General features: G+C 37.9%; 48 protein-coding genes and 1 pseudogene (2 of these 49 cut by a window edge). 27 read left to right on the forward strand and 22 right to left on the reverse strand.

Features of this window, described 5'->3' with window-relative positions; all coding sequences use genetic code 11:
- The 6 genes in view from lepB to panB are tightly spaced (at most 28 nt apart) and all read left to right on the forward strand, a layout consistent with a single transcriptional unit that may run on beyond the window.
- Window positions 1–213: the final stretch of a signal peptidase I gene (gene lepB, locus FS875_RS01335; protein ID WP_144752206.1), read on the forward strand. Its footprint begins 600 nt before the window's first position; 213 of the gene's 813 nt are visible here — the last part of the coding sequence; its start codon lies off the left edge, out of view; its stop codon occupies window positions 211–213.
- Window positions 194–901 (forward strand): ribonuclease III, encoded by a 708-nt coding sequence (gene rnc / locus FS875_RS01340; RefSeq protein WP_144751986.1) that lies wholly within the window; start codon window positions 194–196, stop codon window positions 899–901. Before lepB ends, rnc begins: the two co-directional genes overlap by 20 nt.
- On the forward strand, window positions 894–1799 hold the full coding sequence (era, locus tag FS875_RS01345) for a GTPase Era (RefSeq protein WP_144751989.1): 906 nt from the start codon (window positions 894–896) through the stop codon (window positions 1797–1799). The genes rnc and era overlap by 8 nt, the downstream gene beginning before the upstream one ends.
- 25 nt (window positions 1800–1824) lie before the next feature.
- Window positions 1825–2571: a DNA repair protein RecO gene (gene recO, locus FS875_RS01350; RefSeq protein WP_144751992.1), complete on the forward strand. Its 747-nt coding sequence runs from the start codon at window positions 1825–1827 to the stop codon at window positions 2569–2571.
- Window positions 2572–2599: 28 nt separating this feature from the next.
- The gene (gene panC, locus FS875_RS01355) at window positions 2600–3460 is read left to right on the forward strand and encodes a pantoate--beta-alanine ligase (RefSeq protein ID WP_144751995.1); all 861 of its coding nucleotides are present in this window, start codon (window positions 2600–2602) and stop codon (window positions 3458–3460) included.
- Complete coding sequence (gene panB, locus FS875_RS01360) at window positions 3457–4272, forward strand: 3-methyl-2-oxobutanoate hydroxymethyltransferase (protein WP_144751998.1); 816 nt, start codon at window positions 3457–3459, stop codon at window positions 4270–4272. The genes panC and panB overlap by 4 nt, the downstream gene beginning before the upstream one ends.
- Before the next feature lie 605 nt (window positions 4273–4877).
- Here the strand turns inward: panB and FS875_RS01365 are convergent.
- On the reverse strand, window positions 4878–5495 hold the full coding sequence (locus tag FS875_RS01365) for a YfbR-like 5'-deoxynucleotidase (protein WP_144752001.1): 618 nt from the start codon (window positions 5493–5495) through the stop codon (window positions 4878–4880).
- The gene (gene ygfZ / locus FS875_RS01370) at window positions 5488–6360 is read right to left on the reverse strand and encodes a CAF17-like 4Fe-4S cluster assembly/insertion protein YgfZ (RefSeq protein WP_144752004.1); all 873 of its coding nucleotides are present in this window, start codon (window positions 6358–6360) and stop codon (window positions 5488–5490) included. Before ygfZ ends, FS875_RS01365 begins: the two co-directional genes overlap by 8 nt.
- 64 nt (window positions 6361–6424) lie before the next feature.
- Between ygfZ and FS875_RS01375 the strand changes: the two genes are divergently transcribed.
- Entirely contained in the window at window positions 6425–7753 is a 1329-nt protein-coding gene (locus tag FS875_RS01375) for a dihydroorotase (protein WP_144752007.1), read from the forward strand.
- Between the two features lie 350 nt (window positions 7754–8103).
- Here FS875_RS01375 and FS875_RS01380 read toward each other — a convergent pair whose 3' ends face one another.
- Complete coding sequence (locus tag FS875_RS01380; RefSeq protein WP_144752010.1) at window positions 8104–8490, reverse strand: TIGR02301 family protein; 387 nt, start codon at window positions 8488–8490, stop codon at window positions 8104–8106.
- Between the two features lie 465 nt (window positions 8491–8955).
- Between FS875_RS01380 and cysS the strand changes: the two genes are divergently transcribed.
- The 5 genes from cysS to pssA all read left to right on the forward strand — a co-directional run bounded on the left by cysS (window position 8956) and on the right by pssA (window position 14835).
- Window positions 8956–10464: a cysteine--tRNA ligase gene (gene cysS, locus FS875_RS01385; protein ID WP_144752209.1), complete on the forward strand. Its 1509-nt coding sequence runs from the start codon at window positions 8956–8958 to the stop codon at window positions 10462–10464.
- 43 nt (window positions 10465–10507) lie between these two features.
- Window positions 10508–11179, forward strand: a complete 672-nt coding sequence (locus tag FS875_RS01390; protein ID WP_144752212.1) for a DUF421 domain-containing protein — start codon at window positions 10508–10510, stop codon at window positions 11177–11179.
- Between the two features lie 107 nt (window positions 11180–11286).
- A complete protein-coding gene (locus tag FS875_RS01395) occupies window positions 11287–13170 on the forward strand; it encodes an ABCB family ABC transporter ATP-binding protein/permease (RefSeq protein WP_144752013.1) in 1884 nt (627 codons plus the stop codon).
- A 114-nt stretch (window positions 13171–13284) separates the two neighbouring features.
- Window positions 13285–13983, forward strand: a complete 699-nt coding sequence (locus FS875_RS01400; protein WP_144752014.1) for a phosphatidylserine decarboxylase — start codon at window positions 13285–13287, stop codon at window positions 13981–13983.
- Window positions 13984–13992: 9 nt separating this feature from the next.
- Entirely contained in the window at window positions 13993–14835 is an 843-nt protein-coding gene (pssA, locus tag FS875_RS01405) for a CDP-diacylglycerol--serine O-phosphatidyltransferase (RefSeq protein WP_144752017.1), read from the forward strand.
- A gap of 69 nt (window positions 14836–14904) precedes the next feature.
- On the opposite strand, the gene FS875_RS01410 is transcribed toward pssA, so the two are convergent.
- The 9 genes from FS875_RS01410 to rpsF all read right to left on the reverse strand — a co-directional run bounded on the left by FS875_RS01410 (window position 14905) and on the right by rpsF (window position 23824).
- Window positions 14905–15654: an SDR family NAD(P)-dependent oxidoreductase gene (locus tag FS875_RS01410; RefSeq protein ID WP_144752215.1), complete on the reverse strand. Its 750-nt coding sequence runs from the start codon at window positions 15652–15654 to the stop codon at window positions 14905–14907.
- 2 nt (window positions 15655–15656) lie between these two features.
- Entirely contained in the window at window positions 15657–17147 is a 1491-nt protein-coding gene (purF, locus tag FS875_RS01415; RefSeq protein ID WP_144752218.1) for an amidophosphoribosyltransferase, read from the reverse strand.
- A gap of 78 nt (window positions 17148–17225) precedes the next feature.
- Window positions 17226–17807: a CvpA family protein gene (locus FS875_RS01420; RefSeq protein ID WP_144752020.1), complete on the reverse strand. Its 582-nt coding sequence runs from the start codon at window positions 17805–17807 to the stop codon at window positions 17226–17228.
- A 119-nt stretch (window positions 17808–17926) separates the two neighbouring features.
- Window positions 17927–19324, reverse strand: a complete 1398-nt coding sequence (radA, locus tag FS875_RS01425; RefSeq protein ID WP_144752023.1) for a DNA repair protein RadA — start codon at window positions 19322–19324, stop codon at window positions 17927–17929.
- Window positions 19325–19330: 6 nt separating this feature from the next.
- The gene (locus FS875_RS01430; protein WP_144752025.1) at window positions 19331–20821 is read right to left on the reverse strand and encodes a replicative DNA helicase; all 1491 of its coding nucleotides are present in this window, start codon (window positions 20819–20821) and stop codon (window positions 19331–19333) included.
- 593 nt (window positions 20822–21414) lie between these two features.
- The gene (gene rplI, locus FS875_RS01435; RefSeq protein ID WP_144752029.1) at window positions 21415–22011 is read right to left on the reverse strand and encodes a 50S ribosomal protein L9; all 597 of its coding nucleotides are present in this window, start codon (window positions 22009–22011) and stop codon (window positions 21415–21417) included.
- Window positions 22012–22036: 25 nt separating this feature from the next.
- Complete coding sequence (locus FS875_RS01440; protein WP_144752032.1) at window positions 22037–23017, reverse strand: hypothetical protein; 981 nt, start codon at window positions 23015–23017, stop codon at window positions 22037–22039.
- Between the two features lie 151 nt (window positions 23018–23168).
- Window positions 23169–23417, reverse strand: coding sequence for a 30S ribosomal protein S18 (rpsR, locus tag FS875_RS01445; protein ID WP_005773744.1), 249 nt, complete (start codon window positions 23415–23417; stop codon window positions 23169–23171).
- Entirely contained in the window at window positions 23417–23824 is a 408-nt protein-coding gene (gene rpsF / locus FS875_RS01450; RefSeq protein WP_144752035.1) for a 30S ribosomal protein S6, read from the reverse strand. Before rpsF ends, rpsR begins: the two co-directional genes overlap by 1 nt.
- Window positions 23825–24169: 345 nt before the next feature.
- Between rpsF and FS875_RS01460 the strand changes: the two genes are divergently transcribed.
- The 7 genes and pseudogenes from FS875_RS01460 to gmk all read left to right on the forward strand — a co-directional run bounded on the left by FS875_RS01460 (window position 24170) and on the right by gmk (window position 30582).
- Window positions 24170–24757 carry an undecaprenyl-diphosphatase gene (locus FS875_RS01460; RefSeq protein ID WP_144752038.1) on the forward strand — a complete coding sequence of 196 codons (588 nt, stop codon included), beginning with the start codon at window positions 24170–24172 and terminating at the stop codon, window positions 24755–24757.
- Window positions 24758–24835: 78 nt separating this feature from the next.
- Window positions 24836–25780: an ACP S-malonyltransferase gene (fabD, locus tag FS875_RS01465; protein ID WP_144752041.1), complete on the forward strand. Its 945-nt coding sequence runs from the start codon at window positions 24836–24838 to the stop codon at window positions 25778–25780.
- A gap of 21 nt (window positions 25781–25801) precedes the next feature.
- Entirely contained in the window at window positions 25802–26539 is a 738-nt protein-coding gene (fabG, locus tag FS875_RS01470; RefSeq protein ID WP_144752044.1) for a 3-oxoacyl-[acyl-carrier-protein] reductase, read from the forward strand.
- A 261-nt stretch (window positions 26540–26800) separates the two neighbouring features.
- Window positions 26801–27037, forward strand: coding sequence for an acyl carrier protein (locus FS875_RS01475; RefSeq protein WP_004860281.1), 237 nt, complete (start codon window positions 26801–26803; stop codon window positions 27035–27037).
- 101 nt (window positions 27038–27138) lie between these two features.
- A complete protein-coding gene (gene fabF, locus FS875_RS01480) occupies window positions 27139–28401 on the forward strand; it encodes a beta-ketoacyl-ACP synthase II (RefSeq protein WP_139413037.1) in 1263 nt (420 codons plus the stop codon).
- Window positions 28402–28497: 96 nt separating this feature from the next.
- Window positions 28498–29607: pseudogene (gene mltG / locus FS875_RS01485) on the forward strand (endolytic transglycosylase MltG).
- Between the two features lie 297 nt (window positions 29608–29904).
- Entirely contained in the window at window positions 29905–30582 is a 678-nt protein-coding gene (gene gmk / locus FS875_RS01490) for a guanylate kinase (protein ID WP_144752050.1), read from the forward strand.
- Between the two features lie 27 nt (window positions 30583–30609).
- Here the strand turns inward: gmk and rsmA are convergent, their stop codons facing one another.
- The 6 genes from rsmA to lptF all read right to left on the reverse strand — a co-directional run bounded on the left by rsmA (window position 30610) and on the right by lptF (window position 38145).
- Entirely contained in the window at window positions 30610–31440 is an 831-nt protein-coding gene (gene rsmA, locus FS875_RS01495) for a 16S rRNA (adenine(1518)-N(6)/adenine(1519)-N(6))-dimethyltransferase RsmA (RefSeq protein ID WP_144752053.1), read from the reverse strand.
- Window positions 31431–32444 (reverse strand): 4-hydroxythreonine-4-phosphate dehydrogenase PdxA, encoded by a 1014-nt coding sequence (pdxA, locus tag FS875_RS01500; protein ID WP_144752056.1) that lies wholly within the window; start codon window positions 32442–32444, stop codon window positions 31431–31433. Before pdxA ends, rsmA begins: the two co-directional genes overlap by 10 nt.
- The gene (locus tag FS875_RS01505; protein ID WP_144752059.1) at window positions 32444–33394 is read right to left on the reverse strand and encodes a SurA N-terminal domain-containing protein; all 951 of its coding nucleotides are present in this window, start codon (window positions 33392–33394) and stop codon (window positions 32444–32446) included. Before FS875_RS01505 ends, pdxA begins: the two co-directional genes overlap by 1 nt.
- 102 nt (window positions 33395–33496) lie before the next feature.
- Entirely contained in the window at window positions 33497–35866 is a 2370-nt protein-coding gene (locus FS875_RS01510; RefSeq protein ID WP_144752062.1) for an LPS-assembly protein LptD, read from the reverse strand.
- Window positions 35867–36958, reverse strand: coding sequence for an LPS export ABC transporter permease LptG (gene lptG, locus FS875_RS01515; RefSeq protein WP_144752065.1), 1092 nt, complete (start codon window positions 36956–36958; stop codon window positions 35867–35869). It lies immediately after the preceding gene.
- Window positions 36955–38145: an LPS export ABC transporter permease LptF gene (gene lptF, locus FS875_RS01520; protein WP_144752068.1), complete on the reverse strand. Its 1191-nt coding sequence runs from the start codon at window positions 38143–38145 to the stop codon at window positions 36955–36957. The genes lptG and lptF overlap by 4 nt, the downstream gene beginning before the upstream one ends.
- Before the next feature lie 393 nt (window positions 38146–38538).
- On the opposite strand from lptF, the gene FS875_RS01525 reads away from it, so the two are divergent.
- From FS875_RS01525 to FS875_RS01535, 3 genes are read left to right on the forward strand one after another with little or no spacing between them, the layout of a single operon-like run.
- Window positions 38539–38985 carry a DNA polymerase III subunit chi gene (locus FS875_RS01525; protein WP_144752071.1) on the forward strand — a complete coding sequence of 149 codons (447 nt, stop codon included), beginning with the start codon at window positions 38539–38541 and terminating at the stop codon, window positions 38983–38985.
- Window positions 38985–39164, forward strand: coding sequence for a hypothetical protein (locus FS875_RS01530; protein WP_144752074.1), 180 nt, complete (start codon window positions 38985–38987; stop codon window positions 39162–39164). Before FS875_RS01525 ends, FS875_RS01530 begins: the two co-directional genes overlap by 1 nt.
- Window positions 39154–39417, forward strand: coding sequence for a hypothetical protein (locus FS875_RS01535; RefSeq protein ID WP_144752221.1), 264 nt, complete (start codon window positions 39154–39156; stop codon window positions 39415–39417). Before FS875_RS01530 ends, FS875_RS01535 begins: the two co-directional genes overlap by 11 nt.
- Here the strand turns inward: FS875_RS01535 and FS875_RS01540 are convergent.
- Window positions 39414–40703: an MFS transporter gene (locus FS875_RS01540; RefSeq protein WP_144752077.1), complete on the reverse strand. Its 1290-nt coding sequence runs from the start codon at window positions 40701–40703 to the stop codon at window positions 39414–39416. The genes FS875_RS01535 and FS875_RS01540 overlap by 4 nt on opposite strands.
- Window positions 40704–41258: 555 nt before the next feature.
- Between FS875_RS01540 and bafA (FS875_RS01545) the strand changes: the two genes are divergently transcribed.
- The 5 genes from bafA (FS875_RS01545) to ndk all read left to right on the forward strand — a co-directional run bounded on the left by bafA (FS875_RS01545) (window position 41259) and on the right by ndk (window position 53818).
- Window positions 41259–46673 (forward strand): BafA family autotransporter, encoded by a 5415-nt coding sequence (gene bafA / locus FS875_RS01545; protein WP_144752081.1) that lies wholly within the window; start codon window positions 41259–41261, stop codon window positions 46671–46673.
- A 348-nt stretch (window positions 46674–47021) separates the two neighbouring features.
- Window positions 47022–49586 (forward strand): BafA family autotransporter, encoded by a 2565-nt coding sequence (gene bafA, locus FS875_RS01550; RefSeq protein ID WP_144752084.1) that lies wholly within the window; start codon window positions 47022–47024, stop codon window positions 49584–49586.
- Between the two features lie 411 nt (window positions 49587–49997).
- Window positions 49998–50147 carry a hypothetical protein gene (locus FS875_RS10350; protein ID WP_207999932.1) on the forward strand — a complete coding sequence of 50 codons (150 nt, stop codon included), beginning with the start codon at window positions 49998–50000 and terminating at the stop codon, window positions 50145–50147.
- Between the two features lie 273 nt (window positions 50148–50420).
- A complete protein-coding gene (gene bafA / locus FS875_RS01560; RefSeq protein WP_144752087.1) occupies window positions 50421–52997 on the forward strand; it encodes a BafA family autotransporter in 2577 nt (858 codons plus the stop codon).
- 398 nt (window positions 52998–53395) lie between these two features.
- Window positions 53396–53818, forward strand: coding sequence for a nucleoside-diphosphate kinase (gene ndk / locus FS875_RS01565; protein ID WP_144752090.1), 423 nt, complete (start codon window positions 53396–53398; stop codon window positions 53816–53818).
- A gap of 311 nt (window positions 53819–54129) precedes the next feature.
- Here ndk and pgsA read toward each other — a convergent pair whose 3' ends face one another.
- The 3 genes from pgsA to FS875_RS01580 form a co-directional block, all read right to left on the reverse strand.
- Window positions 54130–54711 (reverse strand): CDP-diacylglycerol--glycerol-3-phosphate 3-phosphatidyltransferase, encoded by a 582-nt coding sequence (gene pgsA / locus FS875_RS01570; RefSeq protein ID WP_144752093.1) that lies wholly within the window; start codon window positions 54709–54711, stop codon window positions 54130–54132.
- Between the two features lie 72 nt (window positions 54712–54783).
- Window positions 54784–56769, reverse strand: a complete 1986-nt coding sequence (gene uvrC, locus FS875_RS01575; RefSeq protein WP_144752096.1) for an excinuclease ABC subunit UvrC — start codon at window positions 56767–56769, stop codon at window positions 54784–54786.
- 634 nt (window positions 56770–57403) lie between these two features.
- A protein-coding gene (locus FS875_RS01580; RefSeq protein WP_144752099.1) for a 23S rRNA (adenine(2030)-N(6))-methyltransferase RlmJ crosses the window boundary here: on the reverse strand, window positions 57404–57671 show its 3' end. Its footprint extends 593 nt past the window's final position; 268 of the gene's 861 nt are visible here — the last part of the coding sequence; its start codon lies beyond the right edge, outside the window; the stop codon is at window positions 57404–57406.

Below are 57671 nucleotides of genomic sequence, written 5' to 3' on the forward strand. Positions count from 1 at the left end.
GATAGTCGTTTGGATGTAGGCTATGTTCCAGAAGAAAATCTTATTGGTCGCGCGAGCGTGATTTTCTTTTCTATCAGTAACGGTTCAAGTGCTTGGCAGATTTGGCGTTGGCCATTTGATGTACGTTGGAAACGCTTGTTTTCTTTCATAAATAAGGTTCATGATTTGCCGCTTATCAAGCAAGGAAACAACGATGAAACCTCTCATGATTGATCAGCTTTTCAAGCTGACGGGGCATCGTTTTAAAGATGAAGAAAAATTAAAAAGAGCATTAACACACGCGAGTGTGCAAGATTCGGAACAAGGGAATTATGAACGATTAGAATTTCTAGGCGATCGGGTTCTAGGACTTTTGATTGCAGAGATGCTGTATCAACTTTTCCCTAAAGCAAGTGAAGGTGAATTATCAGTCCGTTTGAATCATCTGGTCAATGCGCAGACATGTGCTGATATTGCACGTGAAATGAGGCTGCCTGATATGATCCAAGTTGGTTTTGAGATGAGAAATTTTGAAGGGCGTCGTCTCATTAATATGCATGCAGATGTCGTAGAAGCTTTGATTGCAGTGATGTATCTTGATGGAGGATTAGAGAGTGTTCGCCCCTTTATTCAAAAATATTGGCAAAGTCGGGCAAAGAAAATGAATGCAGCTCGACGTGATGCCAAGACAGAGTTACAAGAATGGGCGCATATTCAAGGTAATGCACAACCACATTATCAGATTATCAAACGCTCAGGTCCAGATCACGATCCTGTTTTTATAGTAGAGGTTAGTATTTCAGGTTTTGCTTCAGAGATTGGGCAGGGAAGCTCTAAAAGATATGCTGAAAGGATGGCTGCTGAAAAAATTTTGCGCCGAGAGGGGGTGTGGGAAACAATAGGAAAAAATGATCATGAGTGACGTTATGAAAACGCGTTCTGGGTTTGTGGTGCTTATTGGGATGCCTAATGCTGGTAAATCAACATTGGTTAATCAGTTGGTTGGAACAAAGGTTTCAATTGTAACGCATAAGGTACAAACAACACGAACTTTAATCCGCGGTATTGTTATTCATGATAATGTGCAAATTGTGTTGGTTGATACACCGGGTGTTTTTCGTCCCCATAAGCGCTTAGAACGTGCCATGGTTTCTGCTGCTTGGGGAGGGGCTAAGAGCGCTGATGTTTTGCTTGTTTTAATTGATGCTCAAAGTGGTCTTTCAGATGAAGTTGAGATGATGTTAGATATTGTCAACACTATGAAACAAGAAAAAGTTCTTGTTCTCAATAAGGTTGATACAGTTGTTAAATCATCTCTTTTAGCGTTAACCACTCAAATAAATGAACGTGTAAAGTTTGCGCAAACATTTATGATTTCTGCTCTAAATGGTTCTGGTTGCAAGGATTTACTTCATGCGTTGAGTAACATGATGCAGGAGGGGCCATGGTATTATCCGGAAGATCAAATTTCCGATATGCCTATGCGTCATCTTGCTGCTGAAATTACGCGTGAAAAACTTTTTCTTCGTCTTCATGATGAGCTTCCTTATTCCTCAACGGTTGAAACAGAAAGCTTTGAAGAGCGTTCAGATGGTTCCGTTAAAATTAATCAAGTTATCTATGTAGAGCGTGAGAGCCAGAAAAAAATTATTTTAGGAGCAAAAGGCGATACAATTAAAACGATTGGTCAAGCTGCACGCAAGGAACTCATGAAAATTATGGATCAAAAGGTTCATCTTTTTCTTTTTGTGAAAGTGCGTAATAATTGGGATGCTGATCCAGAACGTTATCGCGAAATGGGATTGGATTTTTTAAAATAATATTTTAAAAAATAATTAAAATACAATGAAATGGAAAGAACAAGCCGTTATTCTTGGGGCACGTCAATATGGTGAAACAAGTGTTATTCTTGAGATTATGACACGTGAACGTGGTCGTTATATGGGGGTAGTAAAAGGGGGGCGTTCGCGTCGTATGGCTGCTCTTCTTCAGCCTGGAAATTTTGTGGAGGCTGAATGGAGTGCGCGTTTAGAAGAGCATTTGGGACTTTTTCGCCTAGAAGCACTTGATTTACATGCGGCACGATTAATCTGTCTACCAGAAGCACTTTATGCTTTGCAATTGGTTGCTTTTCATTTAAGGCTCCTTCCTGAGCGTGATCCGCACCCTATTTTATATGATATTTTACACCTTTTTATGCAGAATTTTGATGAACCATTTGTAAATGCGGAATTGCTTGTACGTTTTGAAATGCGGCTTCTTGAAGAACTTGGCTTTGGTCTTGATTTATCTTGTTGTGCTGCAACAGGTCGTCAGGAAAAACTTTATTACGTATCGCCAAAATCTGGACGGGCTGTCTGTGAAGAAGCAGGGGAACCTTGGAAAAAAAAGCTTCTTATTCTTCCACAGTTTCTTGTGCAAAGAACAACTCGTCCTACTGATTTTAGGGATATAATAAATGGTTTTAACTTAACGGGTTTTTTTCTTATGCGTCATGTTTGGGGGCCACGAGATATAAAACAGCCATCAGTCCGCATGAATTTGATACAGTTGTTTGAGCGTCGATTTGGTATACAGACATTTATTTGTTGATGTGATCATAATTGAATAGAATGGAAAAATGAAAGTTTTAAAGACAATTGCTGAAGTTCGCCAATATAGTTCAGAGGAACGGAGTTTAGGCTTTTCGATTGGTTTTGTTCCAACAATGGGAGCTCTTCATGAGGGGCATCTGGCATTAGTACAGCGTGCAAAAGCCATGTGTGATCGCGTATTGGTTTCTATTTTTGTCAATCCAAAGCAATTTGGAACTGATGAAGATTTTGATCAATATCCAAGAGACTTGAGAGCCGATTGTGTTTTATTGGAAAAAGCGGGTGTTGAATGTGTTTTTGCGCCTTCCGTGGAAGAAATGTGGCCCTTGGGAAACGATACGATTGTAAAGGTAGAAAAATTATCACGTATTTTGATGGGAAAATTACGTCCAGGGCACTTTTGTGGTGTAACGAGTGTGGTTGCTAAGCTTTTTAATATTGTTCAGCCCGATAAAGCTTTTTTTGGAGAAAAGGATTTTCAACAAATTTTAATTATTCGGCGCATGGTTGAAGATTTAGCTTTTCCTGTTGAAATTATTGGAGTCCCTATTTTACGTGAAGCAGATGGTGTTGCCCACTCTTCACGGAATAAGCTTTTAACATTAGAAGATCGTAAAGCGGCCAAAATTATTCCTGAAAGTGGAAAAGCTGTTGAAAAGCTTTTTCATGAAGGTGAGCGGTCGGTTGATAAGTTATGCAAAATTGTACACAATATTTTACAAAAAGAAACGCGTGCAATCATTGAAGCGATAGATTTACGGGATATGGAAACTTTATGCGAGGTCAAAGGAACATTGAATAAACCAGCGGTTTTACTTCTTACTGTTCGCTTTGGTGAGGTAAGGCTTATTGATCAATATATATTGCAAGAGAAGGGCAGAAAATGAGTATCCATAAAACTGTAAAGCGTATAACATCTTCTCAAATACGCGAAAGAAAGGGACAACAGCCGATTGTTTCTTTAACAGCTTATCAAGCTTATACTGCGCGGATTGCGGACCCCTATTGCGATATCCTTTTGGTTGGTGATAGCGTTGGTATGGTGGTATATGGGTTTGAGACAACGCTTCCTGTTACTTTAGATATGATGATTTTACACGGGCAAGCTGTGGTGCGTGGATCTCAAAAAGCTCTTGTCGTTATTGATATGCCTTTTGGCTCTTATGAAGAAAGTAAAGAGCAGGCTTTTTTAAATGCATCGCGTATTCTTGCACAAACGGGGTGTGGGGCCGTTAAGCTTGAAGGTGGAGTTTATATAGCGGAAACAATAGATTTTTTATGTAAACGTGGCATACCAGTGATGGGACATATTGGTCTTACGCCCCAAGCGGTCAATCGTTTTGGTGGTTTTAAGACACAAGGACGGAAAGAGAGTGATTGGCAAAAAATTGAAGCCGACGGAGCTGCGATTGAGGAGGCTGGAGCTTTTTCTATTGTTTTGGAAGGGATTGTCGAACCTTTGGCCGTAAAATTAACAGAAAAGCTTTCTATTCCAACAATTGGTATTGGCGCATCTAATCAATGTGATGGACAAGTTTTGGTGATGGAAGATATGTTGGGCTATGGTGCTCACGTACCCAAATTTGTACGTCGTTATGGAGACCTTGAACAAGCCATGGAAACCGCAATCAAAAACTATGCAGAGGATGTTACATCCCGCGCTTTTCCAGCGGATAAAGAAGTTTATAAACTGAAATAAATTTTAGTTTAAGCTTAAAAGTTCGATAAGAGAAGATTTATTTATTTTGTAAGGAATGTACATTATTTCATATATTTTTGTATGAAATTTTAGCGATGATTTTTATTACTTTAATGGGGCTGTCTTTTTATGTAGGACAGAATGTCATTGGGGTGCTAATTTACGTACTTTTTTAAAGAAACATTTAGACATCTCATTCTATTTTGTGACAGTCCTCGTGAAGGCTATAATGGGAAAGCCTCCAGGAGCTGTATAAAATTTATAAAGCACGACCATCTTTATGCTTCGTAAAAAAACAAACGGATATCATCATACGCTTTGCCAACTTTCAATGTTGCTGACGATCGTTTGCCACTTGAGAGGTGGCATAAGAGGTATTTTGAGTCCTCTTGTGTATAGTTTTATTTGTATAGTTTTTAGTCCACACCGCTCTCCTCGCTTATCACGTGTAAGCAAACGGTTTTAATTGATTTAATATAAACAGATTTGAAATGAGAAAATTCTACGATATTCAGATCTTTCATTTAACAGGAAAAAACAACACATTATGATTATAAATCAGTTTGATGAATCTATAATGGCAAGAAATCAACAATGCAAAGAGTCTATAATTTGGGGGTGTCTAAGTCATTAAAGCGCGTTAAAAATGCGTTTTCAATTTGTTGTGTAGAGGAGGGGGATAAATTAAGATCATCGGGTAAAATATTATTGGGAGAGCCAAAATAGCGAAGGGCTTCTTCTGTATTAAATCCAGCAAGCGTGATTGCTTCGTGATATGCAGCAATACGGTCGGCTTGTTTAATTTTTTTAAAAAGTTTTTGAGAAAGATCAACGGGAAGAGAAAATCGCATGTGGATTGCATCTTGGATACGCTTTTCAATGCGTTCATAGTGTTTTCCTATGACAGCTTTAAAGGGTGAAATGATATCGCCGATGACATATTCTGGTGCATCATGAAGAAGAGCACAGAGACATTCATGACGCGGCGACTGAGGAAAAAGTTTTTGAAATATTTGTTCAACCAAAAGTGAATGTTGTGCAACAGAATAGGCATGCTCTCCTCGTGTTTGCCCATTCCAACGGGCTACACGAGCAAGCCCATGGGCAATATCTTCAATTTCAATATCAAAAGGAGAAGGATTAAGAAGATCAAGTCTGCGTCCAGAGAGCATTCTTTGCCAAGCGCGCGCTTCTCCACTTTTTAATAATTCAGCTTTAGCCATGCGTATTTTCTATCGTATTTTCAGGAAAGGTAAAATTCATATTTTCAGCAATGCTTATAGTGACAGGAATATTTTTTACAGTAAAGGGAATGTTATGGTCCATAGCATCTTTGACATGGTCAATACGCATTAAAGCGAGAGCCTCATTTGCAACAGATGTTCCCAAGTGGCCAAGCACTTTTGTTCCTGCTTCAATGCTTGACTGAGGGGGGAGGTCAGATTGGCCTTTTACAATCAAAATACGGCGGCGTGCTGCACGGCGATGGTGCATTCGTGAAACAATTTCTTGTCCAATATAACACCCTTTGTTGAACGCCAATCCATTAATTTGATCGTAATTAATATCATGAGGAAAGACTTTGCCGATTTCATAATCTTGATCACTTTCTGCAATTGCATAACGAATTCGCAATTGATTCCATGTATCATAATTTTCTGAAGCCAAAAAAGGAACTTTGCTATAGATTCGTATTATTTTTTCTTGTTGTGGAAAGCGTTTATCAACAAAATTTGAATCAAAACTTAAAGTATCTGATTCATTTTTCCAAGAAACTGTAACAAGTCCTTGTAGTGGTTGTGTAATTTCTACTTTTTTACGCAGTTTATAAAGCAACAGACGCTTATAGAGTGCATCGGCCAAAGACATCACAATATCAATAAAATAACCCCCCTCTCTTTTACCGATAAGAAAATCAGCAAGAACCTTTCCTTGTGGGGATAAGAGAGCTCCAGGGAAAAGTTCTTGGGGACTTATTTTTTTTACATCTGTCGTGATCAGGGATTGCAGAAAATCTGTTGTTTCTTCGCCTGTAATTTGAATAATTTTACGGTTTTTTAAGCAAATGGCATTTTGTTTTTCAATCATGGTTCTTGCCTTTCTGCTCAAAGTTACATAATCGATAAGTGAGCAATATGTAAGGAGCGTGGCTATGTTTAAAACATTTGATACAATTTTTAAAGGTGCAACACTTGTGAATCATGATGGAAAAAGCAAGCGTGATATTGGTGTTACAAATGGCCGTATTGCTGAAATTGGCGACCTTACATGCGCCTCGGCTGGTGAGGTGATTGATTGTACGGGACTTCATATTTTGCCGGGAATTATTGATAGTCAAGTACATTTTCGTGAGCCTGGCAATGAATATAAAGAAGATTTGGGAAGTGGCTCATATTCTGCTGTGTTAGGGGGGGTTACAACAGTATTTGAAATGCCGAATACCCATCCATTGACAACATCAGAAGAGACATTAAGAGATAAGGTTAAGCGCGGATTCCATCGTATGCATTGTGACTTTGCATTTTGGGTTGGAGGAACGCGTGAAAATGCTCATGAACTCTCTGAATTAGAAAGACTTCCTGGTGCGGCTGGAATTAAAGTCTTTATGGGATCTTCTACCGGCGATCTTTTGGTTGATGATGATGAAAGTGTACGCCTTATTTTAAAAAATACACGTCGTCGTGCAGCTTTTCATTCTGAAGATGAGGAAAGACTCAAAGAACGTAAGATATTGCGTATTGAAGGGGATGCATCCTCACATCCGATTTGGCGTGATGAGGTTGCGGCATTAAAGTGTACGCAGCGTTTGATAAAAATTGCCCATGAAACGAAAGCACGCATTCATGTGTTACATCTTTCGACAGAAGAAGAAATTGATTTTCTAAAAAAACATAAAGATGTTGCAACAATTGAAGTAACACACCATCATTTGACTCTCACGGCTGATGATTATAAGCAGTTTGGTACATTAATTCAGATGAATCCACCTATTCGTGAATCGCGCCACCGTGAAGCTCTTTGGTACGGTGTTCAACAGGGGATTATTGATGTTTTAGGCTCAGATCATGCGCCTCATACCCTTGAGGAAAAGCTTCAATCTTATCCCTCTTCACCTTCAGGAATGACAGGCGTGCAAACAACGGCAGCCATTATGTTAACACATGTGAATGCAGGAAAAATATCTCTTGAGCGTTTTGTTGATCTCACCTCACATGGCCCTAGTCGTATTTTTGGTATAAGCTGTAAAGGACGTCTTGCTGTTGGATATGATGCTGATTTGACCATTGTTGATCTTAAACGAGAAGAAGTGATGATGAATAGCTTAATTGGTTCGCGTGCTGGTTGGACACCTTATGATGGTCAAAAAGTTAAAGGTTGGCCTGTCGGGACTATTGTCCGTGGTATGCGCGTTATGTGGGAAGGTGAAATTGTCACACCTTCGCAAGGAGAGCCTGTTAAATTTATAGAAACTTTGGTGTAAACAGCATAAATTTTATCCTATTATACCACAAAATACGATCATTTAAGAAGAAGGTATGTCAGCCTCCTTAATACATGAGTTTTTTATGCGTGGTAAATTTTTTTAAGCTTGTTACATGAGTGGGAAGCCCAGAGGAATTCACTAGAACTTGGGCTATTTACAAACCAGATTGGATTAAAAGAATCTTCATTCCTTTAAGAGGAGAGGAAGACAAAGAGCAATACAGAAAAAGGTGCTCATAAGAATACAGGCACATCGAGGCATTATTCTTCAAAAGTTGCTCTATTCATTTGTGAGGAGGGCATTATTGATATCACTTAAATGAAGGGAGGAGCTACTTTTTATACAGGTTAGCTGTTATAATGCATGAGAAGATTTTCAGATAAAGCTCTTCCTTCTTGAATATATCTTTGATTAGCTTCAATGGCTGCTTGTGTACAATGATGATAATTTTCTGAGAAAGCACGATACGCTTCATTAAATGCTTCATAAAAATAAGCGCGCCTTTGTGGAGTGGGGTGTTCTGCTTCAATGAGTGCGTTCATATAGTCATACCATTGGTTTATTGGCACTTGGTTTGTTTGAGGCTCACAAAGATTTTGGAGAAAATGCAAGGATCCTAAAATTTCTGCGAGGCGAAGTAATTTTTTCTCATAAGGTGGAGATTGTTGTGCAAAGGTTGGCATTGAAATGACAAGAAATATTAAAAGAATAATTTTTTTCAATTTATTACGCATTATTTTTATTGCTTTCTTTTAAAAATAATTGTGTCATGAGGACGCTGTTAAAAGGAGGGGTCATTAGGACATTATTCTCAATGATTGATGATGAAATATAGGGCGTAGGAGATAATAAGAAACCCATTGTGAAATATTGAAAATACTGATGAAGCTTTATGGGGTTTAAAGTTTTAAGATTTTCTTCCTGTCATCTATTTTTTATATAAATATTCTATTGCCTATGAAATTTTTTCTAAACTTGTTTCTTTCAAGAAGAAAAAAGCTCTCTATTTTTAGAATGCTTTTGTCCAAACAAATAAAAGAGATTGTTTTTATGATAAATAATGGAAACAGCCTCAATAACCATAGGGGAAGAAGAATTGGCGATAAGGTGAAAGTTTTAGTCTAAACTACATAATGTGATCATTTGAGAGAAGAGACATCTAAAAGAACGGTGCGTAATATCGTTTACGGAGTATAATGATGAAAGAGTTGCGATTTTATAATACGCTGACACGTAAAAAAGAAAATTTTACACCAATAGATCCGACAAAAGTACGTCTTTATGTTTGTGGTCCAACAGTTTATGATTATGCGCATATAGGAAATGCACGTCCTGTCATTGTTTTTGATGTTTTATTTCGCTTATTGCGTCATGTTTATGGCGAAGATCATGTTCTTTATGCGCGTAATATTACAGATGTCGATGATAAAATTAATGCACGCGCCGCCCACGAATATCCCAACTTGTCATTAAATAATGCTATTCGTCAATTAACAGAACGCACATATTCTCAGTTTCAACAAGATACAATAGCGCTTGGTTGTCTATTGCCAACCAGCCAGCCACGCGCAACCGAGCATTTAGAGGAGATGCGCGTTCTCATCGAAAGATTGCTTGAAAAGGGTCACGCTTATAAAGCGGAAAATCATATATTATTTTCTATAAAGAGTATCAAAAATCCTCCCCATTATGGGGCATTTTCAAATCGTTCTTTAGATGAAATGAGGGCAGGGGCGCGCATCGATGTTGCTGCTTATAAGCGCGAGGAGATGGATTTTGTTTTATGGAAGCCTTCTGTGGAAGGAGAGCCAGGTTGGGAATCGCCGGGCGGAATTCCTGTTTTAGGTCGTCCAGGTTGGCATATTGAGTGTTCCGCCATGTCAATGGCAAAGTTATTAGCGCCTTATGGTGGTGGTTTAACTTGTGATGATCCAACAGCAAATATTTTTGATATTCATGGTGGTGGACTTGATTTAATTTTTCCTCACCATGAAAATGAGATTGCGCAAAGTTGTTCCGCTTTTGGGACAGAACGAATGGCTAATTTTTGGATGCATAACGGCTTTTTACAAGTTGAAGGCAAAAAGATGTCGAAAAGTTTTGGCAATTTCATAACCATTCGTTCTATTTTAGAGGATAATTTTTTAGAATTTAACGGTGTTTTAGCCGATGAAATGAAGCAAAATTGGGCGGGTTTGTCTGCTCGTTTTTCGATGCTCCAAACGCATTATCGTGAACCATTAAATTGGACAGCGCAGCGTTTAATGCAATCAAGCAGTGAACTGTATCGTTGGTATGAATTGCTTCGCAGTAAAAAGAATATGATGGAAAACAATGAAGCGATTGATGATACTTTGATAGATTCCCTTAGTGATGATCTTAATACGCCAAAAGCATTCACTCTTTTGCGAAAATTTTATAAAACAGGGAATGCTTTGGCTCTTGCTCATGGCATGAATTTATTAGGATTATTACGACAAGAATGGGCTAAAGAAATAAACTGTCCATTATTTGTAAAAAAAACATCTCTTGATTCAAAATTTATTGATCAGCGCATTGCCGAAAGATTGCGGCTTATCCATAATAAAGAGTGGGAAGCTGCGGATACAATTCGTGATGAGCTTGCAGCTGAGGGGGTTCTTTTAAAAGATAGTAAGGATCCGCAGAGTGGTGAGCGCATAACTGTGTGGGAAATAAAACGATTTTAATTTCCCTATTCCAGCAGTTCTCATAAATTAAAGGGAGAATATGATGGAACTTTTATATCACTATGGATATATCGCGCTTAAGCTGGCTGTAGGTCTTGTTGCCTTCTTATTTATTCTAAGAACGACGGGTCGTGGAAGCCTTAGTCAGATGACACCTGTTGATCTAGTCAGCAATTTTGTTATGGGAGGTATTATTGGAGGAGTCATTTATAATCAGAATATTAGCAGCATTCAATTATTGCTTGTTCTACTGATTTGGCAAGCCTTGATTACCTCTTTTAATTTTTTTGCACGCTATTCAGTTTTTTTTCGTCGCCTTATTGCAGGGCGAAATGTCACATTGGTTTTAGATGGGGTCTTTCAAATGGATAAGATTAAAAACTTGAGGATCAATGTTAATGATCTTATTGCGATGTTACGTCTTAAAGGGTGTCACTTACATGAAGCTGCTTTTGTGCGTTTGGAAACCAATGGTGATTGTACTGTTATTAAAAAAGAAGAGGGGAAAAAATCGACGATTGTCGTAGAAAACGGTGAAGTTATTGATGATGGTCTTAAAGAGATTGGTAAGACAAAAAAGTGGCTTCAGGCAGAATTGAAAAAAAAGCATGTAAAAGTTGAAAATTTATTTGCAGCAGAATGGTATGAGAATACAGATCAAAATAATAAACTGTGTTGTGGATTATTTCTTGTTCCTTTTTCAAAAAAAGTCTAACCTCAAACAATGAGTAGGTAGCTTATTGAAAAGCGTAAGAAACTTATAAACAACCACAGGGGGGTGTTTTGCCTTCTTCGTGTAGGTGATAGAGAAGTAAGGGCTTTATGAAACGCAATGAAATGACAAAAACTGTATCATCTGATACAGGGAAAACTCTGCACACACTTTACAATTTATGGCCTTATATGTGGCCGGCGGACCGGCGTGATCTAAAAATACGTGTACTATGGGCAATATTTTATCTTATTTTGTCTAAGCTCGTTCTTATATCTGTGCCGTATTTCTTTAAATATTCTACGAATGTGCTTGATACAAGCTTTCAGCTCCCTGAATGGTTCCCGTCCAGTTTGATTATTCCTATCATGCTTGTTTTGGCGTACAATATCGCCCGTATTGTGCAGGCTGGATTAAATCAACTGCGCGATTCCCTTTTTGCAACCGTTGGTCAACACGCTATTCGTCAACTCGCTTATAAAACCTTTGTCCATATTCATGAGTTATCTTTACGATTTCATTTAGAGCGCCGAACTGGTGGGCTTTCTCGCGTGATTGAGCGTGGGACAAAAGGAATTGAAGCGATCGTAAGATTTTCAATTCTCAATACTGTACCGACAGTTTTAGAGTTTATATTAACGGCCCTTGTATTTTACATCAACTATGGATGGCATTATCTTCTCATTGTCGTTGTAACGGTTTTTTTATATAGCTTTTTTACCATTAAGGCGAGTGATTGGCGTATTCGTATTCGGCAACAAATGAATACGGCAGATACTGAGGCAAATACGCGCGCGGTTGATTCTCTTTTAAATTTTGAAACGGTTAAATATTTTGGCAATGAAACTCTAGAAGCCGATCGTTTTGATAGTTCTATGGCAGGTTATGAAAAAGCCGCAACAAAGATTTGGACATCATTAAGCTGGCTTAATTTTGGTCAGGCTCTTATCTTTGGTATTGGAATGACGATCATGATGCTGATGTCAGCTTATGAAGTTTTTTATAAGACACAAACTTTAGGGGACTTTGTTTTTATTAATGCCCTTTTAATGCAACTTTCCATTCCACTGAATTTTATTGGTTCAATTTATCGTGATGTTCGACAAGGTTTAACAGATATTGAAGCGATGTTTGATCTTTTAGATGTCCAGCAGGAGATCGTCGATAAATCGGATGCTAAACCGTTAGAGATAAGCGATGGGACCATTCGTTTTCATCAGGTAAAGTTTTCTTATGATTCGACACGTCAGATTCTCAGAGATATTGATTTTGAAGTTCCTGGAGGAAAAACGGTTGCCATTGTCGGTCCATCGGGTGCAGGTAAATCAACTATTTCTCGATTACTTTTTCGGTTTTATGATGTTGATGCAGGCTCTATCACAATTGATGGGCAAGATATTCGTGACATAACACAAAAAAGTTTGCGTGAAGCGATCGGCATGGTCCCACAAGATACGGTGCTATTTAATGATACAATTGCCTATAATATTCGCTATGGGCGTCCAAGTGCGACAGATGAAGAGATGTATAAAGCTGCTGAAATGGCACAAATATCAAAATTTATTGAGATATTACCGGAAGGTTTTCAGTCTATGGTAGGAGAGCGTGGTCTCAAATTATCAGGGGGTGAAAAACAACGTGTGGCTATTGCACGGACACTCTTAAAAGCTCCCCCACTTCTTATTCTAGATGAAGCAACAGCAGCTCTTGATACGGCAACGGAACAAGAAATTCAACAAGCATTAGACATTGTAAGCCGTGGACGCACAACATTGATTATTGCACATCGTCTTTCTACGGTTATCAATGCTGATGAAATTTTGGTTCTTAAAAGTGGCCGTATTATTGAAAATGGGACGCATACAGAGCTCTTACGAAAGAAAGGTTTATATGCTTCAATGTGGAATAAGCAGCTTGAAGCATCGCAAGCTGAAGAAAAGTTACGTAAAATGCGTGAACAAGACGAGACGGGTATTGTTAGTCGTAAAAAATAAAGTGGGCAAAATGTAATCTATATCTTTATATGGAGCGATTGATTAAATACATAAAAGCAAGAGGAACAAAAAGATTTATTGCTTGTTTTAAGTTTACGACGAATAGGAAATGATATGAGTATTCTACAATCTGTCCACAATAGCTTTGTCTCGATTCATAAAGAAGGCTATCCTTTTATTGTAGCATTTTTTGTTATTTCGCTCATTCTTGGTTGGATATGGAGTCCGTTGTTTTGGTGTGGACTTGTTCTCACGGTGTGGTGTATATACTTTTTTCGTGATCCAGATCGTGTGATCCCTTTAAATCCAAATTGGGTTATCTCGCCTGCAGATGGGCGTATTTCATTTGTAGAATCATGTGTTCCACCTGAAGAATTAGGCTTAGGGAAAGATGAAATGGTCCGTATTTCTATTTTTATGGACGTTTTTTCATGTCATATCAACCGTATTCCTATCAGTGGTACAGTAGAGTCTATCGTTTATCATCCAGGTCGATTTACCAATGCGGAGTTTGATAAGGCTAGTCAGTTTAATGAGCGGAATGGAATGCTCATTGAGAGCAAGCATGGTAAAATTGCTATTGTACAAATAGCGGGGATGTTTGCCCGTCGGATTGTTTGTTGGTCAAAAGAAAATGATACTGTTATTATGGGAGAGCGATTTGGGTTGATTCGTTTTGGTTCTCGCCTTGATATTTATATACCAACTGAAATAAAATTGCGTGTTGCTGTTGGGCAGATAGCCATTGCTGGAGAGACAGTTTTAGGGTCTTTTGATGATAAGAGTGCTACAACGGACTTCAGATACGATTAGGACGACATAATGAAAAATTTTTCGCCATTTTCTTCATTCAATCCTGAGGGGCAGCATGATGATATTGCAAATCGGCGACGTTCACCTACATCAATGCGCTATGTTATTCCCAATATCATTACTATTTTAGCAATTTGCGCCGGTATGAGCAGTATCCGCTTGGCTTTTGAAAATCGCTATGAAGCTGCTATTTTAATGGTACTTTTGGCTGCAGTTCTAGATGGTGCTGATGGTCGCATTGCGCGTTTAATAGATGGTAGTTCACCTTTCGGGGCACAGATGGACTCTCTTGCTGATATTGTCAATTTTGGTGTTACTCCTGCGCTTATTGTTTATTCCTTTATTTTGAATCAAGCACACCACATTGGTTGGGTTGCAGCTCTTGTTTATTGTGTTGCTTGTTGTTTGCGATTAGCGCGTTTTAATGTGATGTTAGATAATGCTGATATCCCACAATGGCAGAAAAGTTATTTTGTTGGTGTTCCTGCACCTGCAGGAGCGTTACTCCTTTTATTGCCTACCTATTTAGGTGCTCTTGGTTTGGTCCCCAATTGGGGGTGGGCATTGTTTTTTAGTCTTTATACAGTCATTATTGCTTTTCTTTTGATTAGTCGTTTACCAGTGTGGAATGCAAAGACAATTGATCAAAACTTGAGGCGTGATATCGTTATACCTTGCATGTTGGTCATTGTTATTTATGTTGGTTTTCTTGCGACTTACACATGGAAAACTTTATTGATTACAGCGATTAGCTATATGATTTTTCTCCCCTGTAGTTTTATCGCTTATAATAAACGGGCTGCCTTAGAAGAAAAAAAGGCGAATACTAAAAAAGCTATTCAAGAATCATAAACTGCTTTATGCTGCTGTTGAGAAGCGCAGGAAAGAGAGAGATTCGTCTATTTCCATTTCAGATGATGATCAATGAGGGGCATAATAATCCACAAACCGATTTTCACGGACATTAAAGAGTTTTCCAGTTTCCTTTAAATCAGGTGAGAGCAAATGGACTATTTTTTTTGCAACCTCTTGTGGTGAGGGGAGTGTTTCTGGATCTTCACCAGGCATAGCTTCAGCACGCATAGCAGTGCGTGTGGCTCCAGGATTGACACAATTAATCTTGATAGGGGTTTGTTTGAGTTCTTCTGCCCAACAGCGGGCAATCATTTCTAAAGCTGCTTTAGAGGCTGCATAAGCCCCCCAGAACGGGCGTGCAACATGCGCAACGCTTGAGGATAACAGGATAGCACGTCCAGCATCAGATTCACGTAATAAAGGCTCAACGGCTTTTATTAAGCGCCATTGGCTAAAAAGATTTATTTGAAAGACATCTTCAAAGACCATGTTTTCTATATGCGCTATTGGTGAAAGTGTTCCAAGGATTCCTGCATTTGCAACGACAATATCCAGTTTTTTCCAGCGATTGGCAATTGAGAGTGCGAGAACATCAATGTTTTCCATATGATGTAAATCGAGCGGAACGAGGGTAGCAAGAGCCCCTTTTTTTCGGATTTGATTATCCAATTCAGTAAGTCCACTGACTGTTCGTGCAAGAGCAATAATATGAGCACCGCGTGCAGCAAGCTCGAGTGCTAAATAATAGCCAATCCCTCTTGATGCGCCAGTAACAAGTGCAACGCGTCCATGGAGACTAAAGTCATGTTTTATCATCATTAATCTCTTGTCTTAAGAACAGATGATTGATGAATTTTGGAGAGATTTTCTTGATCAACCAGGTGTGTAGGATAATATCCAGTAAAATAATGGTCAGTAAATTGTGGATCGGCGTTATTTCGTTTTTCCCCTGCTACAGCAAGATATAATCCGTCCGTCGAAAGAAATTCTAAAGAGTCTGCCCCAATAAAATCACACATAGATTTTAAATCTGGATATTGGTTTGCTAAAAGACTTTCAGCTTTAGGTGTATCAATACCATAAAAGTCAGGATAGAAAATCATAGGGCTAGAGACGCGCATATGAACTTCCTTTGCTCCTGCATCGCGAAGCATTCGTACAATTTTAAGGGATGTTGTTCCCCGTACAATAGAGTCATCAATCAGAATAACACGTTTTCCTTCAATCACTGGACGGTTTGCCGAATGTTTTAACTTGACGCCAAAAGCACGAATTTGTTGTGTTGGTTCGATAAAAGTGCGGCCAACATAGTGATTGCGAATAATACCAAGCTCGAAGGGAATTCCAATTTCTTGTGCATAGCCAATTGCAGCAGGTGTTCCACCATCTGGAACCGGAACCACAACATCACCCTCACAAGGGGCTTCTTGTGCTAAACGGATTCCCATATTTTTGCGTGTTGTATAAACACTCCGCCCTCCAACAATTGAGTCCGGACGAGAAAAATAAACATATTCAAATAAGCAAATTTTTTCTGGTTTTGCATTTTCTGGTTGTATAATTTTTTTCGTAATTTCCCCATTTTTTTGTATTTCACATATGATGATTTCTCCATTTTTAACATCACGGACATATTTTGCTCCAATAATATCAAGGGCGCAAGTTTCAGAACAAAAGATAGGCTTACCATCAAGTTCTCCCATCACGAGAGGTCTAATTCCGGTTGGATCGCGTGCTGCAATAAGCTTTGTCCGTGTGAGTGCTAACATAGCATATCCTCCTTCTACTTGCCGAATTGCATCAACAAAACGATCAGAGGAAGATTCATAACGTGAGCGAGCAATAAGATGGAGAAAAACTTCTGAATCTGATGTTGATTGACAGATAGCACCAGAAGCGATGAGTTTACGGCGCAATGTCAGACCATTGGTAAGATTACCATTATGTGCAATAGCAATACCTCCAACTTTCAATTCAGCAAAAAGGGGTTGAACGTTGCGTAATGCCACTTCTCCAGTTGTTGAATAACGCGTATGTCCAATTGCGCGATTTCCTGGTAAGCGCGCAAGTGTTGCAGGATTTGTATAGTGATCACCAACAAGACCTAAATGCTTCTCTTGATGAAACATTTTATTATGGTAAGAAACAATACCAGCTGCTTCTTGCCCACGATGCTGAAGTGCGTGGAGTCCAAGAGCAGTTAATGTTGCTGCATCTTCATGCCCAAGAATGCCAAAAACCCCGCATTCTTCATGAAGGGTATCATCATCTAATGAAAATTTTTGACAAGAAATATCGCTTTTTATCATCATATCCTTTCAGTTGTGATAGAGAGGAATCATCCATATCACATTTTACATCATTGAGTTCTCTTTCCTTATGAAAAGTTATTCTGTATTTTTGAGAAGTGTTTTTTCATGAGGGGGTTGCTTATCTGTATGTTTATCGCTGTCTTTAAACAAATTTTCTGCCTTTTCGAGAACAGATCCAAGATCTTTTGGGAGTATTTCCCAAACTTTTTGTCCCAGCGAATCTAAAATAGGTCTTGTTTTGGCATTTTTTAACCAGTCTGCTTGGTGCTCGGGTTTAATAAGTGCATTAATCAGCAACATACCGATGACCATAATCAGTAAACCGCGAAGTGCTCCAAAAATAAAACCAATAGTACGGTCAAGGATACCAATTCGGCTATCAATAATAAAATCGGAGATCTTCATTGTAATAATCGAAGTAATGATAAGAACAATAATAAAAATTGTAACCAATGTTGTGATCAATGCAATCATTTTATTAGAGAAATATTGTTCAAAGAAAGGCAAGACAGGTTTGAATAAAAACAGTGTCGTAACAGCTGCGATTGCCCAAGAAATCAACGATAACACTTCACGTGAAAATCCTCGAAGCATAGCAAGAAAAGCGGACAACAGGATGATGACTACGACAATTCCATCAAGGATTGTTATGATCATTTGTTTGTTCCTTATACATAAAGTTGTGTTCTTTAAATCTGTGTGCAAATATATTTTTGTTAGGTCATTTTTTATTCTTATAGCAAGGATATTTTGTATTTTATAGCGTTTTTTCTATATTATCTTTCCCGTGGTGTAGACCATTTTTTACTTGCGGTAAGAGTGGCAACGAGTTCGGGAAGGTCGGAGAAAGTTTTTTGCTGAAAATTGAGTGACTTCATCATTTCGGTTGTTGTTGTGGGATGAAATGCCCCCTGAAATCCGAGTTTTTTTGCTTCATTGATGCGTTGTGCCGAATGTGCAACAGCACGAGTAGCTCCTGAAAGACTAACTTCACCAAAATATACATAATCCGTTGGCAAAGGGATATTGGCAAGAGAAGAGACCAAAGCAGCGGCTACAGCTAAATCAGCAGCGGGTTCTGATATACGATATCCCCCCGCCACATTCAGATAGACATCATGCTGTCCAAAACGAATGCCACAATGGGCTTCTAAAACGGCGAGAATCATAGAAAGACGATTTCCATCCCATCCGACAACCGCACGTCTTGGTGTTCCAAGAGAAGAAGGAGCAACAAGCGCTTGAATTTCTACCAATATCGGTCGTGTTCCTTCCATACCTGCAAAAACAGCTGCACCTGGTGCTTTTTCATTGCGTTCTCCTAAAAACAATTCAGATGGATTGATTACTTCCCGTAATCCTTTATCAGACATTTCAAAAACACCAATTTCATCCGTTGGTCCGAAACGATTTTTTACAGTTCTAAGAATGCGATAATGGTGTCCTCCTTCACCCTCAAAATAGAGAACACCATCAACCATATGTTCAACGACCCGCGGGCCAGCAATTTGCCCATCTTTTGTTACATGACCAACAAGAACAACAGCGGCTCCCGTTTTTTTGGCAAAGCGGATCATTGCTTGAGCACCAATACGCACTTGTGTGACGGTACCAGGTGCTGAATCTGCTGTATCTGACCATAAGGTTTGAATCGAATCGATAATGACCATATCGAGGTTTTTATGCTCGCTTAAGGTTGCAAGAATATCTTCAACATTGGTTTCAGCAGCAAGTTTTACCTCTGTATTATGAGCGCCAAGCCTTTGTGCACGCAAACAAATTTGCGCAATAGCCTCTTCACCTGAGACATAGATAACATGATGTCCTTTGCGTGATAAAGCAGCTGCTGTTTGTGTAAGCAATGTTGATTTTCCAATACCTGGATCTCCACCAACAAGGAGTGCTGATCCACGGACAAATCCCCCACCAGTAACACGATCAAGTTCAGCAATACCAGAATGAATACGTGGAGCATCTTGGATATCTCCAGAAAGAGATGTAAGGGCGACGATGCGTCCTTTACGAGCATTCTGTTTAGGACCACTTCCTATGCCGCCATTTATATTTTCTTCAATAAGGGAATTCCATTCTCCACAGGCGCTACATTTCCCTGCCCAACGGGAATGGACGGTTCCACAATTTTGACAGATAAATTGAATACGGCTGCGTGCCATGATAACTTAACCAATTTGTTCTGGAAGATAATTGCTATCTGCCAGATCACTAAAGCGTGTAAAGTCAGATTGAAAGGCAAGGGATACGATTCCTGTGGGGCCATGACGCTGTTTTGCCACAATAACATCAGCTTTCCCCATAATTTTATCCATTTCATCTTGCCATTTTGTATGTTCAAGAGTACCCAGTTTAGGTTCTTCATTTTTGAAATAATATTCTTCACGATAAACAAATAGAACGATGTCGGCATCTTGCTCGATAGAACCAGATTCACGTAAATCGGAGAGTTGTGGTCGTTTATCTGTTCTGTTTTCGACTTGGCGCGAAAGTTGTGACAGAGCGATAATAGGAACATTCAATTCTTTCGCTAATGCTTTTAATCCTGTGGTAATTTCTGTGATTTCTTGAACACGATTTTCTGATGAACGTTTTGAACTGCTTGTCATGAGTTGGATATAATCAATAAACAAGACATCTAAACCATGTTGTCGCTTAAGACGCCGCGCGCGAGCCGCCAGTTGTGTAATTGATATTCCTCCAGTTTGATCAATATAAAGGGGGGCCTTTTGGAGTTGGTTTACCGCACGAATAATTTTTGAAAATTGTTCATCTGAAATGTTCCCCCGTCGAATATCAGAAGAAGAGACTTCTGTTTGTTCAGAAATAATACGTGTCGCAAGCTGTTCTGAGGACATTTCAAGGGAGAAGAATCCTACAATACCGCCTTCATTTTCTTGCGTATTACCATTATGATTATAAGCACTGGCAATATTAAAGGCAATATTGGTAGCCAGTGAGGTTTTCCCCATACCAGGGCGTCCTGCGAGGATAATGAGGTCAGATGCTTGTAATCCCCCCATTTTTTCATCAAGTGTTTTAATATGGGTAGCTATCCCTGATAATTGCGAAGAACGCTGCTTCGCAGCACTTGCCATATCGAGTGCTTTTTTGACAGCCACATTAAAGTTCTCAAATCCGCCTCCATATTTTCCTTTTTCTGCGAGCTCAAATAACTGATTTTCAACAGTTTCAATTTGTTGGGTAGGCGTAAGCTCTACAGGAGCATCAAAGGCTGTATTGACGACTTGAGTTCCAAGATTAATCAGAGAACGACGGATAAAAAGGTCGTAAATAACGCGTCCATAATCTTCAGCGTTAATAATGGTGATGGCCTCTTTAGACAAGCGAACAACATATTGGTATACAGTAAGATCTCCAATTTTCTTTTCCATTTGGATATGGGGTTTGATTGTAACCGGATCTACATGTTTGCCTGTTTTTATAAGTTGAGATAAAACAGCATAAATCTCTTGATGCAATGGTTCAAAAAAATGTTCTGGTTTTAGAAAATCCGAAACGCGGTCCAGAGAATCATTGTTGATAAAGATGGCACCAAGTAATGCTTGTTCAGCTTCAATATTATGCGGAAGTTGACGAAAAGAAGAAGAATCTTCTTTTTTCGAAGAGCTGATATTAACAACGCTAGTTTCTTCCATAAATTTTTCCCACTAAAATTCCAAGTCTAGCGACTTTAAGCGATAAATTTAAAATCGTACATTAGAAGAATAGAGCTACAAAGCTTCATTTTAAGTTAAAATCATATAATTTTTAAAAACTCTTTTCTAATTATTCATTTATCATTTGTGTGTTATTAATATAACACGCGTTCCGTATATTCTACTTTTATAATATGTGATTTTTTAAGTGGAAGTTTCGGTACTCTAAATTTAAGTATTTTGAAGTTATGTGATCTTACAATTCTAATACCGGTGTGGGTGGAATGGCATTTTATAATTAAAATCAGATCACGTGAAGATATCATTAACTTACCACTCATACAAAATTCACTCTTAAGAGTGGAGCTTTAAATTATTTTTTGCTTTTATGCTGGAGAAGCAAAAGCATTTCTCCTTATTGCTGTTATCATTTCTGGTATGGGATGTTCTTATATAATATATTTCTAATTTTTCATAAAAATTAGATTTTTTACATATAAAAACCATAAAATACTCAGCTTTAAGGCATGAGTATTTTATGAGCAATATTTTAAATATAATCAAAGAGATAAAACAGAAAGAAAAAGGAGCAATTAAGCTTCTTGATGAGAACTGTTTATATCGTTATCATTAATTTCTTCTGCCAATAATTCTTCCTGATTTTCTTCTAATATTTCTTCTTTAATATCATCTATTTTTTCAGAAGAAGTAAGCGTTTCACCTTCTGCTTGGCGTTGAGCTTCACTAGTAGAACGTGCAACATTAATAATCACAGAAATTTGAACTTCAGGATGGAGGCTAAGAGTAATCGTATGAAGACCGATCATTTTTATTGGATGATTAAGTTCAATTTGATTTCGCCCAATAGAAAATCCTTCATCTGTTATGATTTCAGCAATATCACGCGTTGACACAGATCCATAAAGTTGTCCTGTTTCACCAGCAGAACGAACAGCAATAAATGATTGGCCATCAAGTTTTTCAGCAATTTTTTGTGCTTCACTTTTGCGTTCAAGATTACGTGCCTCAAGTTGTGCACGTTGGATCTCAAAATATTTTTTATTTGCGTCATTTGCGCGTAAAGCTTTCCCTTGAGGTAAGAGAAAATTACGTGCATAACCATCTTTCACTGAGACAATATCACCCATCTGACCAAGACGAGGAATGCGCTCAAGTAGAATAATATCCATAGTTTTTCCTTTCGAACAAATAAATTTAGGGAAGTTTTTTGTGTGATTGAAAGTTGTATTGAATAGCAGCCCAAATACCCATCAAAAGCATCATGAAAGAAACAGGTGGGAAAAAAACGACAGTTAAAATAGCAATATAAACAAGAGAAAGTATAATAACCCGACCGCTAACCCCTTTTGTAATATTATGAAAATAGGCTAAACCGCTAATTGATATGATGACAGTATAGGCAGAGCTAAAGACAAATGTACCCAAATTGAGAGAATCGCTCAATTCAGTCATTGATGCGATAGAGGTGAGGATGAAAATAACAATTCCAGAAATTGGAAGGCGAAGAGTTTTGCTCCAGTCATCTCGAGGTCTTTTCAACCACTTCATATATTGGGCTGTTATCATTGAAAAATAAAGATTACCAATGAGAAAAATCAAACTATAAAATACCAGAGCAATAGCTGCTAAAGTTGCAGCATGTGCCATTAAAAATTCACTAAAATTAAGCATATTAGCTTCTTGTAATGACGGCAATTGTTGTAGAGCTTGTGCAATGTTTTCAATGACTTTTTTTGCAATGAGAGGGGTGTTTGGACTGGTTTTCACATAGAGCCCGATGAAGGTGACTATAAGAGCAATAAAGTTGGTTAAATGAAAAATAACGGATGATAATGGGTACCATATCAACGTGTTTTCTTTTTGCGCTGGTCGTGCCAATCCAATAAGCCAAGAGGCATAAACAGCAGGAAGAAAAAATAATAGCATAAGCCCAAGAGCAATATGGATATCCGTGGCAATGAAAAGAACAACAGTTGCACTTATTAAGGCAACGAAGCTGGCAAATGTTCCTTGACCGAATGCAACAATAAAAATTGGCAATGAAAAAAAACAGCCAAGAAAAAAAGAAAAAAAGGGAGCGATATTAGCAACACTAATAATTGCCATTCCTATCACAACAGCAAACAATCCCGCCAAAACACCGGTTAATATCTCATAAGTACGATTTTTTGTCATTTATTGCTGTCCTGCTTTCTGCAGTTAGAGGCATGTTGATCCCTCAACTTTTACATTTAATAGCTTAACATAGGATACAATAAGCTATTTTTCTAAACCATAGAAGAAAAGCAACTGAAGAATTTCTCCAGTTGCAAAGTGTTTTGATCGTTTATTTTATAACGTATGGAAGTAAGCCTAAAAAGCGAGCACGTTTGATAGCATTAGCTAATTCACGCTGTTTTTTCTGACTAACAGCCGTAATTCGTGAAGGAACAATTTTTCCACGTTCAGAAATATAACGTTGTAATAATTTGATATCTTTATAATCAATTTTAGGCGCATTAGCCCCTGAAAAAGGACATGTTTTACGACGACGATGAAAAGGGCGACGTGCAGAGTTTTGATTCGTATCAGTCATCATTCTACCTCTTCCATAGCATTTTCACGTTGACGACGTGGGGAGCGAGAGCGCTCTTCATCCTGACTAGCGTGCGTATTGCGATCAAGGTGTGAAAGCATTGCAGATTTTTCCTTTTCGTGTTTTTCTACACGAATGGTCATATAGCGCAAAATATCTTCATTGATTCGCATCTGACGCTCCATTTCAGCAATTGCAGCAGCTGGTGCATCAATATTAACCAAGACATAATAAGCCTTACGGTTTTTACGAATACGATAAGCAAGAGGACGAAGTCCCCAATTTTCTGTACGCCCAACTTTTCCACCGTACGTTTCAATGACACCTTTGTAAAGGCTCAAAAGTTCATCAACTTGCTGCGGTGCAATGTCTTGTCGGGCAAGGAACATATGTTCATAAAGAGCCATTGTTTTGCCTTTCTTCAATTAAATCTCACCGGTTTTAGCGCAAAGCCTCTGCGACTTGTCTTTTTGGGAAACCCAAAGAAGAAAGGACGCGTTTACAATTTGAGACATCTCAGAGCGGAGACACGGGAGGCCGGAAACATTGTATTTCCTACTGATATTTTACAGCCCTCCGTTCAACCTCCAGCTAAATGCCGGCAACGAATACCTCGTATCTACAGGTTATCCTTCAAAATAGCAAGTTTATATACATAAAAAAAATGGATTTATTAAATCTTGATATATTTTCAGTATATTTGCTTCTTCTATTAAAGAGAGAGTGCTGAAACATAGATAAAGGAGAAAAAAATGAATTTTTTAAACCAGATTGATGTTACGCTCTTTAAGATGTTTGCCGGCAACCATCAGTCTTGGTCAATTTTAATTTTGTTGAGTATTTTTTGTGCAAAGTTTTTAATTTACATTATTCCTCTTCATCTTTGTCTGTTGTGGTTTTGCGGTGGGGAAAGGGAACGATGTGTTGTGCTAAGCATTTGCGTGAGCATTTGTACTGCTCTTTTTATAGGTTATCTCATTTCTCTCATTTATTTTCATCCACGCCCATTCGTTGTAGGGTTGACGACACCACTGATTAAACATCGTGCAACAGCTTCTTTTCCTAGTAATCATGCCTTGACCATTGCATCTTATACAGCAAGCTTTTATTTTTACCAATACAAAGGTACTTTTAAATTTGCTGTGGTATTTTTATGCTTGATCTGTTGGGCACGAATCTTTGTGGGGGTACATTATCCCTTTGATATTTTAGCAGGCACAATTTTAGGAAGTCTTATAAGTTTGGGGGTTATTCAGTTTATAGCTCCATATTTTCCTAAGTTTTTATATCAAATTCCACCCTTAAAATATAATTTTAAGAGAGATATTCGTTCTAAATAAAGCACTTTATCTTGACTTTCTGCGGATGAATAAGGTCAAAAGAAAGTAATTTAATGGCACAATTTTAGGAGTCGATGAATGGGTGCAGCTTTTATTTTTCCGGGGCAAGGGAGTCAACTTGTTGGGATGGGAAAGGCGCTTGCAGAGCAATTTTGTGTGGCGCGAATGGTTTTTGAGGAAGTTGATGATGCTTTGGGTGAAAAATTATCAGAGATTATTTTTGAAGGACCAACAGATGTTTTAACGTTAACAGCCAATGCACAACCAGCATTAATGGCTGTATCCATGGCTGTCATTCGTGTGATGGAACATTTAGGACTTCGTATAGAAGCAAAGGTAAAGTTTGTCGCCGGTCATTCTTTAGGTGAATATTCAGCTCTTTGTGCTGCTGGTACATTCAGTCTCACAGATACGGCAAGGCTTTTGCGCATTCGTGGCAATGCCATGCAGGCCGCTATTCCAGTTGGTAAAGGCGCTATGGCAGCACTTATTGGTTTGGAAGAGAACGTTGTGGAAGAAATTTGTGAAACTGTTTCTGTAGAAGGGTTATGCCAGATTGCCAATGATAATGGTGGTGGGCAAATTGTTATTTCAGGTGAAGTAAAAGCCGTTGAGACAGCGGTAGAAATTGCATCAACAAAAGGTGCAAAACGCGCACTGCTTCTTCCGGTTTCTGCACCTTTTCATTCGTCTTTAATGCAGCCTGCGGCGGATGCCATGAAGAAAGCGCTTTTGACTGTTAACAAAGCAGCCCCTATTGTTCCTTTGATTGCTAATGTTTCTGTTGCACCAGAAAGTGATCCTGAGCGCATTGCTACACTTCTTGTTCAACAAGTAACGGGGAGGGTGCGGTGGCGTGAAACAATAGAGTGGATCGGTTCTCATGGGGTTGATACGCTTTTTGAAGTTGGTTCTGGAAAAGTATTAACAGGTTTAACGCGTCGTATTAACAAGGATATAAAGGGGATAAAGATTGAAACAGTTGATGAAATAGAATCAGCGCTAGGAATGCTTGGCGTTTAATCTATGAAGGAGTTAAAAAAAATGTTTAGATTAACAGGACGTAAAGCTCTTGTAACAGGGGCATCAGGAGGAATTGGTGAGGCAATTGCACGTTGTTTCCATGCACGAGGAGCCATTGTCGGACTTCATGGAACACGTGAAGATAAGCTTAAAGAAGTGGCCGCAGAATTAGGACAGAATGTTTTTGTATTTCCCGCTAATCTTTCTGAACGTCAATCGATTAAACAATTGGCTGAAGTTGCAGAAAAAGAAATGGATGGCGTTGATATTTTGGTTAACAATGCGGGAATCACGAGGGATGGTCTTTTTGTGCGTATGCAAGATAAAGACTGGGATGATGTCTTAGAAGTTAATCTAACAGCAGCTTCTCTTTTGACGCGTGAATTAGTGCATTTTATGATGCGTCGTCGTTATGGCAGGATTATTAATATTACATCTGTTGTTGGTGTTGTGGGCAATCCTGGGCAGACGAATTATTGTGCTGCAAAAGCAGGCTTGATAGGTTTTTCTAAAGCATTGGCACAAGAAATTGCTTCACGCAACATTACGGTCAATTGTATTGCTCCGGGATTTATTAAATCAGCCATGACAGATAAGCTTAATGAAAAGCAAAAAGAAGTCATTATGGCTGCGATTCCAATGAAGCGTATGGGGAGCGGGCAAGAAATAGCCACAGCTGCTGTGTATCTAGCGAGCGATGAAGCAGCCTATATGACAGGTCAGACACTGCATATTAATGGTGGAATGGCAATGATTTAAGTATTTTCTTGTATTCCACATTGATTTATAAGCTGTATTATTTTAGATAGTAACGATTGAAATGGAAAGATGCACTATTTCTTTAACATGGTCGTTGATCAATTGATGTCGGAATGTCAGATTGGTTCATTTTGTAGGGGATATCCACAGGATGTTTTAAATCATTGCTAAAATCTTTTAAAGAAATACATCTATTGCTTGATTAGATGAGCCGATATAGTTAACCAAATTATAGGAAAATATAAATTCGAGGATTTCAACATGAGTGATACAGTAGAGCGCGTTAAAAAAATTATTGTGGAACATCTTGGAGTTAATGCTGATAAAGTCGTAGAAAATGCGAGCTTTATCGATGATCTAGGGGCTGATAGCCTTGATACAGTTGAACTCGTTATGGCTTTTGAAGAAGAGTTTGGTGTAGAAATTCCAGATGAAGCTGCTGAAACGATTTTCACAGTTGGTGATGCAGTTAAGTTCATTGATAAAGCTTCTGCATGATGATTAAAGGGCAAAGGCATTTATTGCTTTTGCCTGTATTCTTCGGAGTTCTTTTGAAGAGAGAGCTTTGAGAGCTGAAGTTTAGTCCAAGGTTAGAAGTTATGAGACGTGTTGTTGTTACTGGTTTAGGATTGGTATCTCCACTGGCTGGTAATATTGAATATAGTTGGAAACGGCTTCTTGAAGGAAGAAGTGGTGTTCGGCGCATTACTGAATTTGATGTGTCCGATTTGCCATGCCAAATTGCAGCGCGCATCCCCTTAGGCGATGGAACAGAGGGGACCTATAATGCTGATTTGTATATGGAACCTAAAGAGCAACGAAAAGTTGATGCATTTATTGTTTATGCTATGGCTGCTGCTAATCAAGCACTTACAGATGCTGAATGGTTTCCTAAGAGTGATGAAGATCAGATTTGTACAGGGGTATTAATTGGTTCGGGAATTGGAGGGATTGAGGGCATTGTTGAAGCAGGTTATACGCTTCGTGATAAAGGTCCGCGCCGTGTTTCTCCTTTTTTTATTCCAGGTCGTTTGATTAATCTTGCTTCTGGTTATGTGTCTATTCAATATGGTTTACGGGGACCTAATCATTCGGTTGTGACAGCTTGTTCGACAGGAGCACATGCGATTGGTGATGCGGCGCGTTTGATTATGTTTGGTGATGCAGATGTTATGGTGGCAGGGGGGACCGAATCTCCGATAAATCGGATATCTCTTGCGGGCTTTTCTGCTTGTAGAGCTCTTTCTACTTGTCGCAATGATGAACCTGAACGGGCCTCACGTCCTTATGATGCTGATCGTGATGGTTTTGTGATGGGGGAGGGAGCGGCGGTTGTTGTTTTAGAAGAGCTGGAGCATGCCAAAAGGCGAGGAGCGCGTATTTATGCTGAGGTTATCGGTTATGGTTTATCGGGTGATGCTTACCACATTACAGCGCCTGCAGAAAGTGGTGAAGGGGCTCAGCGGAGTATGATGGCCGCTCTTAAGCGAGCGCAAGTGAATGTAAGTGAACTTGATTATATTAACGCCCATGGGACATCAACGATGGCTGATTCCATAGAGCTAGCAGCTGTTGAGCGTGTTTTAGGGAATTATGCACCACAAGTTTCTATGTCATCAACGAAATCTTCTATTGGGCATTTGCTTGGTGCAGCTGGTGCTGCTGAGGCTATTTTTTGTGTTTTAGCTATACGAGATAATATAGCACCAGCGACGCTTAATCTTGACAATCCATCGATTGAAACAAAAATCGATCTTGTTCCGCATAAACCACGTGAACGAAAGATTGATACGATTCTTTCCAATTCTTTTGGATTTGGTGGGACAAATGCATCGTTGGTGATGCGACGTTTTAGGGGATGATAAGTATTTTCATTTAATTTCTGCTTTTGAATTTTTACCTTTATTATAAGGTGTGTGGAAAATTATAATATTGTCCTTAATTGCTATTGAGGGGTTATGTCCGGTGTGAAAAATCGAACATCATTAAAGGACGTAAACGGTTCCTCTTCGAATCATTGAGCAGATAGTTGTGGCATGTTAACGCATAGAAAACAAAAGAAATCGTCTACCGTCCGTAATCCTTTGGTTATTCTTGGTCATTTTTTTCTCATGCTGATTGTGATTATTCTTTTCGGCGTAAGTATTCCTCTTTATATTGGAAAAAGTGTTTTTGAAGAAAAGGGAAAAATTGAGGAAGAACAAGTTCTTCTTATCCATCCGGGAACAGGAATTCGTGAAATTGCTTCATTGCTAGAAAAACGTGGTTTCATTCGATCATCAGATATTTTTGTTTATGGGGTTGGTTATCACAAAAATACAAGCCACTTAAAGGCTGGTGAATATTTAATTCCAGCTCATTCTTCAATGCACGATATTATGGATATTCTTGTGAAAGGAAAATCCATTGAGTATACATTTACAGTACCAGAAGGTTTAACGGTTCAGCAAGTTTTCGATCGATTAGCGGCAAATGAAATTTTGATTGGGGACCTTCCAAAAGTTTTGCCTCCAGAGGGTTGTTTAATGACGGATACGGTTCGCTTTATTCGGGGAACAACACGGAAAGAAATTATAAACAGATTGCGCGAAGGACAGAAGAAATTAATTCATACGATATGGGCTACGCGTTCACCTGATTTACCTATTAAATCAATTGATGAATTTGTCATATTGGCTTCAATTGTTGAGAAAGAAACCGGAGTTGCCTCAGAGAGACCAATGGTTGCTGCGGTATTTTATAACCGTCTTGCAAAGCATATGCGTCTTCAATCGGATCCAACGGTCATTTATGGTCTCTTTGGAGGGAAAGGAAAACCATCGGGTCGTGCAATTTACCGTTCAGATCTTGAGAAGGAAACACCCTATAATACTTATAAAATTAATGGGTTGCCTCCAACCGCTATTGCAAATCCAGGTCGCGATTCGTTGAAGGCGGTAGCACATCCACCAAGCAGTGATGCGCTTTATTTTGTTGCTGATGGTTCAGGAGGGCATGTTTTCTCTCGCACCTTAGAGGAACATAATATAAATGTTCGCAAGTGGCGAGAATTAAAGGCAAGACATTGATTTATAATGATATCACATCTTTTTACATCGTAAACAAGAGCCCAAAATAGAGTAAGATTTTTCACCTTAACCTGACGAGAATAATAAAAAATCATTTTCCTGTATGTTACAATTGGAATTAGCGTATAGATACAAAATATTTAAGAAAGAAATTGATATATTTTATGATAAATTTCTTTAATGAAAGTACAAAATAGCCTGGAGAACTGCTAAAAAAATAATTAATTAGAGAAAAGATTGGGATAATGTACCATTCAAATTTTGAAGAAAAATTTATAAACAAAGTAGAGTGATGTAATGACAGTCTTTGAAAGTGAATTGAATACGATAAAAACAAATCAACGCCGCGGTTTTTTATTTATTCTCTCTTCACCTTCAGGGGCTGGTAAATCAACAATTTCTCGGTTGCTTTTAAAAGATGGACGATTAGAGCTTTCTGTTAGTGTGACTACAAGGAAAAAGCGTCCTAGTGAAGTAGATGGACTCCACTATCACTTTATTTCAAAGGAAGAATTTGAATATAAACGTGATAGAGATGAATTGATTGAGTGGGCAGAAGTTCATGGAAATTATTATGGCACGTTACGTGAAACTGTTGAAAATGCATTGAGTGCTGGTCGTGATATGTTATTTGACATTGATTATCAAGGCACCAAGCAGATGCAAAAAAAGATGCCAAGAGATACGGTGTCTGTTTTTATTCTTCCCCCCTCAATGAAAGAGCTTATTTCGCGTTTACATCGTCGAGCAGAAGATAGTCAAGATATCATCAATTTACGATTGGAAAATGCACGAACGGAGCTAACGCATTGGCATTATTATGATTATATTGTGATTAATGAAGATTTAGATCAGTCTTTATCTGTTATTAAATCGATTTATTTAGCCGAAACAGTAAAACGTGAGCGCTGTGCTTTTCTTGGCCCTTTTATTGATGAGCTTATTGCTGAAAAGCTTGATAAGCGCCTTTATTAAAAAATAGCATAATAAAAGGTATATTTTTTAGGGTACGAGATGCGCTAAAGTTATAAATTCAGAAATTGAAAGTGTTTCAGCGCGACGTGTTCCATCAATTCCAGCTTTTTTTAAAAGCATTTCACCTCCGAGTGTTTTAAGATTTTGACGAAGCATTTTTCGCCTTTGTCCAAAAGCGGTTTTTGTAACAAAGCTTAGTTTTTGCGCAGAGCAGACAAGAGGTTGAGTTCGTGGAATGATATGAACAACGGAAGAAGTGACTTTAGGCGCTGGTATGAAGGCTTGAGGAGGCACATCAAAAGCAATTTTAGCTGTAGTACGCCAGCCAGCTAAGACACTAAGACGTCCATAATGAGGAGACTGAGGTTTGGCCGTAATTCGTTTGGCAACTTCACGTTGAAACATCAATGTCATGGACTCATAAAATGGAGGCCATGGTTCCATTAACAGCCAATTTAGTAAGAGTTGTGTTCCAATGTTATAAGGAAGATTAGCAATAATGCGTGGTTTTTTTAAAGATTTTTCAAAGAGTTTTGAGAAATCTTGTTTTAGTGCATCATTACAAATAATTTTTAATTTGTTCGGATAATGCTTTTCTATTTCTAAGAGGGCTGGTATGCAGCGCTCATCACGCTCTATTACTGTTACAATCGCGCCCTTTGCTAGCAAGGCACGCGTAAGCCCTCCAGGACCAGGACCAATTTCAAGAACAGGTTTTCCTTCGATATTTCCTGCTTGATGAGCAATTTTAGTTGTTAAATTCAGATCAAAAAGGAAATTTTGTCCCAAAGACTTATGGGCTTGTAACCCATATGTATTAATGATCTCACGCAGAGGAGGGAGATTATCTATTGGCATGGTATCGAATTATTTTTTGCAAGTTGATTTGCAAGTTTAAGAGCTGCAATAAAGCTTTCAGGAGAGGCTATCCCTTTATCAGCAATATCAAAAGCAGTCCCGTGATCTGGAGACGTACGAATGAAAGGGAGACCTAAGGTGACATTAACGGTGGTATCAAAATCTAATGTTTTAACAGGGATAAGAGCTTGATCATGATACATGCAAAGAGCAACATCATATGTTTTTCTTGCGCATTCGTGGAACATTGTATCGGCAGGAAGCGGACCTGTAATATTGAGTCCTTTCTTTTTAAGATATTCAATAGCAGGCGTGATCACTTCAAACTCTTCTTTTCCCATTGTACCTTCTTCTCCAGCATGAGGATTAAGACCAGCGATAGCAAGCCGAGGTGACGTTATTTTAAATCGTGTTTTTAAGTCACATTCAGTAATGAAGGCCGTTTGAATGATTAAATGACGGGTCAGTTGTGAAGGAACATCTTTAAATGGAATATGAACAGTTATTGGGACTGTTTTTAATCGAGGTCCTGCTAACATCATAACGGGATGATAAGATTTATGAAAAGCTTTATGGGCCAAATCGGCTAAAAATTCTGTATGACCTGGAAATTGAAAACCGGCATCGTAAAGATTCTTTTTGGCAATAGGACAAGTAACCAACGCACAAGCATGTCCACTTTGAATCAATTGAACAGCGCGTTCAATGGCCTCAATGATTCCAGCAGCATTATTTGCAGAAGAACAATCTAATTGATGACTTTGTTTATTTTTTAAGGGTATAACAGGAAGAGCGTTTTGAAAATTTTTGACAGGATTGGTGTTTAAAACAGATTCAACCTCAACATCCATCTGTAAAAAACGAGCGCGCGAACGAATAACATCTGGATCAGCGATGAGCACAAAAGGCGGAACTTGGCGGGTAATACGCAAATTCCACGCTTTTAGAGCTATTTCAGGACCTATTCCGGCAGGATCACCACCACTAACAACAAGAGCAGTCATTATTGAATACGTGCGGCGTGCCGCAATTCTTCTAAGTATTTTTCGCTTAATTCTTCAAGTTTTTTTGGGCTTCTGTTTTTATTATCTTGAAGAGAAAATATTAGCCGAGCGACATAATCGTCAGATACCCTTTTTATTTTGCAAACAGCAATTGCTTCGATTCCATCAGATGTTTCTTGTAATTTTGTCATTTTTCCAGCAGGTGTTGCAAGAATAGCTTGCTCCCATGCACTGGGAAGCTGAGGTTCCAGAAACTTTCCTAAGTTGCGGATTGTAACATCTAAAATACCTCTTGCTTGATTGTGAGAATTTGCACACCCACGGAAATGTGCGCGGAAATTGCTTGCTTCTCTTTGACGTCTTTCAAAGATTTCTGAACGACGATGTGCAGGAATAACAAAAACAATGCGCTGTAATGTATATTCGTTTGTTGAAGGTTTAACACCACCATTTTTTAATATTCTGCGTACAGCTTCTTGTTCGCTAATCATCCCCATTTGAGCTTGATAGCGTGCGCTAACAAGACGCCCCCATCCTATTTGTCCACGGATGTAATCTTTGAAATGTTGCACAGTAATATCATTTTGGATCAGAATCTGATTGAGCTGATCAATTGTCATATTATTTTGCGTTGCAAAGTTCTCAAAAGCTTTATCAACCTCATCATTGCTGACCTCAACATTACGGCGTTTTATTTCAATATTTTTTAGCTCTTCGTCAATAAGTTCTTTTTTAGCTTGTGCTACCAAATTTCCTTGCTTTTGTTGCAGTCTGAGAAATGCAACACGCCTTTGTATATCATAACTTGTGATAGGATTACCATTAACTGTAACAACAATAGTCGTCTGCGCAAAGGCTGGCGGAATCAAAAATTCATTTATAAGCAGACTGCTTACGCTCAAAGACGTAATACAAAATAAAGCAAGAACACGCTTTTTCAATTTATTCATGTAAATAAGCTTTCGCATTGTTTATTAATTCTCATCAATAACTTAAACTATACGCTTTCTTTCATAAAAACAATAATAAGTTAAATTGCTTATACATTCTCTTTATAAATTTGAATCTATCTTTTTTCCGATATCTGCGATTGTACGCAATGAAAGAGAGAAATTAAAGTTCTGCAAAGGTGTTTTTCTTCCCGGATTCATTACCTGTTGATAACCGAATGTGACCCCAAAACATTCATCCGCATAATTCAAGCTAATTCCTCGTTTTATAAATGTGTGAGATACGAGATCATAACCGGCGTTGCTATTAATGGACCAATAGTCTGCCAGTTTAAAGCCTGTTTGAAAAGAAATTTCTCGACGCTCTTGTGGATATTCGTAATTCGGTTGGCTTGCGATATAAGCATATTGTACAGAAGCCCAAAAATTTTTCCACCTTTGTGATGCTTCAATTTCACTACGACGGATTTTTCCTGTTTTTTTGTCAAAGCGTCCGCGCGTTTCTAAGGAAAAACCGTTCGTATGGGTTGCACCAAACATTGCAACATAGTCTGAACGTTTTGCCTCTAAGCTAGAATGAATACCGACATTAACAAGGTCTTTTTCTGCAAAAGAATTCTTTCCTGCCAGATGAAAGGATTGTCCAATAAGGCCATACAGAGACCAATTGTTATTAAAGCTTCCAGAATATCTTAAACCTATATTGGCTCTTGTCCCACCTTCTACACGATCATAACCAGAAAATTTATCTCGTTGAAAGAGAGTGGTTGCATCAAAGACAAAGCTTTGTGCATCTTCATTAGGAAGTTGTCCAATATATTGTTCATTATTGCGTATAAAAATTTGTGCGGTTGGTTCTATAATATGTGTAGAATGAGCGGCTGTAATAAGGAAGGGATAGCGTGCCTCTAACCCTGCTGTTGCCATGCCACGAATTTTTGAGCCGTGAATTACGGATAAAGCATTGTTTTCTTCAGAAGCAGCATGATTTTCTTGTCCATTGACTGTAAGGATATCGGCCCGTAAAGAGAGAAGGGGAGTTAATATGAGTCCATTGTGCGTGTTAAAGCGCTTTTTCCACTGAATCTCATTTGTTAAACGCAAACTATTTCCAGCTATACCGGAAAGTCGTACAGTATTGAGAGGATTTTTGTTCCAGTTGGGTGAAGTGAAGTCGGCATGGCGTCGGTAAATTGATTGTATATTGCTATGAAAGGTAAGCTCTCCATTATAAATAGGCTCATCTGGTGTAAAAGAATAATCGATGCGTGGTAGAACCCATGCTTGCTGAGAGTGACGTCTATAATGAGGATCATTCAATATCGAATCTTGGATTTTAAAATGGTAAAAACGCATGTCAAAATAGTTTTTTCCTGCAAGACCATTCAGGTAGATCTGAGAAAGTTGTGTAGGATTGCTATAGTTTTCAAGTTTATAGGCACGACTAAAATGCCGATCGGATTGTGCAAGAATATCCCATCCATAAGTCCAGTGTGAATTAATACGAAAGTCCCCCTTTGTCGCCAGCATATAACGGTTTTTCTGCTGTGCATCAATTGTATCATTATCAAATCTATGTGGTTTCATTTGATAGATATGAGCAAAGCGAATGTTATAACTGCCCATTTTTAAACGTTGACGCCATTCTCCTTCGGTTAAAAGCCCTTGTTGAGTATAAACCGTAGAAGAAAGCGTAAAATCATAATGAGGAGCGAGATTCCAGAAATAAGAATTCTTCATCCCCATACCAAGATAATCAGTATAGAAAAAATGAGGTGTAAGCAGACCACTAGCACGCCTAACAGTTGGATCATAGAGTTCAAAATTTGGAAATTTTATAATTGGTACACCAAAAACTTCAAAACTGCTATTTTCAAACCGAATTTTTTTAACGCTATTATTCCATATAATCTTTCTGGCTTTAATCTTCCATAGGACCTCTCTATCTGGTTTATAAGAGCATGGTTCACAGGCTGTATAGGTTGCATTTTCAAAGATTGTTACTTGATTGTTTTGGCGTGTAGCATTTTGAGCAGAAAAGTGCACATTATTGGCTGTATCAATCCGTAAGGCATTTACAAACCCCTCGCCAAGATCTTTGGTCATATCAATTTGATTAGAATAAATTTTATTTCCATCTTTTTGAGTAATTTCAACATTTCCTTGTGCAATAAGCCGTCCTGTTTTTTGGTTGTAAATGATTTTTTGAGCGACAACTTTATTGCCATCATATTCAACTTGGACATTCCCCTGTGCAGAAACAGTGTTTTCATCACGATTATAGATGAGTTCATCCGCAGAGAGTAAAAGAGGACGCTCTAAGTTTTGAACGCGACTTTGGGGCGGCGACATAAGGCTTTGGGCGTGTGCACAATAAGGCAACGCTCCCCCTAAAATAACCGCCATAACACCTCTAAAAGCGAGAGCACTTAATTTTATTAAAATAACTTTCTTACGCGTTAATGCTTTCACTTAGCCGTCCTCTTTATGAAGTAAAAAAGAGATTCCCAAGAATAATGCAATAACAACAGGTGTCCAAGCGGCAATAATTGGTGGAATATATCCAGCATTACCAAAAGCTTGAACGAGTACAGAAATAACGTAAAGCATAAATCCAGCGATCACACCACCAAGAATCAACGTTCTAGATTGCCCAAAACGCGTAAAATTTAAAGATACAGTTGCTGCAATGAGAGTCATTGCTACAAGCAATGCCGGTAAGGCAATCAAAGATTGTAAATACATATCAAAATTATTAGCAGAATAGCCAAATGAACGTGCGATCATAATTTTTTTAGGCAATTGGTAAAATGGAATAGTTGCGGGATTCACTAAACGTTCCGTTAAAAATTCAGGTTTTAGATTGGTTTTTATTTTCAATTCGGTAAATTTTTCAGGAGGATGCCCTATTTTATAGATTGTGCCATTTGTTAAGAACCAAGCGCCATCGGTCAAGGTTGCTTTTGGGGTATTAATCCAGTTTTTGACTGTTGCATCATCTTTATATTGTACAAAGGTTGCATCGAGAAGAGAAGGTCCTTGATCAGTAATAAATTTAGCACCAATGGTTGTTCTGCCTAAATCTGTATGCTGTGTTAACCAGTGGATACGGGTATTATGAAGAGATGTTAGGATATTATTATTGCGCCATTCAGTCATTATTTTCTCTGCTTGAGAAAACCCCCATGCAGCGAGTGGATTAATGAGAAAAACCGATAATAATCCTAAAAGAAAAGCTCCCAAACAAGCAGGCATAAGAAATTGCCATGCAGAAATACCGATTGAGCGGGTTACGACAAGTTCAAGCTTTTTGTTAAGCGAGATAAGCGTTGCCATTGCAGAAAAGAGTGCAATAAAAGGGATAAGTTGTTGCATAATAAAAGGGATACGTAAAACAGAGAGGAGAAATGCATCTTTTGCCGTATAATGTGGAAGGGAAGGTAGCCTCCCAGAATTTTCTGTAAAATCGATTAAAAGAGCAAGGACCAAAATACCCCCCCAAAAATAACACGTTATTTTAAGGTAACGTATAAAAAAATAGCGTCCAAGTATCCATCCAATCATGATATTTTATCTCGCGAATCTTGAGTTCCCCGATGTTTAAATTTGTTCACTACTTTTTGAAAAATGATTTGAAATCCCTCATTAAATTTTGCTGGGAGTCCAATTTTATGATTCGTTAAAAGCATAAAAAAGATAAATATACTTGTTCCTATGGGTGTAATATAAAGGAAAGGGATATATGCAAGATTGTTTTTCGCTTTTTCGGCGAAAAAATACCCTATCCAATAGACCATAAAAGAAAGAGCAATCGCTAAGAAATTTGCTAAATGGCGTGTTTGTCGATGAGAGCGTACATTTCCTGTTGCTGCTAATGCAATAAGTGAAAAAACGATTGGATAGAGCCATTGCGTTAGACGGCGGTGAAACTCCGCTTTATATTGGAGCGGTTTTCGTTGATAGTAGGGATCCTTTGGGTCAGGGTTTTGTAAATAAGAAAGAGACCGATCTTTTGGATAAAGAGTAGGTGTTTTATCACTGGGAATAAATTCCCCTAGGCTAAAGGTATATGCGCTAAATTGAACGATTGAAACGCTATTATTTTGATGGTTGACCCTTTCTATTTCACCGTTATTGAGGATTAAAAAACGACCGTTTTGATTATTTATAATGGAGGCTTTTGTTGCATAATAAAAAAGATCCATTTTAGGGTCACGCTGGTCAGCAATAAAAAGACGTTCAAGTGTTCCGTTTGGATTCCGTTCCCCAATTTCTATGTAAAGGTTATTGGCAAGTTTTTGAAAGCTTCCTTCATTAATAAACAGATTAATAAGATCAAAATGGGCATTTGCTAGCATTTGTCGCATATGAAGACGCGCTTGAGGAACAACAAAATTAGCAATAAAAAAGGAGATACATGATGCAGCAATAGCAAGAAGGAGAATAGGTTTCCAAATAGTCCTTCTAGGAAAACCAGAGGCATTAATGACAGCAAGTTCTGAGTCTTGATTCATTGCTGAAAGGACGGTTGTAACTGCGATCACTAATGCAAATGGAATGACAAGAAAAATAACAGAAGGAACGAGTGAAAGTGAAAATTGCAAAACTGTAAGGAGTGTTTGTTTACTTGTCGTGAGAAAATTTATCCGTGCAAGAATTTGCACTGTCCAACTAACGCCCACCGCTGCAATCATGACAGAACTAAACAAAACAAAGACACGTTTTAGGATGTAGAACTCAATAATATACATAAATTGGGAAACACCCTCAGTCTTTAATTAGATAGCAAATATTTTTACCGCTTTCGGTTAAAATGCAATAAAATAAAAAACATCCTTGCAGAGATTGGATATTTTTAGCAAAAAAATAATATAAAATTGCTCGTTAAATTCCCTTTAATTTTTTTCGCACATTATATTTTATTTTCCACGATAGTCTATAAGGATTCTGAAGAATAACTTAAATTTTTTTATTAACGTTGAAAATAAAAAAAAATATCTTTTAAAGTCACAAGCAAAAAGATAATGCACCTCAATTGAAAAAGAGGTTTATATCTTGAACCGTTTTCTCTTATATAAGGGATATAGAAGTTTCTCTAAAAAGATGTTCGCTTTATTTATAAAGAGTAATGAGGGTTTGAGAGGTTGGATATTTTATTCTATCATTTGACGCAATCAACGTTGAAAGATATTTTACCAACGCTTGTGGAGCGGGCGTTGGTTCGTTTTGGTAAGGTAACCATACAATGTGTGAGTAAAGAACAACGCGATTCTATAGATATGCATTTATGGGTTTATGCTGATGAATCATTTATTGGACATGGAACTGAGTGTGATCAATATTCAAAACTTCAGCCTGTATTTCTAACGACTGGACAAGACAATCCCAATGATTCAAAGATTCGTTTTCTCATAGAGGGAGCCGTTTGTTCGGATATTGATGCTTATCAACGTCTTGTTGTGCTATTTGATGGTAAAAATGATGAGCAGTTGAATCTTGCTCGAGCACAGTGGAAAAAATATAAAATGGAAAATCATAATTTAACGTATTGGCAACAGAGCGAAGATTGTCGTTGGGAAAAACAGATTTAATGCATCTCGTATCTTTTATTCTAATTTTTATAGGATTGGTAGGAATTGTAAATCCAGCACTTTTTATTGCGGAAGGATCAGGGGGAGGGCGTTGGGTTTTTGTTGTTATTTTTCTTTTAGGCATGCTAAAGATATGGTCTATAATAAAAAAAATGAAACGGCATGATGATGATTATTGATCGAATTTTGCTTGTTTTATGGGCTGTGATGTTAGCTTTTTTTTGCGTTTCGTGGTTAGGGACAACGCATATCCTATCAGGAATGTTTATTGTTGCTGATATGAGCAATATTGCGGATTTTTTATTTTTCTTTTTAAGTGCATTGTTTGCGGGAATATTGTGGTGGCGTATACCGCAACCCATGTCTTTAAAAATGAGACTGGCAGCGTTTTTTCTGCCAGTCCTTATTTTATTCTTCGTTACTATATTTTAGTTGGATATTTCGTCATCTGTAAATCCGACAAAACAAATCAGCGAAACAAAAGAAGCAAAAAGCAAATAATAGCCTATATAAGACGTATCAAAATGCTGCACCAAATATTCCGCAATGTAAGGTGCAAGAGAGGCACCTACGATACCAGATAAGTTAAAAGTAATGGAAGAACCTGTGTACCGAATAGCTGTTGGATATGGTGAAGCCAAAACAGCACCAAGAGGACTGTATATCATTCCCATGATAGACAAACCAATGACAGACATTGCAAGGACTCCTAAAACTCCAGAATCTAAGAAATAAGGAATTGCGAAAGAATAGATACCGGTGATGATTGTAACCCAAATCATCAAAGTTCTCCGTCTAATACGATCAGCGAGTCTTCCAGTAATGATCGTAAAAATTCCACAGAAAATAGCACCGACAATTTCGACTTGAAGAGCTTGATAATATGACAACTGCAAATGGTTTGTTGAATAGCTTAACAGATATGCAGTAACCAAGTAAAACAAAACAAATGTTCCCATACCAGAAAATATTCCAAGAAATAAGATTCGTGGACATTTTAAAAAGACATCGATGATAGGAACTTTGGCACGTTCTTTATTTTCAAGATTTTTTTTGAACTGAACAGTTTCATTGATTGAAAGACGAACCCATAATCCTATAATCATAAAAACAATCGAAGCAATGAAAGGGATGCGCCATCCCCAAGAGACAAGTGCATCATGATCAAGGAAGTATAAGAGACCTAAATAAACAGCAATGGATAAAAATAAACCGATAGGAACGCCTAATTGGGGAAACATTGCGTACCAGCCTCGCTTTTCTGGAGGGGCGTTTTCTGTTGCGAGCAAAACAGCTCCTCCCCATTCTCCTCCTAATCCCATTCCTTGTCCAATACGGCACAAAGTTAAGAGGAAGGGGGCAAACCATCCAGCGGTTTCATATGTAGGAAGAAAACCAATAATGACTGTTGAAAGCCCCATTGTAAGAAGAGAGGCGATAAGCGTTGCTTTTCTTCCAATTTTATCTCCAAAATGTCCAAAAACAACTGATCCAAAGGGCCGCGAAAAAAAGGCTGCTCCAAAGATCAGAAAAGATTGTAAAATGGCAATCTGATCATTTTGTGTTGGAAAAAACACATGAGGAAATATGAGTGCTGCAGCAGTAGCAAAGACATAGAAATCAAAGAATTCAATTGTTGGGCCAATAAGGCTTGCAAACAAAATGCGACGAGGAGAATTTCTGTTGCTTGTACCTTGCATTTCTAAGTTTATAGACATGAATAGAATGTCCCTTTCAATATATGACAAATCAAATATGAATTAACCAACTATAATTATAAAAATTTCAAATCAGTGTCGAGTCGATATTATGATGTTTCTTAATATATTCGAACAATGCTAACGGACTGATGAACATCAATAAGTATTTTTTTGATTATTAACATTGAATAAAATAAAGAAACTATTTTAAATGCTATAGAAATAAAAATATGGAGTCATAAAGGCTCTTCCTCACTCACAGTGCTCTTTCCTTTAAAATTTAACTATTTTTATCTATTGGGGCTCAATCTCATTCGTAGATTAGTGTTTAGTGTTTTAAAAATTTTTTTATGAATACAATTATAACACTTTTAAAGTGTATATATTAAAATTAAACTTTTTAATTGTGCGTACATTTCAAAAACACATGGTGTATATTTTATCTGTCAGAGCTTAATCATAGAGTGCTTTATTATCTTAAAAAAATAAGAGGTTAAGCCATTACAGAATGTTGTTTTGGTCTCTGCACTTTTTTAAACGGGGGGATAAATTTAGAACTATGGAGCGTAAATAATGCAACGCAAATTGAAATTAAGTTTTTGGATGCTAATGACCAGTAGTTTTTTTATCAAGATTGCGAATGCAGATGGCGTAGCGATATTAAAAGAAAAGCTATTAACACCCGTAGCTACCAATGAACATCTAGAAAAGACAAGAAAATTATTATCAAAAGTGAGGGGATTAAAAGAAAAAACAGAGGGGGCAAAAATGATAATGTATGAAAAGACAATAGAAGAAAGTAAGCTTTCAGAAGAGGAAAGGAAGGGGGCAGAAAATCTGTTTTTTGAAGTCCTTACAGATTCAATAATAAGCGATGATGCTACGATCTATATTATCAACCGTGACTCTGAAGGTTCTCAAATAAATCGCTTTAGCTATGAAAATGCAGGCTATTCTATCAATAATACAGTTCAAGAGGGGGGAAAACTCTACATTGATGCAGCAAGTGTTAGTCGTGATACGACGATTGAGCATGGTGGGATTGAGTTTGTCCAAAACCTCAGCACTTCAGAATACGCTACGGTTAAAAAAGGAGGGCAACAAATTGTTGAAAGTGGTGCAAATGCTGAAGGAACGAAAATCCATGGGGGTGAGCAGATTATTTTGGGTAAGGGAGTCCTTGGAGATGGTTTGGAGCTTGAAGATAAGGAAAGTAGTGCTTATGGCACTGAAATTCAGGCTGCCGATGGAATGCTGGGAATACAAAGTATTTATAGTGGGGGGATAGCTGTTGACACAAGAGTTATGAAAGGGGGCGTTCAGAACCTTGATGGTCAAGAGAATTTTAATAACAGCTTCTCAGAAGATGGTGATACAGCTGATACAGAAGATGAAGATTTTACAATCAATGAGGGGGCTTTTGCACTGAGTACCAAACTTTTTGAAAATGGGATGCAGAATATTTTTGCAGGAGGGAAGGCGAGTGAAGTTACTTTATACGATAGAGCGATTCAGAAGATATATAATTCTGGATACGCGGACGATTTAACAATTAATCATCAGGCACAATCATGGATTTTTGCTGGTGCAATATTAGATAAGGATATAAATATTCATGATTTTGGCAACCTTTATCTTTATGCTGGAAATGGTGAAGCTGTTACGGAAGTAGAAAATCTTAATTTAAACGGGGAAGATACCAAACTCTACATTATTGCTTCTGAAGATAACGGCCAAAAACCTCAGGTTAATATCCAGAATTTAAAAGGAAATGGGAGAGTTATTTTTACCTCTTTAGGAGCTCATAAGCATTACTCTGAGCTTAATATTGATGATCTTTCAGGTTCTTTCCATTTCGATTTTAATACCAACTTTGCCAGGAACCTTAGCGATTATCTTGTCATTAAAGAAAGGAGCTCTGGTTCCCACACAATAAGCGTTACCGATTCTGGGCGTGAAATTACAAATTCTTCTCACAAAAAGCTTAAATTAATTTCTGATCACAGCGGAGATGCTCATTTTACTCTAACAAACATTTTTGGTGAAAAAATTGAAACGATTGATGCTGGAACCTATCGGTATCGTTTGAAACATAGAAACAATAAAGGCACCGGTAAAACTTGGTATTTAGATGCGAATTATGCTCTTGATGAGACAAATACCTCTTTATTTTCTGATTTTAGCTTACAGTCATCTACTTCTTCATTGCCAAATGAACTGACAGAATTGATTATTGAAAAGGGAATGATTGTCACGATTGCTGATCCTAGCTTTGACATGGGCAGCGAAAAAATTGAGAGTAATGGAGAAACTTCAATTAGTAATACAGTTAAAGATGGTGGAATGCTTTCCGTTTATAACGGTGGTTTTAGCTTGTATACGACAATTCAAAGAGGCGGGATTGAGCTTATTAAAAGGCAAGGTATTTCACAAGATAGTATAGTCAAGAGAGGGGGAAAACAAAAGGTTGAGGAGGGGGGAAAAGCTGAAGAGGCTAAAATTTATGGTGGTGAGCAGTTTATTTCAGGAAGCTCTAATATCCAAGGGGAGATGGTAAGGAGCAGCGCTTATGATACCGTCATTTCTGGTAAAAACGGGGTGCGAGGATATCAGAATGTGTACGATGCTGGAGAAGTTTTTAATACAAAAATTAAGGAAGGAGGGGTACAAAATCTTTATGTAGAAGGAGATCTCGACGATTATAGCAGTTTTGCATCTAATACAGAGGTCTTTTCTGGTGGAGAGCAACACGTTTTAGCGGGGGGAATAGCTCTTGGTGTTCTTTTACAAGGGAATGCTTTTCAGAAAATAGATTTAGGAGGTTATGTAAAAGATTTAATCATTAAGAATCAAGCACAATCATGGTTACATCCTGGTGCAACATTAGAGGGAAGCACCATGATTCATGATTCTGGGCGAATTTATCTTTATGCTGGCCCTGAGCGATCTCGTACTGAAGTCGAAACAATTGTTTTAAATGGCAGAGATACAAGATTGTACGCTATTGCTTCTGATATGGACAATGAAAGCTCTTTAATTGAGAATTTAAGTGGTAATGGTCGTGTTATTTTTATGTCTACCGTATTGAATCCACATTACTCTAAACTTGAGGTCGGTAATCTTTCAGGGAATTTACATTTTAGATTGAATACCAATTTTGAGGAGCAGCGCGGTGATTATCTCCTTATCAAAAAGGGGGAAGGACATCACACCATAAGCGTGATTGATTCTGGTATTGAAATTGCCAATTCTTCTATCCTAAATCAGAACTTAGTTTTAGAACTTGATTTAATTCATGAACAAAGCGGAAATGCGCATTTTACTCTGACAGATTTTTCTGGTGAAAAGACTAGTACAATTGATGGTGGAGCCTATATGTATGCTCTAAAGACAAAAGATCATAACGGTGGAAAGATTTGGTATTTAGCACCGTTGGAAACAACTTCTACTTCTGTAATCCCCTCATCTCATGCCGAACCGCCTATAGAAAAACTTCCTGAAACAGAAGAAAATATAACGTCGTCACAAGATGTTAATATTAATTTTGATCCATACTCTGATGTCATTAATTTCACTATTCGTGAAGGAGGAGGAATTCTACAAAACTTTTGGCTTGGTGATGATCGCACAGTTCATATCTCTAATGATGGAAAGCAAGGTGCTCTTAAGCAATCCATGAACGCCACAATTGAGGGATCTGGAATACTTTATGTTGAAGCAGGTGGTTTCAGTGAAAATACAACCGTTGAACGTGGTGGATCTGAGATTGTAGGGGAACAGGGAATCTCAAACTCTACGATTATTTACGATGGCGGGAAACAAAAGGTAGAAGGGGGAGGAACAGCACTGCAGACGACAATCTACGGTGGTGATCAGCTGATTTGGGGAGATAGTTACGAGAACGGTGGGATTGTTGGAAGCAGTGCCTATGATACGACAATTTATGGTCAAGGGGACACCCCCGGACAGCAGAATGTATATGATGATGGAATGGCAATGGAAACAAAAGTGATGAGTGGAGGAATACAAACTCTTGCTAAATGGTTTCCTGATGATGATAACTTTGCGGAAAAAGCCGGTGGTTTAGCCATAAATACTGATGTTTTTACAGATGGTGTACAGAGGGTATTAGCAGGGGGTGAAGCAAATACAGTGACTTTACACCGTCATGCTGCTCAAGAAGTTCATGCTGGGGGTATTGTAAAAAATCTAACAATTAAAGAGAGAGCCAATTCATGGGTCTTTGCTGGTGCGATGTTAGAAGGAGAAATAGCGGTTCAGGATTTGGGAAAACTCCACCTTTATGCTGGAGATGATCACCAACAAACTAAAGCAGAAAATATCAATCTAAATGGAGAAGAAGCTCAATTATACTCCATTGCCCATGAATTTGACGACAAAAGTACACATATTCAGCAGTTAAGTGGTGTAGGAAAAGTCATTTTTACCTCTTCTGAAGACGATTTGTATTACTCCAAGCTTTATGTTGATCACCTTTCGGGGAGTCTCCATTTCGATTTTAATGTCAGTCTTGCAGAAGAAAAAGGTGATTACCTTTTTATTGAGAATGGGAGTGGTTCTCACACAATAAATGTCGTAGATTCTGGGATTGAAATTGTTGATCCTTTTTCAACAAAACTTGATTTAATTTTGGATCAAAGTGGAGGTGCATCTTTTACCCTACAAAGTTTTTCTGGTGCAAAAATTGGAATGGTTGATGGTGGAACTTATACCTATGGTTTAAAACAAAGAATTGGTGAGGATGGGGAGCAAAAAATTTGGTATTTATCTGCGGCCTTTATTGATAACTTTTCATTTCTTAATAGTTTGCCACGGAGGAGAAGCAGATCTGCACGGCATTTAAGTCAAAATAAACCGGTTTCTTCAATCGTTTCAATTCTGGGCAGTCAAATGATTAAAAGAGTACCTCCACATCCTCTTTCTTCTGACACACAACAGAGGGCTATCTCAGTATCTTCTCAGTCTTTAGCTGATCAGATGATTTTGCGTCCAAGTAATCAGGAGCAACCTTCTCCACAATTGGATGAGAAGCTTTCAGGTTCTCAGTTTTTAACAACACCTTCTACAGATGCGGTATTGTCTATGTCTGTAGCTCCAGCGATGGTGTTTCACAATGAAATGCAAAGTGTGCGTGCGGGAAGAGGAGGAATTCTAGATAAAAGCAAAAAAAATACGGCTTTATGGGGCTATGCGATTAAAGCAAAAGAAAGCATTGCGACAGAGCATATAGATTTTAAGCTCGATCAGACAGGGATCACTTTAGGGATCAATGGCTTAAGCGAGTGGGAAAATGGAGAATTTTATATAGGTGGTTTTGGCAGTTATGACCACGCACGCATTGCGCATGCACGGGGGGGAACCAGCGGTATCAATAGTTATAGCATTGGGGCTTATGTTACGTATCTGGATTATAGTGGATGGTATCTGGATGTTCTTTTAAAATACAATCATTATCAAAATACACTGAAGGCAGTTTCCACGAATGGTTCAGGGATTGAAGGCAGTTATAAGCAATGGGCGGTGGGAACCTCCTTTGAAGCAGGGTATCGACTTCAGACGTCCAAGAGCAGTTGGTTGCAGCCTTATGGACAAATTACATGGTTGCAAGTTGAGGGAAAAGAAATCAAGTTATCGAATGACATGAGCGGTGATATCCGCCCCTTTACTTCACTGCGCAGTGAGATTGGATTATCTTTAGGGTATGAATTTGGCTCTGGCATGTCTACTTCCTCACAGGCGTATATTACAGCAGCATGGTTGCGTGAGAATAAAGATGACAATCAAACGGTGATTAATGAACACCATTCATTTCCCACCGATTTATCAGGGAATGCAGGTAAATTAGGCATAGGTTTAAGCAGTTTTTTGAGTGAGAAGTTAAAGTTATATGGTGAGGCTCATTATGTTAAAGGGTGTAAAACAAAACAGTCCCTTCAAGGTATTTTAGGGGTACGCTATAGTTTTTAATTATAAGAGTATAGTTATCTTTCAAATGTATAATTGCTTTTAAAAGTCTTTAATAAAGCATAAACAATTTTTTAGAGCATGCAGATTCGCTTTTCATAACAGATTGTGTACCCTTTTTTGTATTATAGTTTATGATGTCTTACTTTTTTATTTGATAAAAAAATTTTAAGAAGTCCAGGAATTTCCTTATATTCTCGATCAAAAATACATAAAAAAAATTATAAAGAAAAATTCTTTGAGTGAAGTGGTGAGGCTGCTTAGAAGAATTATTACAATCTAAGGTTGAAAATATATTTTGTAGAGCTAGTTACGTTTGGTGTCTATGCAGGCGTAAAGAGGGGGGAGGATATGGCTACACAATATAAATGGAAACGCAATTTTTGGGTACTTTTGTTGAGCAGCTGTTTTGTACAGGCAGCAGCCGCAAATGAGGGGGGGATGCCACTTTTTTGTCAATCTTCAAGTGATGAAAACGGTCAGTTATTTCACAATCAATATAATGAAGATATGAAAACAGGAAGATGCATCCTTGGAGCATCGAATGATTTCATTGTAAGAACACAAAATGAATTAGGCTTTTTAAAAAAGTCTAGCAATTTTACTCTTGTTAAGGGTGCTAGAATATTTGCGAGCCAGCAGGAGCTTGATGGCAATCATCGTGACAATGTTGGAGATAATGGACAAGAACAAAAGACTACGTTTCTTAAAAAACCTGAACTTATCTTCATTAAAGATGGGGCACGGCTTGAAAATTATGTCCTTGATCATGAAGGTAAAGCATACATTTCAAATGATGGTGAGATTGATAGTCCGGGACGGTCTATCGATAACACAGTAAAGAATGGTGCAGAGCTTTATGTATATGCAGGAGGTCTGAGTGAGAATAGTAAAATTGAACATGGTGGAATTGAGAATGTTCAGGCTTTAAAGGGAAAACAAGGCTTTTCTAAAAATGCTGTTGTTAAAGAAGGCGGACAGCAAAGTGTTGGAAATGGAGGAAAAGTAGAGGAGACTAAAATTTATGGTGGGGAGCAGCTTGTTTTCGGGGAGGGGGATGTTGGAGGAGAGATTAAAGGGAGTAGCGCTTATCATACAATCATTTATGGTCAAGAGGAAACATTAGGTCAACAAAAAGTATATGACGGGGGTAAAGTTTGGAATACAAAAGTTATGCGAGGAGGCGTCCAAGAGGTTGGAACAAAGTCTGAAGATGCAAAAAATGGTGGTTTTGCATTTGATACAGAAGTTTTTGCTGGTGGTAAGCAGCGTATCTTAAAAGGCGGTCAGGCCATTGGAGTTACTTTAAATGAGAGCGCTATTCAGGAAATATATACGGATGGATCTGTAAAAAATCTAACAATGAATGATGAAACAAAATCATGGGTACATGCGGGAGCGATATTAGAAGGCAAAACACAAGTAAATCATTCTGGACAGCTTCATCTTTATGCTGGGAATGAGCAACATCGCACCACAGTAGAAGATATTCTTTTAAATGGAAAAGAGACAAAACTATATTCACTCACGGATGAGTCTGATGGAAAAAGCTCTCTGATACAAAAATTAAGCGGTGAGGGGAGTGTTATTTTTGCATTTACGGGTTCTGATCCCTACTATTCTCAGCTTCATGTGAATAATCTTTCAGGAAATTTACATTTCGCATTCAATACCACGATTGCCCAAAACCGTGGAGATTATCTCTTCGTTGAGAAAGGCGCAGGGAATCATACAATAAGTGTTGCTGATTCTGGCGTTGAAATCACAGATCCTTTTTCACATAAGCGTGATTTAATTACGGATCAAAGTGGTGGTGCGCATTTTACGCTGACAGATCTTAAGGGTGAAAACATTAACGCCATTGATGGCGGAACTTATATGTATGGTCTAAAAGAAAGAAAGGATGAAAATGGAAAAGTTTGGTTTTTATCGGCAGATCGCCTTAGTGGACCAGGAAACTCTATTCCAGATCCTACAGATCCATTTATTCCTGGTGGAACATTAACCACTCCCTCTACGGATGCAGTGTTAACATTATCCGTCGTTCCTGGACTTATTTTTAACAATGAATTGCAAATTATACGAAATGGTAGAAAAATTTGGAACAGAAATAGGAATGATATTGAGCTATGGACTTATGGGATTAAGAGCAGAGAACGTATTGCGACAGGCCACACACACTTTAAGCTTGGGCAGACAGGTTTAGTCTTTGGTGCTGATCAGTTGAATGAATTAAGCCATGGAGAGTTATATATTGGTGGTTTTGGCAGTTATGATCAAGCACGTGTTTCTCATGCACGAGGGGGAGGGAGTGATTTAAGCTCTTATAGCATTGGAACTTACGCAACTTATTTTGATCATCGTGGATGGTATATGGATGGTGTTTTGAAATATAATTATTATCAAGATAATTTGAAAGCCATCTCAACGAATGGTTTATCAATACAAAGTCATTACAATCAGTGGGCGATAGGTGGATCATTTGAGATTGGTTGTTATTTTGAACCAGCTCAAAATACTTGGATGCAGCCTTATATCAAGCTAACAGGTCTCCAGGTGGAAGGTAAAAAAATAAAACTTTCCAATGGAATGATCGGTGACTTAAGTCCATTGATCTCATTCCGTAGTGAAGTTGGATTGACAGCAGGGCATGAATTCTTTGTGAATTCAGAAACTTCATTAACAGCTTATATAATGGCAGCTTGGTTGCGTGAGAATATAAATAATAATCACGCGACAATTAATAACCAGCATAAATTTATCACAGACTTATCGGGTAGTGCGGGTAAATTAGGAATTGGTTTAAACAGTTTGGTCAATGATAACCTAACATTTTATGCGGAAGCATATTATCTAAAAGGACATAAGATTAAAAATGCTCTTCAAGGTATTTTAGGATTACGCTACAGTTTCTAAAGACATCTTTACACAGCTGATTAAGTTTACAAATGTTATTGTTTTGCAAGCTTAAACAGATAACGCTTTGCGATGCCTTTTTGAGAGTATAGAGACCTTTTCAAACTGTAAGGATGCTTTTATACTCTCTTCTAAGGCAAGGTATTAATTTATTAAAGAGAGTTCATTGTTTTGTATGTTGAATGAGAGTCTTGAACATTAGACGATTTTCTTATTCCAAATCTACTCTATTTTGATCAATCAAAATCACTTTCTTGTACGTCACAAGGGGGAAAGCCGTGTAGAATAAATTACACACGAAAGCACTCAAAATGCTTCTTATAAACCTTGTTACGTGCTAAGGACTATCGCAACATTTTAAGGCTGGTAAAGTGTGTGATGGAGCTGATTTTCTTTACCATAAGCGTAAAAATGGTAGCGTTCAATGGACTTACCATTATATCATTCACTGACAAAGTTAGAAAAATGGGCTGGGGCGTATTGAGAGATGTTTCTTTAAAACAAGCGCATGAGCTACCGCAATGGCGTTCTCTTTTACGTGAGGGGTGGTGGTCCCATTAAAGGGCATAGGCATCTTTCATCCATAATTTTAGATACAAATCTGTGAATTATTTCTTGAATTCAAGTAAACAGTTTGAGTTTTATTCAGTTTTTCTGCTTTCAGGGAGCGTTTTTTAGTGGCTTATATATACAACTAAAAGTTGCTTAAATTAAAATAATGCAACAAAAAATTGTATTTAGACATAAATAAAACACATTATGATACATTCTAAAATGAACTACCTGCGTAGCCGCGGGGTATTTGTTTAAATAATTGAGAGTGGAGTGTGGATAATGAGGTATAAATACAAGTTAAGTTTTTCAGTATTGATGATCAGTAGTTGTCTTGTGCAATCTGCAAGTGCAGTTGAGAAAAAGAGTGAAGAGCTAGAAAGATTAGAAAGTATATCGAGTGGAGGAAAAGTATCAAAAGGTTCAGCACTGATTAGTAATCTTTTTAGCAGTAATATTACGATTGAAGGTGGTGGTGTAGAGGTTGTTGATAACGGAGCTACTTCAATTGGTGCTACTATTCAAAAAGGGGGAATGCAGATAGTTGTGCGCGGAGGGAATGCAGTCAATGCTAAAATTGAGGGTGGTCAGCAGTTTGTTCATGAAGAGCCAAGTATTGATCTTACAGATGTGGTTAGACAAAGTAGTGCTTCTAATACCACAGTTACTGGTGGTGGAGGGGCAGTAGGACAGCAGAATATATATGACGGGGCGTGGGCTTGGAATACGAAAGTGGGAAATAACGGAGAACAAAATCTTTATGCGGGAGAAGGAAAAAAGGGGGGAAAAGCAATGACTACAGAGGTCTCTGGAAATGGTAGACAGCATGTCTTAGCACTAGGGGAATCTTTGTCTACTACTTTGAAGGAGAAAGCTATTCAAGTTGTATATCCTGGGGGGGGAGTAGATACTTTAACAATTATGGATTATGCCCAATCGTGGCTCCACGCTAATGCAGAAGAAGTTGTTGGAGAAGTAAGGGTCAATAATCACGGAGAACTTTATTTATTCGCTGGTGATGTCACAAACCATCTCACTAAAAAAAAGATTCTTATAGAGGGACGACCTGAGGAAACAATATTTAAGGTTGGTGAACGGAATATAGGGGAAAAACCTCAGATTAAAATTGAAGATTTAGGGGGAGAGGGTGGAACTGTTATTTTTACTTCTATTCCGTATGATCCACGTCATATTTCACTTCATGTCGAGAGTCTTTCAGGAAATTTAAAGTTTCGATTCAATATTAGTGCTACCTGGGATGCGAGTGACTACTTGTTGATTGATGAGGGTGCTGGTAATCACAAAATAAACATTTCAGATTCTGGTCGTGAGATTATAGGTCCTCTTTCTCAAAGGAATAGTTTTGTTACTGAGATTCCGTTAGTTACCGATAGAAGCCAAGGTGAAGGAGCTAATTTTACTCTGTCGGATCTTTCAGGAAAGGACATTACAGTTGTTGATGGTGGAACCTATCAGTATCAATTGGAGAGGAGAGGTCGATGTGCTAGTTCTAGTGGTAGTTCTGCAACTTGGTATTTAAGTCGAGTCTCTAAAGGTACGGAACGTTCTAATTCTGAAGTAGAGTGTGTAAGTAAGAAAATGAAGGTTCCTGTTGCATTATCTGAATCTGATCAAAGTACTCCTTCTAGAAGAAAAAATATCGGTTCTCAGAAGCCTACTCGAAAAGAGGAACCAAAAAAACGGCCTCCACGTCATTTAAGAGAAGCACAAAATGTCTCGAGTGTTTCGGTATCTTCCTCTCAAGAAAATAAGACTCGTGTGATATTGCCTCCATCACCTCCACATTCTCTTTCTACTGACACACAACAGAGGGCTATTTCAGTATCTTCTCAGTCTTTAGCTGATCAGATGATTTTGCGTCCAAGCAATCAGGAGCAACCTTCTCCACAATTGGATGAGAAGCTTTCAGGTTCTCAGTTTTTAACAACACCTTCTACAGATGCGGTATTGTCTATGTCTGTAGCGCCAGCGATGGTGTTTCACAATGAAATGCAAAGTGTGCGTGCGGGAAGAGGAGGAATTCTAGATAAAAGTAAAAAGAATACGGCTTTATGGGGCTATGCGATTAAAGCAAAAGAAAGCATTGCGACAGAGCATATAGATTTTAAGCTCGATCAGACAGGGATCGTTTTAGGGATCAATGGCTTAAGCGAGTGGGAAAATGGAGAATTTTATATAGGTGGTTTTGGCAGTTATGACCACGCCCGTATTGCGCATGCACGGGGGGGAACCAGCGGTATCAATAGTTATAGCATTGGGGCTTATGTCACGTATCTGGATTATAGTGGATGGTATCTGGATGCTCTTTTAAAATACAATCATTATCAAAATACGCTGAAGGCGGTTTCCACAAATGGTTCAGGGATTGAAGGCAGTTATAAGCAATGGGCGGTGGGAACCTCCTTTGAAGCAGGGTATCGACTTCAGACGTCCAAGAGCAGTTGGTTGCAGCCTTATGGACAAATTACATGGTTGCAAGTTGAGGGAAAAGAAATCAAGTTATCGAATGACATGAGCGGTGATATCCGCCCCTTTACTTCACTGCGCAGTGAGATTGGATTATCTTTAGGGTATGAATTTGGCTCTGGCATGTCTACTTCCTCACAGGCGTATATTACAGCAGCATGGTTGCGTGAGAATAAGGATGATAATCAAACGGTGATTAATGAACACCATTCATTCACCACTGATTTATCAGGTAATGCGGGTAAATTAGGCATAGGTTTAAGCAGTTTTTTGAGTGAGAAGTTAAAGTTATATGGCGAGGCTCATTATGTTAAAGGGCGTAAAACAAAACAGTCCCTTCAAGGTATTTTAGGGATACGCTATAGCTTTTAATTATAAGGAATTTTTTAATTGATCTCAGTAAGGTAAGAGAATTTTAAAACCTAGACTTGAAGTGTTTAGATGCATCTTCTTTTAAAGAAGAGGTTTTTCATAAAAGCTATGTATTTTTACGTGTTGTTTTTTTCTTATAATTGTTATTGCTTATATGATAATTTTGATGGGAAGCGTTTAGAAATATAATAAGGAGTTCAACATTTACTAAGAGGCAGATGTGCATCTTATGATGGGAGGGGTAATTATAACTGTATTTATTTTATTGAAGTCTTCTTTATAATCCATTCTATATTTTTGAGAATTTGTGTAGATTTTTGCAAAGTCACTTGGCAAAGGACGGCCTGCTCGCTATAGAAACAGTTAGAGAATGTTATCAATGAAATAAAGGTGAGTAAATGGCTTTAGAGCATACTTTTTCGATGATTAAACCAGATGCAACACGTCGTAATTTGACAGGAGCAATTACCAAAATGCTTGAGGATGCGGGCTTGCGTGTTATTGCATCTAAACGTGTGTGGATGAGCAAGCGTGAGGCTGAAAATTTTTATGCTGTTCATAAAGAACGCCCTTTTTTTAGCGAATTGGTTGAATTTATGTCTTCTGGCCCAACAATTGTACAGGTTTTGGAAGGAGAAAATGCAATAGCTAAAAACCGTGAAGTGATGGGGGCTACAAATCCTAGTGATGCAGAGGAAGGGACAATTCGTAAGGTTCATGCTTTGTCGATTGGTGAAAATTCTGTCCATGGATCTGATAGTGCTGAAACAGCAAAAACAGAAATTGCGTTTTGGTTTTCTGAGATAGAAATTGTTGGTTAATAAAAGCATAAATAAGAAGCAAGAACCTAAAACATAGTGTTTTAGGTTCTTGCTTATAAGATTATAGATCTCTTTGACAGATATAGAGATTCATCGTTTTTTTGCTTTTAATATTGCAACTTTTTTGCGAGGGGATAAAGCCTATTTATTCTTTGAAATGTCTTTTAACTAGACGCCAACTTTGGTTATGATGGGCAAAAGAAGTGTTCTTTAATTGATTAATCATCACGAGATTTAAAGTAAGTAGATTTATGGTATCTTTTCTCATTTAAGTTGCAGAAGGATAGATTATTGTTATAAATCAGATGATTTCATGAGATGACGTGTTTTAAACCCGCACGAAAATAATCCCATCCTGTCCACAATGTAAGGAGGGCAGCAATCCAAAGCATAGTAATACCAAATTCTACTGTGTAAGGAAAAATTTTATTACCAGCTGGCCCTGCTAAAAGAAAGATAATAGCGATCATTTGTACAAAAGTTTTCCACTTAGCAAGACGAGAGACCGGAACGCTTACTTTTAATTCAGCTAAATATTCACGTAATCCTGATACAAGAATTTCCCGACAAAGAATAATAATTGCTGCCCATAATGTCCATCCAGCAATCGTGCTGTCTGCGGCAAGCAAAAGCAAACAAGCTGAGACGAGAAGCTTATCGGCAATTGGATCTAACATGCGGCCAATATTGGATGTTTGTTCCCAAATACGGGCAAGATAGCCATCAAGAAAGTCAGTAATAGAGGCAACGATAAAAATGGAAACGGCAATCCAGCGCGCAATATCATTTGATTGTAGGCGTCCTTCTACAAAAAAGCAAGCAACAACCATTGGGACTGCAACAATTCGTGCATAAGTTAAAAGATTTGGAAAAGAAAAAGTATGATTTTTCATAGAGTCATTTTCAATTCTTGTAAAGGAAAACATATTCCCTGTAAGTAACAAGGCTAAAGTGATGAAACAAGCCTATTTTTCATTAAAATGGTCATGAATTTTTTGCGCGATTGCGATAGAGATTCCCGTAACTTTTTTCAAGTCTTCAAGTGAGGCGCCAGCAACAGCCTTGGCACTTCCAAAATGATGAAGCAATGCACGTTTTCTTGACGGACCGATATTTTCGATTTCATCAAGTGGATTTTTAAAGGTTTCTTTTTTTCGTTTTATTCTATGTGTTCCAATAGCAAAACGGTGTGCTTCATCACGTAGACGTTGCAAAAAATAGAGGATAGGATCACGGGGGGGAAGTGTGAAAGGAAGGGTGCCTTTTATAAAAAATCGTTCACGTCCCGCATGACGGTCAACACCTTTGGCTATTCCAACAACGGTGATTAGGTTATTCAATTGTAATTCAGCAAGTATTGTATGCACACTGTTGATTTGTCCCTCACCACCATCGATTAAGATAAGATCAGGCCAAACGGGAAAAAGATCATTCTTTTGATCTTGTATGTCATGACTTTTATTTGGAAAATCATGCTCTTTGATAAGGCGTGAAAATCTTCGTTTAATCACTTCTTTCATCATGCCAAAATCATCGCCAGGCGTGATATCTGTTGAGCGAATATTGAATTTGCGATATTGATTTTTAACAAATCCCATTTGACCAGCAACAATCATAGCCCCTACCGAATTTGTTCCCATAATATGAGAATTGTCGTACACTTCTATACGGCGCGGAGGAAAAGGCAGTTGGAATGTTTCAGCAAGCCCTTGAAGTAATTTTGTATGGGTAGCTGTTTCAGCAAGCTTATGTTCTAGTGCTTCATGAGCATTAAGATAAGCGTGATTAACAAGCGTTTTCCGCTCACCTTGCTTGGGTAAAGAGAGAGACACTTTGTGATTTGCTTTGAGACTTAATGCTTCTGTAAGAAGCGTCTTTTCTTCAATTTCTTCCGATAAAAGGATGCTTTTGGGAAGGGGTTTATCATCGTAAAATTGGGCAAGAAAACTCGCTAAAATTTCAGTACGAGAAAAAGAGGGATCTGCTTTAGGAAAATAGGCTCGGTTTCCCCAATTTTGCCCCATGCGAAAAAAGAACACTTGAATACAAGTCATTCCTTCTTTTTGAGCAATTGCAAAGACATCTGCTTCTTTTATCGTTTGAGGGTTAATACCTTGATGGCTTTGTATGTGAGAAAGGGCTGATAAGCGGTCACGATAGGAAGCAGCTTGTTCAAAATCAAGATTTTCTGCGGCTTTATGCATAGCTTGAACCATATCATTTTTAACAGATTGATCTTTTCCCGAAAGGAACGCTTTTGCTTCTCTTACCAGTTCTTTATAATCACTGTCATTAATTTCATGGGTACAAGGTGCAGAACATCGCTTAATTTGATAAAGCAAACAGGGGCGCGTACGGTTTTCAAAAATTGCATCAGTACAGGTTCGTAATAAAAAAGCGCGTTGTAAAACGTGAATTGTTTGTGTCACTGCACCAGCAGAAGCAAAAGGTCCAAAATAATGAGCTTTTTGCGTTCGAGCGCCACGATGTTTGTAAAGTGCAGGTGCTCGATGATCATTTGTAATCATGATATAAGGAAAGCTTTTATCATCACGGAGTAATACATTAAAATGAGGATGCAATCTTTTGATGAGATTGGCTTCTAAAAGGAGTGCTTCTGTTTCTGTATGGGTAACGATAAATTCCATATGATATGTTGCACGAATCATACGGGTAATACGATTATTGTGTCCTTGTTCACGTGTATAGTTTGAAACACGTTTTTTGAGATTACGCGCTTTGCCAACGTAGAGAATATTACCATTTTCACCAATCATCCGGTAAACTCCCGGTTTATGGGGAAGGTGTCTAACAAACTCTTGTATAAATTTGACACCTTTAAATTGATTTTTTTCATTGCTTTGATTGGCATTGTTCCATGCCAAATTAGAGAGAAAAGAAAGCTTTTCTCTTTTATTTTTCAGACAAGTTGTATTATTTTTCAGGATCATTCCGTTTATCAAGAAATATTTTTTGTTTATTCTATTAAATATTTTTATTTCATTAAATAACGATTATTTATGTCTTTAATAGCTTTTGTCCATCAATAACATATTATAGCATAAGAGTGTAATTTTAGAGTACTTTTCTTTCATAAAAAAATATGAGAATTTTTATTTATGACAGTTTTATGAACACGCCCAATTCAATTGATTCATTAAAAAATAATTGAAGTAAGAAATCCATGATGATAAGAGGATAGACTTTCTAAAAGAAAAAAATAATTACAAATAAGATATTGATTCATAAAGATAGTTTTTCATTATCGACATTAAATTAAACTCCAGAAAAGCATAAGACTTTTTCATTTTAAACCTATTGTTAAATTAATCAAACCGATGTCTTTTGCACGTTACAAGTAGGAAGAGCCGCGTGGAGTGAAACTATACAAGAAAGAACTAAACATTCCTTTTATGAGACGTAAGAATGGCGGTGCTCAATAGCTTTATTGTTCTATGATTCATGTAATCATTATAAGCTTATCATTATTATCTTATATGTTGATATTATCTAAAAAATAACAGAGTCTTATCGCTTTTGTAACTTACAAAAGGGTATTTTAAAAGGAAAACGTAAGAGCAAAGTCTAATTTAGATGTTCTTTTTGAAGCCACTTATGCGTTATTTGAGCATTTTCATCTTGTCCAAGACGGTTGATAAGAAAGGGGCTGAGTTTTTTCATTTCGTTTTCCAAAAGATAGGGAGGGTTGATAATAATCATCCCACTTCCATTCATTGTCGGTGGACTTGAATTTTTTCGGATACGCATTTCAAGCTGTAGAATTTTAGGAATTCCTGTTTGATAAAGTGCATCAAGAAAACGTTCAATTTCTTTATCATGTTTAACAGGATAC

The sequence above is a fragment of the Bartonella saheliensis genome (assembly GCF_902162175.1).

Bases quoted from the DNA above. Each gene is read 5' to 3' on its own strand.
- rnc (WP_144751986.1), top strand. From the start codon at position 194: ATGAAACCTCTCATGATTGATCAGCTTTTCAAGCTGACGGGGCATCGT.
- era (WP_144751989.1), top strand. From the start codon at position 894: ATGAGTGACGTTATGAAAACGCGTTCTGGGTTTGTGGTGCTTATTGGG.
- recO (WP_144751992.1), top strand. From the start codon at position 1,825: ATGAAATGGAAAGAACAAGCCGTTATTCTTGGGGCACGTCAATATGGT.
- panC (WP_144751995.1), top strand. From the start codon at position 2,600: ATGAAAGTTTTAAAGACAATTGCTGAAGTTCGCCAATATAGTTCAGAG.
- panB (WP_144751998.1), top strand. From the start codon at position 3,457: ATGAGTATCCATAAAACTGTAAAGCGTATAACATCTTCTCAAATACGC.
- FS875_RS01365 (WP_144752001.1), bottom strand. From the start codon at position 5,495: ATGGCTAAAGCTGAATTATTAAAAAGTGGAGAAGCGCGCGCTTGGCAA.
- ygfZ (WP_144752004.1), bottom strand. From the start codon at position 6,360: ATGATTGAAAAACAAAATGCCATTTGCTTAAAAAACCGTAAAATTATT.
- FS875_RS01375 (WP_144752007.1), top strand. From the start codon at position 6,425: ATGTTTAAAACATTTGATACAATTTTTAAAGGTGCAACACTTGTGAAT.
- FS875_RS01380 (WP_144752010.1), bottom strand. From the start codon at position 8,490: ATGCGTAATAAATTGAAAAAAATTATTCTTTTAATATTTCTTGTCATT.
- cysS (WP_144752209.1), top strand. From the start codon at position 8,956: ATGAAAGAGTTGCGATTTTATAATACGCTGACACGTAAAAAAGAAAAT.
- FS875_RS01390 (WP_144752212.1), top strand. From the start codon at position 10,508: ATGGAACTTTTATATCACTATGGATATATCGCGCTTAAGCTGGCTGTA.
- FS875_RS01395 (WP_144752013.1), top strand. From the start codon at position 11,287: ATGAAACGCAATGAAATGACAAAAACTGTATCATCTGATACAGGGAAA.
- FS875_RS01400 (WP_144752014.1), top strand. From the start codon at position 13,285: ATGAGTATTCTACAATCTGTCCACAATAGCTTTGTCTCGATTCATAAA.
- pssA (WP_144752017.1), top strand. From the start codon at position 13,993: ATGAAAAATTTTTCGCCATTTTCTTCATTCAATCCTGAGGGGCAGCAT.
- FS875_RS01410 (WP_144752215.1), bottom strand. From the start codon at position 15,654: ATGATAAAACATGACTTTAGTCTCCATGGACGCGTTGCACTTGTTACT.
- purF (WP_144752218.1), bottom strand. From the start codon at position 17,147: ATGATAAAAAGCGATATTTCTTGTCAAAAATTTTCATTAGATGATGAT.
- FS875_RS01420 (WP_144752020.1), bottom strand. From the start codon at position 17,807: ATGATCATAACAATCCTTGATGGAATTGTCGTAGTCATCATCCTGTTG.
- radA (WP_144752023.1), bottom strand. From the start codon at position 19,324: ATGGCACGCAGCCGTATTCAATTTATCTGTCAAAATTGTGGAACCGTC.
- FS875_RS01430 (WP_144752025.1), bottom strand. From the start codon at position 20,821: ATGGAAGAAACTAGCGTTGTTAATATCAGCTCTTCGAAAAAAGAAGAT.
- rplI (WP_144752029.1), bottom strand. From the start codon at position 22,011: ATGGATATTATTCTACTTGAGCGCATTCCTCGTCTTGGTCAGATGGGT.
- FS875_RS01440 (WP_144752032.1), bottom strand. From the start codon at position 23,017: ATGACAAAAAATCGTACTTATGAGATATTAACCGGTGTTTTGGCGGGA.
- rpsR (WP_005773744.1), bottom strand. From the start codon at position 23,417: ATGACTGATACGAATCAAAACTCTGCACGTCGCCCTTTTCATCGTCGT.
- rpsF (WP_144752035.1), bottom strand. From the start codon at position 23,824: ATGGCTCTTTATGAACATATGTTCCTTGCCCGACAAGACATTGCACCG.
- FS875_RS01460 (WP_144752038.1), top strand. From the start codon at position 24,170: ATGAATTTTTTAAACCAGATTGATGTTACGCTCTTTAAGATGTTTGCC.
- fabD (WP_144752041.1), top strand. From the start codon at position 24,836: ATGGGTGCAGCTTTTATTTTTCCGGGGCAAGGGAGTCAACTTGTTGGG.
- fabG (WP_144752044.1), top strand. From the start codon at position 25,802: ATGTTTAGATTAACAGGACGTAAAGCTCTTGTAACAGGGGCATCAGGA.
- FS875_RS01475 (WP_004860281.1), top strand. From the start codon at position 26,801: ATGAGTGATACAGTAGAGCGCGTTAAAAAAATTATTGTGGAACATCTT.
- fabF (WP_139413037.1), top strand. From the start codon at position 27,139: ATGAGACGTGTTGTTGTTACTGGTTTAGGATTGGTATCTCCACTGGCT.
- gmk (WP_144752050.1), top strand. From the start codon at position 29,905: ATGACAGTCTTTGAAAGTGAATTGAATACGATAAAAACAAATCAACGC.
- rsmA (WP_144752053.1), bottom strand. From the start codon at position 31,440: ATGCCAATAGATAATCTCCCTCCTCTGCGTGAGATCATTAATACATAT.
- pdxA (WP_144752056.1), bottom strand. From the start codon at position 32,444: ATGACTGCTCTTGTTGTTAGTGGTGGTGATCCTGCCGGAATAGGTCCT.
- FS875_RS01505 (WP_144752059.1), bottom strand. From the start codon at position 33,394: ATGAATAAATTGAAAAAGCGTGTTCTTGCTTTATTTTGTATTACGTCT.
- lptG (WP_144752065.1), bottom strand. From the start codon at position 36,958: ATGATTGGATGGATACTTGGACGCTATTTTTTTATACGTTACCTTAAA.
- lptF (WP_144752068.1), bottom strand. From the start codon at position 38,145: ATGTATATTATTGAGTTCTACATCCTAAAACGTGTCTTTGTTTTGTTT.
- FS875_RS01530 (WP_144752074.1), top strand. From the start codon at position 38,985: ATGCATCTCGTATCTTTTATTCTAATTTTTATAGGATTGGTAGGAATT.
- FS875_RS01535 (WP_144752221.1), top strand. From the start codon at position 39,154: ATGATTATTGATCGAATTTTGCTTGTTTTATGGGCTGTGATGTTAGCT.
- FS875_RS01540 (WP_144752077.1), bottom strand. From the start codon at position 40,703: ATGTCTATAAACTTAGAAATGCAAGGTACAAGCAACAGAAATTCTCCT.
- bafA (WP_144752081.1), top strand. From the start codon at position 41,259: ATGCAACGCAAATTGAAATTAAGTTTTTGGATGCTAATGACCAGTAGT.
- bafA (WP_144752084.1), top strand. From the start codon at position 47,022: ATGGCTACACAATATAAATGGAAACGCAATTTTTGGGTACTTTTGTTG.
- FS875_RS10350 (WP_207999932.1), top strand. From the start codon at position 49,998: ATGGTAGCGTTCAATGGACTTACCATTATATCATTCACTGACAAAGTT.
- bafA (WP_144752087.1), top strand. From the start codon at position 50,421: ATGAGGTATAAATACAAGTTAAGTTTTTCAGTATTGATGATCAGTAGT.
- ndk (WP_144752090.1), top strand. From the start codon at position 53,396: ATGGCTTTAGAGCATACTTTTTCGATGATTAAACCAGATGCAACACGT.
- pgsA (WP_144752093.1), bottom strand. From the start codon at position 54,711: ATGAAAAATCATACTTTTTCTTTTCCAAATCTTTTAACTTATGCACGA.
- uvrC (WP_144752096.1), bottom strand. From the start codon at position 56,769: ATGATCCTGAAAAATAATACAACTTGTCTGAAAAATAAAAGAGAAAAG.